The 56,014-nt window shown below is 72.3% G+C and carries 51 protein-coding genes and 1 pseudogene (1 of these 52 cut by a window edge); 30 read left to right on the top strand and 22 right to left on the bottom strand.

Features of this window, described 5'->3' with window-relative positions; translation table 11 throughout:
* On the top strand, positions 1–44 hold the end of the coding sequence (gene folE / locus ACFVHO_RS12440) for a GTP cyclohydrolase I FolE (RefSeq protein WP_030361053.1). 562 nt of this gene lie to the left of the window's left edge; only the last 44 of its 606 coding nucleotides appear in the window; the start codon falls outside the window, past its left edge; the stop codon is at positions 42–44.
* Positions 45–190: 146 nt separating this feature from the next.
* Positions 191–1,186, top strand: a complete 996-nt coding sequence (locus tag ACFVHO_RS12435) for an aldo/keto reductase (protein WP_385712797.1) — start codon at positions 191–193, stop codon at positions 1,184–1,186.
* Positions 1,187–1,278: 92 nt separating this feature from the next.
* On the opposite strand, the gene ACFVHO_RS12430 is transcribed toward ACFVHO_RS12435, so the two are convergent.
* The 6 genes from ACFVHO_RS12430 to ACFVHO_RS12405 form a co-directional block, all read right to left on the bottom strand.
* Entirely contained in the window at positions 1,279–1,767 is a 489-nt protein-coding gene (locus ACFVHO_RS12430) for a DUF3180 domain-containing protein (RefSeq protein ID WP_385712796.1), read from the bottom strand.
* A 75-nt stretch (positions 1,768–1,842) separates the two neighbouring features.
* A complete protein-coding gene (folK, locus tag ACFVHO_RS12425) occupies positions 1,843–2,439 on the bottom strand; it encodes a 2-amino-4-hydroxy-6-hydroxymethyldihydropteridine diphosphokinase (RefSeq protein WP_385712794.1) in 597 nt (198 codons plus the stop codon).
* Positions 2,436–2,795 carry a dihydroneopterin aldolase gene (gene folB, locus ACFVHO_RS12420; RefSeq protein ID WP_030361050.1) on the bottom strand — a complete coding sequence of 120 codons (360 nt, stop codon included), beginning with the start codon at positions 2,793–2,795 and terminating at the stop codon, positions 2,436–2,438. The genes folK and folB overlap by 4 nt, the downstream gene beginning before the upstream one ends.
* A gap of 177 nt (positions 2,796–2,972) precedes the next feature.
* Entirely contained in the window at positions 2,973–3,590 is a 618-nt protein-coding gene (locus tag ACFVHO_RS12415; RefSeq protein ID WP_385712792.1) for a nuclear transport factor 2 family protein, read from the bottom strand.
* On the bottom strand, positions 3,587–4,465 hold the full coding sequence (gene folP / locus ACFVHO_RS12410; protein WP_385712791.1) for a dihydropteroate synthase: 879 nt from the start codon (positions 4,463–4,465) through the stop codon (positions 3,587–3,589). Before folP ends, ACFVHO_RS12415 begins: the two co-directional genes overlap by 4 nt.
* 30 nt (positions 4,466–4,495) lie before the next feature.
* Positions 4,496–6,322, bottom strand: a complete 1,827-nt coding sequence (locus ACFVHO_RS12405) for a phosphatidylglycerol lysyltransferase domain-containing protein (RefSeq protein ID WP_385712789.1) — start codon at positions 6,320–6,322, stop codon at positions 4,496–4,498.
* A 237-nt stretch (positions 6,323–6,559) separates the two neighbouring features.
* On the opposite strand from ACFVHO_RS12405, the gene ACFVHO_RS12400 reads away from it, so the two are divergent.
* Entirely contained in the window at positions 6,560–7,693 is a 1,134-nt protein-coding gene (locus ACFVHO_RS12400; protein WP_385712787.1) for an alpha/beta hydrolase, read from the top strand.
* A 75-nt stretch (positions 7,694–7,768) separates the two neighbouring features.
* On the opposite strand, the gene ACFVHO_RS12395 is transcribed toward ACFVHO_RS12400, so the two are convergent.
* Complete coding sequence (locus ACFVHO_RS12395; RefSeq protein WP_385712786.1) at positions 7,769–8,926, bottom strand: ABC transporter ATP-binding protein; 1,158 nt, start codon at positions 8,924–8,926, stop codon at positions 7,769–7,771.
* Positions 8,927–9,101: 175 nt separating this feature from the next.
* Between ACFVHO_RS12395 and ACFVHO_RS12390 the strand changes: the two genes are divergently transcribed.
* From ACFVHO_RS12390 to ACFVHO_RS12375, 4 genes are all read left to right on the top strand, one after another.
* Positions 9,102–9,842 (top strand): ABC transporter permease, encoded by a 741-nt coding sequence (locus ACFVHO_RS12390; RefSeq protein WP_289947493.1) that lies wholly within the window; start codon positions 9,102–9,104, stop codon positions 9,840–9,842.
* The gene (locus ACFVHO_RS12385) at positions 9,839–10,519 is read left to right on the top strand and encodes an ABC transporter permease (protein WP_385712784.1); all 681 of its coding nucleotides are present in this window, start codon (positions 9,839–9,841) and stop codon (positions 10,517–10,519) included. Before ACFVHO_RS12390 ends, ACFVHO_RS12385 begins: the two co-directional genes overlap by 4 nt.
* 120 nt (positions 10,520–10,639) lie before the next feature.
* Positions 10,640–11,602, top strand: a complete 963-nt coding sequence (locus tag ACFVHO_RS12380; RefSeq protein ID WP_385712782.1) for an ABC transporter substrate-binding protein — start codon at positions 10,640–10,642, stop codon at positions 11,600–11,602.
* A gap of 342 nt (positions 11,603–11,944) precedes the next feature.
* Entirely contained in the window at positions 11,945–13,177 is a 1,233-nt protein-coding gene (locus tag ACFVHO_RS12375; RefSeq protein WP_385712780.1) for a hypothetical protein, read from the top strand.
* Between the two features lie 354 nt (positions 13,178–13,531).
* On the opposite strand, the gene ACFVHO_RS12370 is transcribed toward ACFVHO_RS12375, so the two are convergent.
* Both ACFVHO_RS12370 and ACFVHO_RS12365 read right to left on the bottom strand, forming a co-directional pair.
* The gene (locus ACFVHO_RS12370; protein ID WP_385712976.1) at positions 13,532–14,902 is read right to left on the bottom strand and encodes a PH domain-containing protein; all 1,371 of its coding nucleotides are present in this window, start codon (positions 14,900–14,902) and stop codon (positions 13,532–13,534) included.
* Between the two features lie 131 nt (positions 14,903–15,033).
* Positions 15,034–15,549, bottom strand: a complete 516-nt coding sequence (locus ACFVHO_RS12365; RefSeq protein ID WP_385712778.1) for a PH domain-containing protein — start codon at positions 15,547–15,549, stop codon at positions 15,034–15,036.
* A gap of 126 nt (positions 15,550–15,675) precedes the next feature.
* Between ACFVHO_RS12365 and ACFVHO_RS12360 the strand changes: the two genes are divergently transcribed.
* Positions 15,676–16,872, top strand: a complete 1,197-nt coding sequence (locus tag ACFVHO_RS12360; protein WP_385712776.1) for an NADH-quinone oxidoreductase subunit D — start codon at positions 15,676–15,678, stop codon at positions 16,870–16,872.
* A 46-nt stretch (positions 16,873–16,918) separates the two neighbouring features.
* Here the strand turns inward: ACFVHO_RS12360 and ACFVHO_RS12355 are convergent, their stop codons facing one another.
* Positions 16,919–17,872, bottom strand: a complete 954-nt coding sequence (locus tag ACFVHO_RS12355; protein ID WP_385712975.1) for an SAM-dependent methyltransferase — start codon at positions 17,870–17,872, stop codon at positions 16,919–16,921.
* A gap of 172 nt (positions 17,873–18,044) precedes the next feature.
* Here ACFVHO_RS12355 and ACFVHO_RS12350 point away from each other — a divergent pair, with 172 nt between their 5' ends.
* Both ACFVHO_RS12350 and ACFVHO_RS12345 read left to right on the top strand, forming a co-directional pair.
* Positions 18,045–19,247 carry a sensor histidine kinase gene (locus ACFVHO_RS12350; protein ID WP_385712774.1) on the top strand — a complete coding sequence of 401 codons (1,203 nt, stop codon included), beginning with the start codon at positions 18,045–18,047 and terminating at the stop codon, positions 19,245–19,247.
* Between the two features lie 162 nt (positions 19,248–19,409).
* The gene (locus ACFVHO_RS12345) at positions 19,410–20,084 is read left to right on the top strand and encodes a response regulator transcription factor (protein ID WP_030361035.1); all 675 of its coding nucleotides are present in this window, start codon (positions 19,410–19,412) and stop codon (positions 20,082–20,084) included.
* A gap of 31 nt (positions 20,085–20,115) precedes the next feature.
* Here ACFVHO_RS12345 and ACFVHO_RS12340 read toward each other — a convergent pair whose 3' ends face one another.
* Complete coding sequence (locus tag ACFVHO_RS12340; protein WP_385712772.1) at positions 20,116–21,225, bottom strand: DUF5937 family protein; 1,110 nt, start codon at positions 21,223–21,225, stop codon at positions 20,116–20,118.
* A gap of 301 nt (positions 21,226–21,526) precedes the next feature.
* Here ACFVHO_RS12340 and ACFVHO_RS12335 point away from each other — a divergent pair, with 301 nt between their 5' ends.
* The gene (locus ACFVHO_RS12335) at positions 21,527–21,763 is read left to right on the top strand and encodes a hypothetical protein (protein ID WP_385712771.1); all 237 of its coding nucleotides are present in this window, start codon (positions 21,527–21,529) and stop codon (positions 21,761–21,763) included.
* Here the strand turns inward: ACFVHO_RS12335 and ACFVHO_RS12330 are convergent.
* Positions 21,723–22,952 (bottom strand): threonine aldolase family protein, encoded by a 1,230-nt coding sequence (locus tag ACFVHO_RS12330; protein WP_385712769.1) that lies wholly within the window; start codon positions 22,950–22,952, stop codon positions 21,723–21,725. The two genes, ACFVHO_RS12335 and ACFVHO_RS12330, sit on opposite strands and share 41 nt — an antisense overlap.
* A gap of 210 nt (positions 22,953–23,162) precedes the next feature.
* Here ACFVHO_RS12330 and ACFVHO_RS12325 point away from each other — a divergent pair, with 210 nt between their 5' ends.
* The 10 genes from ACFVHO_RS12325 (at position 23,163) to ACFVHO_RS12280 (ending at position 32,680) form a co-directional block, all read left to right on the top strand.
* Positions 23,163–24,200: a Rossmann-like and DUF2520 domain-containing protein gene (locus ACFVHO_RS12325; protein WP_385712973.1), complete on the top strand. Its 1,038-nt coding sequence runs from the start codon at positions 23,163–23,165 to the stop codon at positions 24,198–24,200.
* Positions 24,197–25,321 (top strand): pantoate--beta-alanine ligase, encoded by a 1,125-nt coding sequence (gene panC, locus ACFVHO_RS12320; protein WP_385712767.1) that lies wholly within the window; start codon positions 24,197–24,199, stop codon positions 25,319–25,321. Before ACFVHO_RS12325 ends, panC begins: the two co-directional genes overlap by 4 nt.
* Positions 25,322–25,412: 91 nt before the next feature.
* Positions 25,413–27,116: an L-aspartate oxidase gene (locus ACFVHO_RS12315; protein ID WP_385712765.1), complete on the top strand. Its 1,704-nt coding sequence runs from the start codon at positions 25,413–25,415 to the stop codon at positions 27,114–27,116.
* A gap of 5 nt (positions 27,117–27,121) precedes the next feature.
* A complete protein-coding gene (nadC, locus tag ACFVHO_RS12310) occupies positions 27,122–28,129 on the top strand; it encodes a carboxylating nicotinate-nucleotide diphosphorylase (protein WP_385712763.1) in 1,008 nt (335 codons plus the stop codon).
* Entirely contained in the window at positions 28,129–28,935 is an 807-nt protein-coding gene (locus ACFVHO_RS12305; protein ID WP_385712761.1) for a type III pantothenate kinase, read from the top strand. Before nadC ends, ACFVHO_RS12305 begins: the two co-directional genes overlap by 1 nt.
* Before the next feature lie 983 nt (positions 28,936–29,918).
* The gene (locus tag ACFVHO_RS12300) at positions 29,919–30,671 is read left to right on the top strand and encodes a hypothetical protein (protein ID WP_385712971.1); all 753 of its coding nucleotides are present in this window, start codon (positions 29,919–29,921) and stop codon (positions 30,669–30,671) included.
* Positions 30,672–30,685: 14 nt separating this feature from the next.
* Entirely contained in the window at positions 30,686–30,865 is a 180-nt protein-coding gene (locus ACFVHO_RS12295) for a hypothetical protein (protein WP_030361024.1), read from the top strand.
* Between the two features lie 165 nt (positions 30,866–31,030).
* Entirely contained in the window at positions 31,031–31,513 is a 483-nt protein-coding gene (locus tag ACFVHO_RS12290) for a BlaI/MecI/CopY family transcriptional regulator (protein WP_385712759.1), read from the top strand.
* 9 nt (positions 31,514–31,522) lie between these two features.
* Positions 31,523–32,116, top strand: coding sequence for an amino-acid N-acetyltransferase (locus ACFVHO_RS12285; RefSeq protein WP_385712758.1), 594 nt, complete (start codon positions 31,523–31,525; stop codon positions 32,114–32,116).
* 225 nt (positions 32,117–32,341) lie between these two features.
* Positions 32,342–32,680, top strand: coding sequence for an Lsr2 family protein (locus ACFVHO_RS12280; protein ID WP_030361021.1), 339 nt, complete (start codon positions 32,342–32,344; stop codon positions 32,678–32,680).
* Here ACFVHO_RS12280 and ACFVHO_RS12275 read toward each other — a convergent pair.
* On the bottom strand, positions 32,659–33,342 hold the full coding sequence (locus ACFVHO_RS12275; protein ID WP_385712756.1) for an SCO3374 family protein: 684 nt from the start codon (positions 33,340–33,342) through the stop codon (positions 32,659–32,661). The two genes, ACFVHO_RS12280 and ACFVHO_RS12275, sit on opposite strands and share 22 nt — an antisense overlap.
* Before the next feature lie 466 nt (positions 33,343–33,808).
* Here ACFVHO_RS12275 and ACFVHO_RS12270 point away from each other — a divergent pair, with 466 nt between their 5' ends.
* The gene (locus ACFVHO_RS12270) at positions 33,809–36,331 is read left to right on the top strand and encodes an ATP-dependent Clp protease ATP-binding subunit (RefSeq protein WP_385712754.1); all 2,523 of its coding nucleotides are present in this window, start codon (positions 33,809–33,811) and stop codon (positions 36,329–36,331) included.
* A 212-nt stretch (positions 36,332–36,543) separates the two neighbouring features.
* On the top strand, positions 36,544–37,995 hold the full coding sequence (locus ACFVHO_RS12265; RefSeq protein WP_385712752.1) for a condensation domain-containing protein: 1,452 nt from the start codon (positions 36,544–36,546) through the stop codon (positions 37,993–37,995).
* On the opposite strand, the gene ACFVHO_RS12260 is transcribed toward ACFVHO_RS12265, so the two are convergent.
* Positions 37,945–38,568, bottom strand: coding sequence for a DUF1016 N-terminal domain-containing protein (locus ACFVHO_RS12260; protein WP_385712750.1), 624 nt, complete (start codon positions 38,566–38,568; stop codon positions 37,945–37,947). The two genes, ACFVHO_RS12265 and ACFVHO_RS12260, sit on opposite strands and share 51 nt — an antisense overlap.
* 103 nt (positions 38,569–38,671) lie before the next feature.
* Positions 38,672–41,413 carry an NACHT domain-containing protein gene (locus ACFVHO_RS12255; protein ID WP_385712748.1) on the bottom strand — a complete coding sequence of 914 codons (2,742 nt, stop codon included), beginning with the start codon at positions 41,411–41,413 and terminating at the stop codon, positions 38,672–38,674.
* 369 nt (positions 41,414–41,782) lie between these two features.
* Here ACFVHO_RS12255 and ACFVHO_RS12250 point away from each other — a divergent pair, with 369 nt between their 5' ends.
* Positions 41,783–42,463, top strand: coding sequence for a M23 family metallopeptidase (locus ACFVHO_RS12250; RefSeq protein WP_385712746.1), 681 nt, complete (start codon positions 41,783–41,785; stop codon positions 42,461–42,463).
* 60 nt (positions 42,464–42,523) lie between these two features.
* Here ACFVHO_RS12250 and ACFVHO_RS12245 read toward each other — a convergent pair whose 3' ends face one another.
* Positions 42,524–43,108, bottom strand: a complete 585-nt coding sequence (locus ACFVHO_RS12245) for a TetR/AcrR family transcriptional regulator (RefSeq protein WP_385712744.1) — start codon at positions 43,106–43,108, stop codon at positions 42,524–42,526.
* A 141-nt stretch (positions 43,109–43,249) separates the two neighbouring features.
* On the opposite strand from ACFVHO_RS12245, the gene ACFVHO_RS12240 reads away from it, so the two are divergent.
* The 3 genes from ACFVHO_RS12240 to ACFVHO_RS12230 all read left to right on the top strand — a co-directional run bounded on the left by ACFVHO_RS12240 (position 43,250) and on the right by ACFVHO_RS12230 (position 46,012).
* Entirely contained in the window at positions 43,250–44,899 is a 1,650-nt protein-coding gene (locus ACFVHO_RS12240; protein WP_385712742.1) for an MDR family MFS transporter, read from the top strand.
* 122 nt (positions 44,900–45,021) lie between these two features.
* On the top strand, positions 45,022–45,495 hold the full coding sequence (locus ACFVHO_RS12235) for a helix-turn-helix transcriptional regulator (RefSeq protein ID WP_385712969.1): 474 nt from the start codon (positions 45,022–45,024) through the stop codon (positions 45,493–45,495).
* A gap of 70 nt (positions 45,496–45,565) precedes the next feature.
* Entirely contained in the window at positions 45,566–46,012 is a 447-nt protein-coding gene (locus ACFVHO_RS12230) for a VOC family protein (protein WP_385712740.1), read from the top strand.
* Positions 46,013–46,094: 82 nt separating this feature from the next.
* On the opposite strand, the gene cseC is transcribed toward ACFVHO_RS12230, so the two are convergent.
* The 5 genes from cseC to ACFVHO_RS12205 all read right to left on the bottom strand — a co-directional run bounded on the left by cseC (position 46,095) and on the right by ACFVHO_RS12205 (position 50,864).
* A complete protein-coding gene (cseC, locus tag ACFVHO_RS12225) occupies positions 46,095–47,564 on the bottom strand; it encodes a two-component system sensor histidine kinase CseC (RefSeq protein ID WP_385712738.1) in 1,470 nt (489 codons plus the stop codon).
* Positions 47,565–47,596: 32 nt separating this feature from the next.
* Positions 47,597–48,310 (bottom strand): two-component system response regulator CseB, encoded by a 714-nt coding sequence (cseB, locus tag ACFVHO_RS12220; protein ID WP_385712736.1) that lies wholly within the window; start codon positions 48,308–48,310, stop codon positions 47,597–47,599.
* 124 nt (positions 48,311–48,434) lie between these two features.
* The gene (locus ACFVHO_RS12215; RefSeq protein ID WP_385712734.1) at positions 48,435–49,094 is read right to left on the bottom strand and encodes a hypothetical protein; all 660 of its coding nucleotides are present in this window, start codon (positions 49,092–49,094) and stop codon (positions 48,435–48,437) included.
* A complete protein-coding gene (locus tag ACFVHO_RS12210; protein WP_030361008.1) occupies positions 49,082–49,639 on the bottom strand; it encodes a SigE family RNA polymerase sigma factor in 558 nt (185 codons plus the stop codon). Before ACFVHO_RS12210 ends, ACFVHO_RS12215 begins: the two co-directional genes overlap by 13 nt.
* A 292-nt stretch (positions 49,640–49,931) precedes the next feature.
* Positions 49,932–50,864 carry an A/G-specific adenine glycosylase gene (locus ACFVHO_RS12205; RefSeq protein ID WP_385712732.1) on the bottom strand — a complete coding sequence of 311 codons (933 nt, stop codon included), beginning with the start codon at positions 50,862–50,864 and terminating at the stop codon, positions 49,932–49,934.
* Between the two features lie 708 nt (positions 50,865–51,572).
* On the opposite strand from ACFVHO_RS12205, the gene ACFVHO_RS12200 reads away from it, so the two are divergent.
* Together ACFVHO_RS12200 and ACFVHO_RS12195 are read left to right on the top strand one after the other, a co-directional pair.
* Positions 51,573–53,159, top strand: coding sequence for a sensor histidine kinase (locus ACFVHO_RS12200; RefSeq protein WP_385712730.1), 1,587 nt, complete (start codon positions 51,573–51,575; stop codon positions 53,157–53,159).
* Positions 53,156–53,836 (top strand): response regulator, encoded by a 681-nt coding sequence (locus ACFVHO_RS12195; RefSeq protein ID WP_385712968.1) that lies wholly within the window; start codon positions 53,156–53,158, stop codon positions 53,834–53,836. Before ACFVHO_RS12200 ends, ACFVHO_RS12195 begins: the two co-directional genes overlap by 4 nt.
* A 411-nt stretch (positions 53,837–54,247) precedes the next feature.
* On the opposite strand, the pseudogene ACFVHO_RS12190 reads toward ACFVHO_RS12195, so the two are convergent.
* Positions 54,248–54,874: pseudogene (locus ACFVHO_RS12190) on the bottom strand (phosphatase PAP2 family protein); the annotation flags it as partial.
* Between the two features lie 227 nt (positions 54,875–55,101).
* On the opposite strand from ACFVHO_RS12190, the gene ACFVHO_RS12185 reads away from it, so the two are divergent.
* Entirely contained in the window at positions 55,102–55,923 is an 822-nt protein-coding gene (locus ACFVHO_RS12185; protein ID WP_385712728.1) for a hypothetical protein, read from the top strand.
* Positions 55,924–56,014: the final 91 nt, after the last annotated feature.

The following is a 56,014-nucleotide window of genomic DNA, read 5'->3' as shown; positions in this document are numbered from 1 at the left end:
CGGCGACGCGCAACGAGGCGATGAGTCTGATCATGGCGCGATGACGTCGTGAGGCGGAACGGTTCCCCTCAAGTCGCCCTTCTCGTGCGGTAGTTGTCGCCGTAACCATTGGACGGTGTCCGGGTGCCCCGGAAGAATCATGGTCGTAGAGAGATCACGACCCGATTTTCCGCGGACGGAGATGCCTTTCATGAGCGAGCAAGCACTGCCCACCCGCCGACTCGGCGGACTTGAGGTCTCCGCGCTCGGCTACGGCGCGATGGTGCTTTCGCCGGGGGTGTACGGCGAGATCGACGACGAACGGGCCGAGCGGGCGCTGACGGCCGCGATCGACGCGGGCGCCACCCTGATCGACACCTCCGACGGCTACGGTGCCGACGGCCACAACGAGCGGCTGATCGGCCGCGTCCTGAAGGGGCGCAGGGAGCAGGTCTCCGTAGCGACCAAGTTCGGCTTCCGGCTGCCGGAGGGCGTCGAGCCGCACCCCTTCCCCGTCGGGTACGCCTTCGGGGAGCTCGGGGTCAACGGCGATCCCGCGCACATACGCGGCTACGCGGAGGCGAGCCTGCGGGAGCTCGGCACCGACCGCATCGACCTGTACTACCCGCACTTCCCCGACCCGCAGGTGCCGTTGGCGGACACCGTGGGCGCGGTCGCCGAGCTGATCGAGGCGGGCCTGGTGCGCCACCTCGGGCTCTCCAACGTCACGGCGGAGCAGCTGCGGGCCGCGCACGCCGTGCACCCCGTGGCGGCCGTCCAGATCGAGTGGTCGATGTGGCGGCCCGCCGAGCCGGAACTGCTCGCCGCGGCGCGGGAGCTGGGTGTGGGTCTGGTGCCCTGGTCCCCGCTCGGCGCCGGGTTCCTCACCGGCACGGTCGGGAAGGTGGCGGAGGGGGACTTCCGGCAGAACGCGCCGCGGTTCGACGAGGCGAACCTGAAGGCCAACAACGACAGGTTCGCCCCCGTGCGGGGCGTCGCCGCGGAGCTGGGCATCACTCCCGCCCAGCTCGCCCTGGCCTGGCTGCTCCACCAGGACCCGGGCGTCGTCCCGATCCCCGGCAGCCGCACCCCGTCCCACATCGAGGAGAACCTGTCGGCGGCCCGTGTGTCCCTGGACGCGGACGTCCTGTCCCGCCTGGACGGCATCCTCGCCGAGACGAGTGTGGAGGGCGGGACGCTGCTGTAGCGGGACGTTGCCGTGGCGGGACGTCGCCCGTAGTCAGGGGGACGTTCCCGCGGGGGACGGGCGCGGCGCCGGACGGGTGCCTTCCCGGCGGCTCATGCCGCCGGAGCCGCGCCCCCGTGTTCGTCGTCCCCGTCCTCCGGGAGCTTGCACACCCGTTCCAGGAAGAAGGCGGCCGCTATCACGGCGATGCCCGCGACGACCGAGAAGCCGGCGTAGTACGCCTGGTCGCGGCGGGCGGGGATGTCCAGGAACTCCAGCATGAAGACGCCCACGCCGCCGTACATCCCGCAGACCAGTGCGGCGACGAGGGCGCTGGCCTGGCCGAAGACGACCGCGCGGGCGGCCATCAGGGGCTCGACGCCCTTCGCGCCGGGCCGGCGCTCCCGCTGGGCCTTCAGCCGCGCGCGCAGCGAGATCGCCGTGGCGAGCAGCACCACGGCGATCAGCGCGAGGACGATGGGCGCGGCCAGCGGCACCCGGGGCAGCGTGCCCACGGAGTCCCACAGCCGGGCCCCCGCCCAGGACAGCACTCCGGCGACGGCGAAGAGGCCTGCCAGCACCCTCACGCGCAATTGCTTCATTCCGGAGGTCGCCCCTTATGTCCCTTGCCGTTTTTGTTGTGCCGCCGTGCCGTGCGTGTTCTGTGGACCCAACGATTACTCGGGCAGTCGGAGTTCCAGGTCGACGCGGGGCGCCACGCCCTCGCGGCCGACACCGGCGAGCAGCTCCGCCACCGGCCCGCGGCCCGCGAGCTGTGCCTCCGGCTCGACGTCGTACCACGGAGCGAGGACGAAGGCCCGCTCATGCGCCCGGGGGTGGGGGAGGGTGAGGACCGGGTCGTCCGACACCACGTCGGCGTACGCGACGATGTCGACGTCGATCGTGCGCGGGCCCCAGCGCTCGTCCCGGACCCGGTGGAAGGCCTCCTCGACGGCGTGCGCGCGCTCCAGGAGCGAGGCCGGGGGGAGCGTCGTCTTCACGACCACCACGGCGTTGAAGTACGACGACTGGGTGCCGGGCTCGACGCCCCAGGGCTCGGTCTCGTACACCGGGGAGACCGCCTTGACCCGCAGGCCGGGCGTGTCCTCCAGGGCGTCGACGGCGCCCTGGAGGGTCTCCAGACGGTTGCCCAGGTTCGAGCCGAGGGAGATGACCGCGCGCTGGGGGTTGGAGAGCGTCGTGTCGGCGGCGTCGACCTGCTCCACGACGGCCGTGGGGACCGGCTGGACGGTGGGGTCGCTGTGGGGGGTCATACGCGGCTCCGGGTGATGGTGACGGTCACGTCGTCGAACGGGACGGTGATCGGGGCGTCCGGTTTGTGGACCGTGACCTCGACCTCCAGGACGCCGTCGTGCTTCAGACAGGCCTGGGCGATGCGCTCGGAGAGCGTCTCGATGAGGTTCACCGGCTCGCCCTCGACGACGGCCACGACCTCCTCCGCCACGATGCCGTAGTGCACGGTCTTCGCCAGGTCGTCGTCGGCCGCGGCCGCCCGGGTGTCCAGGCCGAGGACCAGGTCCACGATGAAGGTCTGGCCCTCCTCGCGTTCCCGCGGGTACACACCGTGGTGCCCGCGTGCCTTCAGGCCACGCAGCGCGACACGATCCACGCGAATCACTCCTGACAGTCGTCGGTATCGGCCGGTCCCGCCGAGTGCGGTCGGCACACCAGCCACATTCGAATCTACCTGCGAGCACCGACAGTGTTCGCCCGCGGGGGCCGCCGGACGGCCCTCCCACGACGGCTCGCGGGTGCCCCTACCCACTCGGCGGCAGCCCGCCACCACTCATGCGGGTGTCTCGTCGTCCTCTTCGTCACCGGATTCGGCAAGCACGGGTGACGCGTGGTGCGACCACAGTTTCCAACCGTCAGCCGTGCGCCGGAACACGTTCGTGGCGACCACGAGCTGCCCCACGAGCGGCCCCAGCTCGTCGCCCTCCTGCGGCGCCGGGCCCCCGCTGAGGATGTTCTCCGTGCAGGTCACCAGGGCCGTGTCCCCGGCCACGCTGACGCGCAGGTCGGTGAGGAAGAACTGGATGTACTCCGTGTTGGCCATGATCAGGGCGTACGACCTGAGGACCTCGCCGCGGCCCGTGAGCACCGGCCAGCCCGGGTGCACGCAGGAGATGGCGGGCCCGTCCGGCGCCGCGTCCGGGCCGCCCTCGCCGTCGTCGCTGTCGGCGCCGCCGGGTCCGTCGGGGCCGTCGAGGTCTCCCTCGGCCGCCGTGCCCGCGCCGGTGTCGCCCTCCGCGTCCTGCGGCCCGGTGTACGTCTGGGCGTCGGCGAGGTCCGCGGCGTCCAGCCACAGGTCCGAGAGTCCGTCGAAGTCACCGCGTTCCAAGGCCTCGTAGAAGGCGGTGTTGGCGAGCTCGACCTGCTCGACGTCCGTTCGCGCGCGCGTCACTGAGCGCCCGCCTCCCCGGCCGCGCCGGTGACCGCGCGCGCGACCCGCACCGCGTCCGCCGTGGCCCGCACCTCGTGCACCCGCACCGCCCAGGCGCCCTGGTGGGCGGCGATCGCGGACACCGCGGCCGTAGCCGCGTCGCGCTCCCGCGCGGGCGGCGGAGCGCCCTCCGGGCCCGCCAGGACCCGGCCGAGGAACCGCTTGCGGGACGCTGCGACCAGGACGGGGCGGCCGAGCGCGTGCAGTCGGCCCAGGTGGGCGAGGAGCGCCAGGTCGTGCTCGGCGTCCTTGGAGAAGCCGAGGCCCGGGTCGACGACGATGCGCTCCGGGGCGATGCCGCCGTCGATGGCGGCCTCCACGCGCGCGTGGAGCTCGTCGACGACTTCGGAGACCACGTCCGCGTACACGGGCCTGGCGTGGATGTCGGCCAGGAAGCCGCGCCAGTGCATGACCACGAAGGGCGCCTGGGCGGCCGCGACCGACGGCACCATGTCCGGGTCGGCGAGGCCTCCGGAGACGTCGTTCACGAGCACCGCGCCCGCGGCGAGGGCCTGCCGGGCCACCCGGGCCCGCATGGTGTCCACGGAGACCGTGACGCCCTCGGCGGCCAGGCCCCGTACGACGGGGACGACGCGCCGCAGCTCCTCGTCCTCGTCCACGCGCGTGGCGCCGGGGCGGGTCGACTCACCGCCCACGTCGACCAGGTCGGCGCCCTGGGCGACCAGGTCGATGCCGTGCTTGACGGCGGCCGTGGTGTCGAACCACCGGCCGCCGTCGGAGAAGGAGTCGGGGGTCACGTTCACGACCCCCATGACCGCACAGCGGTCCCATTGAGGCAGCCCCTCGACCGTTCCCCGCCCGCGCAACGTCACCATGCCTCAAGCCTAGGCCCGCGAGGAGGGCCGTTACGCCGCCCGTACCTCCCGCTCGGCGGTCTGGGCCGACTGGTGCGGGCAGGGGCGCCGCTGTGCGATGGCACGGCGCAGGAAGCGCGGCATGCCGAACGTCACGAAACCTTCCGCCTGCATCGCCGCGAAGCCGATCCGCGGCAGGTCGCGGCTGGAGCGGTAGACGACGAAGCGGGGCTCCCAGCGGGGCCGGAACTTCGCGTTGAACTTGTACAGCGACTCGATCTGGAACCAGCGCGAGAGGAACACGAGCAGGCCGCGCCAGGCCCGCAGGACCGGGCCCGCGCCCAGCTTCTCGCCGCGCGCGAGCGCCGCCCGGAACATCGCGAAGTTCAGGGAGATCCGCTCGATGCCGAGCTTCGGCGCGGCCTGCAGGGCGGCGACGATGAGCAGCTCGTTCATGCCGGGGTCGGCCGAGCGGTCGCGGCGCATCAGCTCCAGGGACACGCCGTCCTTGCCCCACGGCACGAAGTGGATGACGGCCTTCAGGTCGCCGTAGGGTCCGGGCTTCTCGTCGGCCTTGTGGGCCGTAGCGATCAGGCAGTCGCCGTCGTTCGGGTCGCCGATGCGGCCGAGGGCCATGGAGAAGCCGCGCTCGGTGTCGGTGCCGCGCCAGTCCTCGGCGGCGCGCTGGATGCGCTCCAGCTCCTTCTCGCCGAGGTCACGGATGCGCCGCACGCGGGTCTCGTAGCCATTGCGCTCGATCCGCTTGACCATCTGGCGCACGTTGCGCATCGCGCGCCCGGACAGGGAGAAATCCGCGACATCCACCACCGCCTCGTCCCCGAGCTCCAGGGCGTCCAGGCCCGTCTCGCGGGTCCAGACCTCGCCGCCCGTCTCGGAGCAGCCCATGACGGCGGGCGTCCAGGAGTGCGCCTTGGCCTCGTCCATGAAGCGCTCGATGGCGCCCGGCCAGGCCTCCACGTCGCCGATCGGGTCGCCTGAGGCGAGCATCACACCGGAGACGACGCGGTAGGTGACGGCGGCCTTGCCGCTGGGCGAGAACACGACGCCCTTGTCGCGGCGGAGCGCGAAGTGGCCGAGGGAGTCACGGCCGCCGTGCTTGGCGAGCAGCTCGCGCAGCCGGCTCTCGTCGTCCTGGGTGAGCCGCGCCGCCGGGTGCTCGGGGCGGAAGGCCAGGTAGATGGTGGTGAGGGCGGTCAGCATGCCGAGGGCGCCGAGCGAGAAGCCGACCGTCCAGGAGGTCCTGCCGGTGTAGCCGACGGGCCCCTCGAAGCCGAACAGGCCGTACAGGACGTGTGCGAGCCGGTCCGCGATGCCCGGGTCGCCCACGACCTTGTCCGGGTGGACGCTGACGATGACCAGGCCGAGCGCGATGGAGCCGGCGCCCAGGAGCACGAAGTTGGCCAGGGCGCGCCAGCGGCTGCGCGGGTCGGGCAGCGCGGCGAACTCACGGCGGTGGCGCAGCAGCAGCGCGAGGAGCGCGAGCGAGATCGCCGCGCCGATGAAGGAGTGCCGGTACGTGAACTGCGCCACGGCGCCCGCGGGCAGCAGCACCACGGCGGCGCGCCACGCCCGGCGCTTGTGCCGCCGAAGGCCGTGCGCGAGCAGGAGCAGCAGGACGCCGCAGCTCAGCGCGAGCGCGGCCGCGAAGGGGCCGAGCGCGCCCGGCAGGACCTCGGCGAAGGTGTGCAGCCGACTCCGCCGGAAGCGGGGGAACACGCCGGCCGCGATGTTCAGCAGCGCGACGAGGGTGCAGATTCTCGCTGCGAGGACCGGGACGGCTTCGGGACGGGGGCCGCGGAAGAACCGGCGCAGCCCTCGGTCGCTGCCGTCGTTGCCTCCTGGAACCGCACCCGACATTTCCCCATCTATCCTGACAGACATCGCATCCCGTAGTTCTGCGAGAGAGCTTCCATCCGGTGCCAAAGGTGGCGTCCGGTGATATTGCGCCCTCTAGGACGGTCCTTCGGGGACACGGGTTCACTCCCGGCCGGAAAACCGGTGTAAAGCTGGCGGAAAAGGAACGTAGCTCGTCTGGAGCCGACGGTTCCGCCCCCCGGGAAGAGAACAGGCAGAAAGCGCAGGCAGGATCATCCCATGGGTCTCACGAGCAATAATGTGCTGGCACTTGCGGTAGCGCTGGCCGTGCTGCTGTTCATCGGCACGATCTGGCTCTGGCCGCGGCTCGCACGCCGCAGCTGGCGCGCCATCACCGGCCGCGTCGGGCTGCTGCTCGCCACTCAGCTGGCCGTCTTCGCGTCGGTCGGCCTCTCCGCCAATCAGGCGTTCGGCTTCTACGCCACCTGGGCCGACCTCTTCGGCCAGGAGACGGCGCAGGGCGTGGTCGTCGACCACGACGCCATGAAGGGCGAGAAGGGGCCCGTCCGGGTGGTCGACACCAAGTCCGTGGACGTACCCGGCGGCGGCATCCCCCGTGTGGGCGGACAGATCCAGAAGATCGACATCCAGGGCCGGAACTCCAAGATCGCCAGCCCGGCGTACGTCTATCTGCCGCCGGAGTACTTCCAGCCGCAGTACAAGCACCGCACCTTCCCCGCGGCCGCCGTCCTCACCGGCTACCCGGGCACCGCGGAAGCCCTCATCAAGGGCCTGCACTACCCGCAGACGGCCCACCGGCAGGCCAAGGACGGCAAGATGCAGCCGATGATCCTGGTCATGCTGCGGCCGACCGTGGCGCCGCCCCGGGACACCGAGTGCGTGGACATCCCCGGCGGCCCGCAGTCCGAGACGTTCTTCGCCAAGGACCTGCCCGACGCCATCAACGACCACTACCGGGTCGGCAAGAAGCCCGACAGCTGGGGCATCATCGGCGACTCCACGGGCGGCTACTGCGCCCTGAAGCTGGCCATGCACCACCCCGACGTGTACGGCGCCGGAGTGGGCCTCTCCGCGTACTACAAGGCCGCCCAGGACGTGACGACCGGCAACCTGTTCCACGGGGACAAGGACCTGGAGCGGCGCGCGGACCTGATGTGGTACCTCGACCACATGCCGCCGCCCAAGACCTCCCTGCTGGTGACCACCAGCAAGAAGGGCGAGGGCAACTACAAGGACACCAAGAAGTTCATCGACAAGGTCAAGGCGCCGACCCGGGTGTCGTCGATCACCCTGGAGAGCGGGGGCCACAACTTCAACACCTGGCGGCGTGAGATCCCGGCGTCGCTGGTGTGGATGAGCGGACGGCTCACCGGAGGGTCGGACGTGCGCTGACGGCGGCCGTGACGCGGCGCCCGGCGTGCGGTGACGCCGGGCGGGCGGTGACGGCGAGCGGGCGGTGACGGTGGGTCAGGCCCCCGGCACCGAGGCCACCGTCTCCAGCTCCACCTCGTCGCGCGGGATGTCCCGCGCGTCCGCCGCCGTCGAGCGGCGCAGCGCCTCGTGCAGCCGGGCCGGCGTGAGCACCCCGAGGAACCGGCCCTCGCTCTTCTCGTCGATGACCGCGATCCAGCCCGCGTCGTGCTGGAGCATCGTCGAGAACGCCTGCTTCAGGCTCGCGCCCACCGGCAGCCACGCCTCCATCCGGCGCGCGTGCTCGCGCACCGTGCCGGTGCCCACGCGCGCGTGCTCGGCGGAGAGCCAGCCGTGCAGGTTGTTCTCGCCGTCCAGGACGACGGCCCAGCGGGCGTCCAGGTCGGCGGGCAGCGGGTCGTCGAGGTGCACGACGGGCGGCTGCTCCAGGTCGCCCTCCTCGATGGGGGTCACCGAAAGCCGCTTCAGGCCCCGGTCCGCGCCCACGAAGTCGGCGACGTACTCGGTCGCGGGCGCGCCGAGGACGGTCGAGGGGGTGTCGAACTGCTCGATGCGGCCGTGGCCGTAGACGGCGATGCGGTCGCCGAGGCGGACGGCCTCCTCGATGTCGTGCGTGACGAAGAGCACGGTCTTGCGCACGGCCTGCTGGAGGCGGAGGAACTCGTTCTGCAGATGCTCGCGCACCACCGGGTCGACCGCGCCGAACGGCTCGTCCATCAGGAGCACCGGCGGGTCGGCCGCGAGGGCCCGGGCCACACCGACGCGTTGGCGCTGGCCGCCGGAGAGCTGCTCGGGGTAGCGGTCGCCGAAGGTCGCCGGGTCGAGGCCGACGAGGTCGAGGAGTTCGGCGGCGCGCTCGCGGGCCTTGGCGCGCTTCACGCCGAGCAGGTGCGGGACGGTCGCCGTGTTGTCCAGGACCGTCTTGTGCGGGAACAGGCCGACCTGCTGGATGACATAGCCGATTCGACGCCGGAGTTGGACGGGGTCGATTCCGGATATGTCGTCGCCGTCGAGGAATATCCGCCCGTCGGTGGGCTCGATGAGCCGGTTCACCATTTTCATCGTCGTGGTCTTGCCGCAGCCCGACGGGCCGACGAGCGTGACCAGTTCACCCTCGCCCACCTCGAAGGACAGGTCGTCGACGGCCGTTGTGCCGTCCGCGTACCGCTTGGTCACGTTCTCGAACCGGATCATGATTCCCCATTGTGGCGCGTGTTCTGTGAAGGCCGTGTTGCGCCGGCACGAAGAGCCTCTCTGCGTCTCGGTGATTGTCAGTGCTCGGGGTTAGGGTCGCCAGACAGCGGAACATGTGGCTTTCGGCACGTGCCCGAAGGGGCATGGTGACCGGCTTTCGGGGGAGGCGGGGCGGGTGAGCAAGCGCGACTGCCTGGTGGCGAACGACTGGATCTGCGGTGAGTACGTACGCTCCCGCAGCCAGGAATTGATCGACGCGACCGTGGAGCACGTGGCGATCACGGCTGCCTCGGTGGCGATAGGAGTGGCGGTCGCGCTGCCCCTGGCGCTGCTCGCGCGCCGCTGGCGCTTCCTCGCGGCACCGATTCTCGGCGTGACCACGGTGTTGTACTCGATTCCGTCCCTGGCGATGTTCTCGCTGCTGCTTCCGTTCTTCGGCCTGTCGGCGTCCCTGGTCGTCACGGGCCTCGTGCTGTATTCGCTGACGATCCTCGTGCGGAACATCCTCGCGGGACTCCAGGCGGTTCCCGAAGAAGCCAGAGAAGCCGCCAAGGGGATGGGATACGGCCCCCTTCGGCTGCTGTGGGAAGTGGAATTGCCTCTCGCACTTCCCGCGCTGCTCGCGGGTGTGCGCATCACGACGGTCTCCACGGTCGCCCTCACCACCGTCGGCGCCATCGTGGACTACGGCGGCCTCGGCACGCTGATCCTCGACGGCCTCGACACCCAGTTCAAGGCGCAGGTGCTCACGGCATCGGCGCTGTGCGTCGCGCTCGCCATCGCGGCCGACCTGCTGCTCCTCGCCCTCCAGCGGCTCCTGACGCCCTGGACGCGAGCTCATCGAATACGACCGGGCCGCTTCGCGCGCAAGGCGGACGCGGCCAAGAGCGTGGCCAAGGTGGCTGAGCCCGTATGAACGCGATATCCGGTGCCTACGACTGGCTGACCACGTCCGCCAACTGGCAGGGCGAGAAGGGGGTGTGGCACCGGCTCGCCGAGCATCTCTACTTCAGCGGCGTGTGCCTCGCCGTGGCCTGCCTGATCGCGCTGCCGCTCGCCATGCTGCTCGGCCACATCGGCAAGGGCGGCGCGCTCGCGGTCAACATCTCCAACGTGGGCCGCGCGGTGCCCACGCTCGCCGTCCTCATCCTGCTCACGCTCACCCCGCTCGGCGAGCACGGGGACCTGCCGACGCTCATCGCGCTGGTCCTGTTCGCCGTGCCGCCGCTGCTCACCAACGCCTACATCGGCATGCGCGAGGTGGACCGCTCGGTGGTCGAGGCGGCGCGCGGCATGGGCATGAGCGGGCGGCAGCTGTTCGCGCGCGTCGAACTGCCGCTGGCGTACCCGCTGATCATGACCGGGGTCCGGTCGGCGGCGGTGCAGGTCGTCGCCACGGCGACGCTCGCCGCGATGGCGGGGGAGGGGGGCCTCGGGCGGATCATCACGGCCGGGTTCAACCTCCAGAACACCCCGCAGGTCGTCGCGGGCGCCTTCCTGGTGGCGCTTCTCGCACTGGCCGTGGAGGGCGTCCTGGTCCTCGCCGGGTGGGTCTTCGATCCGATGCGGGGGCGGTCCCGTGTGAGCGAGTGAGTGGCGGGGCGCTCGGTGTCGGCTCCGGCCCGCGCGGCTCCACCGGTGTCGGCCCCGCCCGTTCGGGCCGGGGCCCTGCTTGACGCTTGATGTGGAAACTCTCGAAATGGTGGTTCACCGATGAACAGCAGGACGCGTCGCGCGCGACGGATGGCAGGGGCGGCCACGGCCGTCGTGGCGCTGACCGCGGGGCTCACCGCGTGCGGCGGCGACAGCCTGGAGGACGACAAGGGGTCCGACGGCGGCAAGGGCAAGATCGTGGTGGGCTCGGCGCGGTTCACCGAGCAGAAGGTGCTCGCCGAGCTGTACGCGGGCGTCCTGCGCGACGCCGGGTACGACGCGTCGGTCAAGACCGTGCAGAACCGCGAGGTGTACGAGCCCGAGCTGAAGAAGGGCACCATCGACGTCGCGCCCGAATACGCCGCCACGCTCACGGAATTCCTCAACCTGAAGAAGAACGGCGCGGACGCGAAGCCGGTCGCCTCCAGCGATCTCGACGCGACCTACGGCCAGCTCACCAAGCTCGCCGAGGGGCGCGGCCTGAAGGCACTCCCGGCGGGCGAGGCCGTCGACCAGAACGCCTTCGCGGTGACCGAGGATTACGCCAAGGAGCACAAGCTCAAGACACTTTCCGATCTTGGAAAGTCCGGCGAGAAGGTCCGGATCGCCGCCGGTGACGAATGCGAGACGCGGCCGTTCTGCGCGCCGGGCCTGAAGAAGAAGTACGGCATCGACGTCGCCGGAATCGACCCCAAGGGCGTCGGCACCACCCAGTCCAAGCAGGCCGTGAAGAACGGCACGGACCAGCTCGTCCTGACGACGACCACGGACGCGACGCTGAAGAACTTCGGCCTCGTGATCCTGGAGGACGACAAGAAGCTCCAGAACGCCGACAACATCCTTCCCGTGGTCAACGAGAAGGAGGCGGGCGACAAGAAGATAGCCGCGGCGCTCGCCAAGGTCACCAAGACGCTCACGACGGACGATCTCATCGAACTCAACCGCAAGGTCGACGCGGAGCGCGAGAAGGAAGCGGATGTCGCCAAGGCGTATCTGGAGTCGAAGGGGCTGATCAAGAAGTAGTCCCCGAGGCGGCCCGGGCGCGCGCTCCGCGCGGTCCCGGGCCAGGCCGAACTCCGGATCCCCGGGGAGCCTTCGCGGCGGAATGCGGAAGCGGCGCGCGCCGGGTTGCGGAATCCGCGCGGAGGAGATGGAGTGACGCTTCCAAGAGGAAGTGGCTCGGCGGGGTGGGGAGTTGTGGTGGGGGTACCGGGAATTTGGCGGGCGGGGCACCAGACTTCGCCTACGCGCGGTAAGTTTCTGGCCATGCCACGTGGACGTCACCGCCATTCCCCACCACTGCACAGGCTGCTTCCTCCGTCGGCGGTCGCAGGCTTCTCCCTTGTCTGCGCCGGCGGCGCCTGGATGTTCGCGGAACCAGTCGTGCTGCGCGGGCTCGCCGCCGCGGCGGCCGCGAGCGCCGTCATCGGCTCGGTCGTCATGCGCCAGTGGGACCGGTCCGCGGGCAAACGCGTCGCCGAGCTGGGCCGGGCCAGGGCGAGCGACGAGTGGCGCTACGACGAGCGCATAGCCGAGGCCGAGTCCGACCTGGAGGAGTCGCGCGAGCTGCGCACCAAGCTGGAGGCCAAGCTGCGCTCCAAGCGGGCCGAGCTCGCGGCGCTCCGCAACGAGCACGCGGCGCTCCTTCGGCGGTACGCGACGGCGGAGACCGAGCGGGCCAGTGCCCTTGAGGGACGGCGGCTGCTCGCCATCGAGGCGACCACTCCGACGCGGGCGTTGCCGCCCGGGGCGGGGGCGGACGAGGGTGAGGCGGGGGCTTCCGCCGAGGCGGGGGTTTCCGCTGAGGTCGAGGTGGCCGGGGCTGTGGACGGGGCGGGGGGTGCCGCTTCGGCTGCCGAGTCCGGCGTGGCCGTGTCTTCCGTCGAGGTCGTGGACTCCGGCGAGGCCGTGTCTTCCGCCGAGGTCGTGGACTCCGGCGTGGCCGTGGATTCCGGTTCGTCGGGTGAGGCTGCCGACATGGCCGGTTCCGTCCAGGACTCCGAGCCCTCCGGGCCCTCCGAGGACGCCCGGGTGGCGGTCCGGCCCGGGGCGAGTCCTACGCCCTCGCTGTACGGGCGCGCCAACGACGCGCTCGACCGGCTGGCGCGGGCGCGGGCCGAGGCGCGGCCCTCGGTGACCGCGGGCGGGCTCGACGCCGCCGATGTCGCCGACGCGGCCGACGACGACGCCGACGTGGACGGCGGTGACGGCCCGGGGAAGCCCGTGGCGGCCGACGGGCACGGTCACGAGCGTGCGGTCGCCGGTCACTTCGCGGTTCCCACCGCGGCGGCCGTGGTGCCGCCCGCGCGGACGCGTCGGCCCGCGGGCGAGGGTGGCTTCGACTTCTTCGGTACGAAGAGCACGTCCGCGAAGAGTGTGGCTCCGGCCGCGCTGGAGGCCGTGCAGAACGAGGACCTCGCGGACGTGGTCGGCGAGGAGGCCCTCGCGGTGCACAAGGCCGAGGCCGAGGCCGAGTTCCGGCCGTCGGACGCGGCGACGGACGCCGAGCGCGGGGTCGGTCAGGTCATCGACCTGACGGCCCACGACGAGACGGAGCAGATCGACGTGGAGGGGTTGCGCACCGCACTGCGCGCGTAGCGTTCCCCTGGCCGGGGCGCCTTGGGTCGGCCGCCGCCGCGGTGGGACGCGGGGCGCCCTCCGGCGGTGGTGGTCCTGCGTGGCCTTGTCGCCGAGTCGCCCAGTCGCCGTGCGCCCTCCCTCGACCGCCGCTGCGCGGCGGCCGATCTCCCACCCGCCCACCCGTTCAACTTGCACGCGACGCACCCCCGGGCTCCGGCCGTGCCACCCGCCCCCGACCCCACCACGCGCCGCTCACCACGCCCTGCAGCGCCCCGCTCTCAACGCCGGCCTCACCACCACGCGCCGTTCACCACCCCCTGCAGCGCCCCGCTCTCAACGCCGGCCTCACCACCACGCGCCCCTCACCACGCCCTACAGCGCCCCGCTCTCAGCCCCCGCCCCACCCACCATCCACCGATCCGGCAGTGCCTCCCGCCTCCCCGTTCGGGAGCGTTCCGCCTGGGCGCTGAGGAGTTCTGTGGCCTCCTCCGTGCTCCGTAGGCGTGCGGTGACCGTCTTGTTGGCCCCCGTGTCCACCTGCACGTCGGCGACGTCCTTGAAGCGTTCCCAGGGGCCCTGGGTCAGTCGTACGCTCTGCACCTTCGCGTGCGGGACCAGGGAGAGGCGGCGGCGGAGCAGGCCGTGGCGGGCGGCGAAGACCGCGTCGGTGACCGTGAGGCCGTAGCCGTGCCACCACACCGGGACGCACCACGCGGCCCGTCTCGGCGGACGGGACAGTTCGCTCGCCGCCGGTACCCGGGCCCCGGGAAGCACCTGTGCGATCACCGACTCGGCCAGCGCGCGCGGGGCGACCGGCACGAGGACGCTGTTCGACGAACCGGCCACGTCCAGCTCGACGCGCACCCAGTCCAGGCGCCGCCACAGCATCGGCTCGACCACGTGGACCGTCTGCACGCGCCCCGGCGGCACCGTCTCGTGCGCCTTGTCGAGCAGCCCGTGGTCGATGCGCAGACCGTCGGGCGACTCGCCCACCCGCCAGTCGTACTCCGCGATGAACCGGCCCACACTGCTGGCGAACGCGCCGCCCAGCATGGGCAGCGCGGTCGCGATGACCGTCCACGCGTTGTGCGTGATCAGCCACAGCACCGTCGGCACGACGAGCGCGGCCACCAGGAGCACCCAGGGCGCGCCGGTGAGGAGCAGCGACACGGCGAGCATGCGGGGCTCCACGTGCAGCAGGTTCCGCGCCGGCGCCTCGCCGACCTCGCGGGCCGTCTCCGGGGCGAAACCGGCCGCCCGCGCGAGCAGTTCGGCGCGCAGCGCGGCGGCGTGCTTCTCGTCGAGGTAGGCCAGCTCGTCCTTCTTCTCGGTGCCGACCACGTCCAGTTTGAGCTTGGCCACGCCCACGAGGCGGGCCGCGAGCGGCTGCGTCACGTCGACGGCCTGGAGCCGGTCGAGGCGGATGTGCGCGGTGCGCCGGAACAGCAGCCCGGTGCGGATGCGCAACTCCGTGTCCGTGACGGCGAAGTGCGTGAACCACCAGCTCAGGAAGCCGTACAGGGCGCCGCCGACCACCACGGCCGTGGCTCCGAGGGCGAGCGTCGTCGCGGTCAGCTCGGAGAGCCGGCGCTGGGTGCCGTCCGGGTCGTGGAAGGCCCAGCCGACGAGGATCGCGACCGGCGCCCAGGCGCGGCGCAGGGGTGTGACGGGGTGCAGACGCCGTTCGGGTACGGCCGCTGCCGCGTTGTCAGTGTCCGGGCCCCCGCCCGCGTCCGGGCCCATGCCTGCGTCCGGGCCCATGCCCACGCCCGCGTCCGCGCCCTCTCCGGAGAGCGGCGGTTCGGCGGCTTCAGAAGGCGGGCCCACGCCCGCGGGCGCCCCCGCGTCGTCCTGCTCCCGCTCCCGCGCCCCGCTCACAGCCCCGCCGATCGGGCCTCGCCGAGCTCCGTGAGGCGGTCGCGCAGGCGCTCTGCCTCCTTGGGGTCGAGGCCGGGGATGCGGGCGTCCGTGGCGGCCGCGGCCGTGTGCAGTTGGACGCCCGCCAGGCCGAAGTACCGCTCGACCGGGCCGGACGTGACCTCGACGAGCTGCATGCGGCCGTACGGCACGATCGTCTCCTCGTGCCACAGCACGCCCCTGCTGATGAGGAGGTCGTCGGCCCGCTCGGCGTACCGCCACGAGCGCCAGTTGCGTCCGAGCATCACCCAGCCCCAGACCAGGAGCGCGAGCGGCAGCGCCGCGAAGGCGGCCCAGCCGGGCCCGGCGAACACGCCGAGCAGCACCCCCAGCGCCACCGCGATCGGCACCAGCCACACCGCGATCAGCATCCGGTGCATGGTCAACACTGCGCGCGGCAGCCCGGTCCAAACAGGCGGCGTGTCACGCTCACCCGTGGCTCCCCCTGGCCCCGACCCCGTCCCGGTCTCCATGCCCCAAGCCTACGTACGGGATCCGACAGCGGTGCGGCCCGGCGTACGGGATCCGCACGCGGCGGCTGTGGCGGGTGTACGGGATCTGACCGTGGCGCCGGGACGGGCGTACGACAGACTGGGGGCATGAGCCCCACGACGGAGCACACGCACAGCACGCGGCCGCCGCGGACGACGGAACCCGCCGAGACCACGTTCGGCATCGGCGGTGCCGCCGAGAGCACCGACATGGTGCTCAACATCGGCCCCCAGCACCCGTCCACGCACGGCGTGCTGCGCCTGCGTCTCGTCCTCGACGGCGAGCGGATCGAGCGCGCGGAGCCGGTCATCGGCTATATGCACCGCGGCGCGGAGAAGCTCTTCGAGGCGCGCGACTACCGGCAGATCGTGATGCTGGCCAACCGCCACGACTGGCTGTCGGCGTTCTCCAACGAGCTGGGCGTGGTGCTCGCCGTCGAGCGGATGCTCGGCATGGAGGTGCCCGAGCGCGCGGTGTGGACGCGCACGCTCCTCGCGGAGCTGAACCGGGTCCTGAACCACCTGATGTTCCTCGGCTCGTACCCGCTGGAGCTGGGCGGCATCACCCCGGTCTTCTACGCCTTCCGGGAGCGCGAAGAGCTGCAGAACGTCATGGAGGAGATCTCCGGCGGGCGCATGCACTACATGTTCAACCGGGTCGGCGGCCTCAAGGAGGACCTGCCCGCGGGCTGGACCACGCGCGCGCGGGCGGCCGTCGCCTCGGTGCGGTCGCGCATGGACGTGTACGACCGGCTCGTGCTCGGCAACGAGATCTTCCGGGGGCGCACCCGAGGCGTGGGCGTGCTCTCCGGAGAGGCGGTGCATGCCTACGGAGTGAGCGGTCCCATCGCCCGCGCCTCCGGAGTGGACTTCGACCTGCGGCGCGACGAGCCGTATCTGGCGTACGGCGAGCTCGGCGACGTCCTGAAGGTGGTGACCCGCGAGGAGGGTGACTGCCTGGCCCGCTTCGAGTGCCTCCTGGAGCAGACCCACAACGCCCTCGACCTCGCGGACGCCTGCCTGGACCGCCTCGTCGACCTCCCGCAGGGCCCCATCAACCAGCGGCTGCCGAAGGTGCTCAAGGCCCCCGAGGGCCACACGTACGCCTGGACCGAGAACCCCCTCGGCATCAACGGCTACTACCTGGTCTCCAAGGGCGAGAAGACCCCGTACCGGCTGAAGCTGCGCTCGGCCTCGTACAACAACATCCAGGCGCTCGCGGAACTCCTGCCGGGGCAGCTCGTCGCCGACATGGTGGCGATCCTGGGATCGCTGTTCTTCGTGGTCGGTGACATCGACAAGTAGTGATCGACAAGTAATGGTCGGTGACATCGACAAGCAGACGGCGGCTTCAGGGCGCGAGTACGTCCCGCAGGGGCATGTCGACCGGCTGCACCAGCCAGCCGAAGTCGCCGAGGCCGCCCGCCGCCGTCAGCTCCGTGGCCTCTCCGGCGCGGGCGAGGGCCCGTACGTAGCCGGCCGGGTCGCTGGACGCGAGGGCCAGGGGCGGGCGGTCGCCGGAGACCCCCAGGGCGCGCAGGGCGGCCCGCTGGGTGAGCAGCAGGGCGTCGGGCAGGGCGCAGGCGTCCAGGGCGACGTGCGCGGTGATGTCGCGGCTGCCGTCCGGGACGGGCGGTTCCTCGCGGCCCGCGCGGAAGCCCGTCAATGTACCGAAGGGCGGCCGGTCGGCGCGGCTGTGGGCGTAGTCGACGGCGACCGCGAGGCCGCGCGTGAGGGTCGCCAGGGCCGCCGACCACGCCTCGTCCCGGGGGCGGCCGATCTCCGCGCGCAGGCCCGCCTCCGGGCCGAGCGGCCACCAGCGCGCGAGCCACGCGGCGTCGGGTCCCGCCACGGGACCGCCGAGTTCCTCGGTGCCGTCGGCGTGCACGAGGACCTGGCGCACCGCACCGTCGGCGGCCCGCTCGGCCACGTCCAGGGGGACGTTGTCGAGCCACTCGTTGGCGAAGAGCAGGCCCGTCACGTCGGCCGGGGGCTCCGCGCGCCACTCGATCACCGGGTCGAGGCCTTCGGGGCGTCCGGCGCGCTCCACGGCGTACGCGCGCGTGCGTGCCGCCACGTCCGCGGGCAGCGCCGCGAGGACGCCCGCCGTCAGCTCGCCGCGGCCCGCGCCCATGTCCACGAAAGCCAGCTCCCCGGGGTGCCCGAGGGCGGCGTCGACACGGCACAGGAGCAGGGCCACGGCGTCCGCGAACAGGGGCGAGGCGTGCACGGAGGTGCGGAAGTGGCCCGCGGGTCCCTCCGGGCGCCGATAGAAGCCCTGGGGGCCGTACAGCGCCTCCTCCATGGCTTCCCGCCAGGCGCGCGGCGCGCCGCCTGGCGCTCGCGGTGCTCCCCGTACCTCATTCGTCACAGCGAGAAGGGTATGCGGGCCTCCACCTTGGGGAGTACGAGGCGGCCGTACGGATCGGACCTCCGGTTGACCCGAGGGGCCCGACGGGTTGCCTACGCTGGGTTACGTGCAGCGCCTCTATGACTTTCTCCGCAGACACCCGACGGGAGTCGACGCCTTCTGGGCGTTCGTCCTGTTCGGGATCTCCGGGCTTGGCGCGGTGGCCGTCGCGGAGGCTGACGGCCGCGACCCGGCCCTCGCGTCGATTCCGGTCATCATCGGGCTGTGCCTGGTGGTGGCGCTGCGGCGCCGGTGGACCGACCGGATGCTGCTGCTGGCTGCCGGGATCGGCGTCCTGCAGATGGTCTTCGACGTGGAGCCGGGACCGGCCAACTTCGCGATGCTCGTGATCATCTACACGGCGGCCGCGGACGGCCCGCGGTGGGCCTCGCGGTTCGCCCTGGCCGGAGGGCTCTCGGCGGCGCCGCTGTCGCAGCTGCGCTGGCCGGAGGGCTCGTCGGGGGTCTGGGGCAACCTCCTGTTCATGGTCTTCATGGTGGTGCCGTTCGCGCTCGCCTGGGTGCTCGGCGACTCCATCCGCACCCGCCGCGCCTACCTCGCCCAGCTCGAGGAGCGCGCGGACCGCCTGGAGAAGGAGCGCGAGGCGCAGTCCAAGGTCGCGGTCGCCGCCGAGCGCGCCCGCATCGCCCGGGAGCTGCACGACGTCGTCGCGCACAACGTCTCCGTGATGGTGGTGCAGGCCGACGGCGCCGCGTACGTCCTCGACGCCGCCCCCGACCAGGCCAAGCAGGCCCTCGCCACCATCTCGGGCACCGGCCGCCAGGCGCTCGCGGAGATGCGCAGGCTGCTCGGCGTGCTGCGCACCGGCGAGCCCGAGGAGAGCGGGGAGTACGTCCCGCAGCCGGACGTGGAACAGCTCGACGAGCTGATAGAGCAGGTCCGCGGCGCGGGTCTGCCGGTCGACTTCCGGGTGGAGGGCACCCCGCGCCCGCTGCCCAGCGGCGTCGAGCTCACCGCGTACCGCATCGTCCAGGAGGCGCTGACCAACACCCGCAAGCACGGCGGCGAGAACGCCGGGGCGAGCGTCCGGCTCGTCTACTTCGACGACGGCCTGGGGCTGCTCGTCGAGGACGACGGCAAGGGCGCGCCGCACGAGCTGTACGAGGACGGCGGCGCCGACGGCAGCGGTCACGGCCTGATCGGCATGCGCGAGCGCGTCGGCATGGTCGGCGGCACCCTGGACGCGGGCCCGCGTCCAGGCGGCGGATTCCGCATCAGTGCTCTGTTGCCACTGAAACCCGCACACTGACACCTGTCAGTGATGTGCCGCCGCGCATGCCGTGCGCGCGCGGGGCGTGCCCCGCGCATCCGCCGCACCGAGCCCCCGCTCCGTCCGCGATGATGGACGGACGACCCATCCATGAAGGCCATGCACGAAGGCCGTGCACGAAGGCCGTGAAGGGACTCCTTGATGTCGATCCGCGTGATGCTCGTCGACGACCAGGTGCTGCTGCGCACCGGGTTCCGGATGGTGCTCGCCGCGCAGCCGGACATGGAGGTCGTCGCGGAGGCCGGTGACGGCGTCGAGGCGCTGCAGGAACTGCGCTCCACGGCGGTCGACGTGGTCCTGATGGACGTCCGGATGCCGAAGCTGGACGGCGTCGAGACGACGCGGCGCATCTGTGCCGCCGCCGAACCGCCGAAGGTGCTGATCCTCACCACCTTCGACCTCGACGAGTACGCCTTCTCGGGGCTGAAGGCGGGCGCCTCCGGCTTCATGCTCAAGGACGTGCCGCCCGCCGAGCTGCTCGCCGCCATCCGGGCCGTGCACAGCGGCGACGCGGTCGTCGCGCCGTCCACGACGCGGCGGCTGCTCGACCGCTTCGCCCCGATGCTGCCGGGCACCGGCAGTCAGCCGCACCACAAGGAGCTGGGGCGTCTCACCGAGCGCGAGCGCGAGGTCATGGTGCTCGTCGCCCAGGGCCTCTCAAACGGCGAGATCGCGGCGCGGCTCGTGCTGTCCGAGGCGACCGTGAAGACCCATGTGGGCCGCATCCTGACCAAGCTCGGGCTGCGCGACCGGGTGCAGGTCGTGGTGCTTGCCTATGAGACGGGTCTGGTGCGGGCGGGCGGCGGGACGGGCTGACCCCGCCCCCGGGGCGGCGTGCCGCGCGGCGTCAGCGCAGGACGCCCTCGATGAACTCGCTGCCGAGGCGGGAGACCACACCCAGGTCGAGCTGGTGCTGCACGTACCGCCCGCGGCGGCGGGTCGTGATCAGCTCGGCCTTCTTCAGGACGCTCAGGTGCCGGGATATCTCCGGGGCCGTCATGCCGTGCGCGTCGGCCAGCTCCCCCGTGGTGTACGACCCGCGGGCCAGGTGGCGGCACAGGCGCATCCGGACCGGGTGGGACAGGGCGGCCATGCGGCGCGTGAGCTGCTCCACGGAGGCGGGGGCGGCGAGTCCCGGGGAGTTCACCGGATACGTGATCGAGGACTGCCAGCCGAACCGGTGCAGGACCAGCAGATGCGGCCAGCCGAGGCTGGTCGGCACCAGGACCAGGCCGCCCTCGCCCGTCCTGGTCTGGCCCACGGCCATCTTGTCGATCGTGATCCTGCGGGCGTCCTCGTCCAGGGCCACCGCTCCGGAGATGGCGTTCAGCGCCTCGCCGAGGCCCTTGCGGCGCAGCAGGTCCGTCTTGTGCCGGGCGTCCGCCGCGAGCTGATGGCTGACCCGCGACCAGGTGTCCGCGAAGAACGCCTCGTCGCAGTCCTCCATCAGCTGCCGGAACCAGGCCCGCACGGCGGGCGGGTCGTCCAGGAGCCGCTTGGTGAACCGCACCTGGTGGTCACCGCGGGCCGCGGCGAGCTCCAGGGCGTGGCGGCGCGTCTCCGGGTCGTTCAGCGGGTCCGTCGCGCGCTGTGTGTCGTACGCCAGCTGGCAGGTGAACTCCAGGGCGGCGTCCACGAACTGCTGGTCCGTGAGCTTGTCCAGGAGGTCGAGCTCCTCGGCGAGGGTGGCGCCGGGGAGCGTGGTCTTGCCGGGGATGCCCGCGAACGGCGCGAAGACGTCCGAGAACGTCGTCCGCCACAGGAAGTCCGCCTCGCACATGCGGTCCGCGAGGCACGGGTCGAGGCGCGTGGAGACGGCCGTCGCCCAGCCCTGCAGCCCCGGGTGGTGACCGGGCTCGGACAGCGCGTGCAGCGCCATGCCCAGCTCGGCGAGGGGCGAGGGCACGACATGGACCCGCTCCGGCGTCAGGCCGGTGATGTCGATGCTCACGCTCATGACCCCATGGTGCACCGCGCCACTGACAACGCCGTCGTCGATTGACGACTGGCGTCAATCGACGCGACGTGGCCTGCCGGCCCGGCGCAGGGTGGGGTTGTCGCCGTGGTCCGGCGGCGCACCGGGTGCCGATGGTGTCGCCCTCTGCGTGGCCTGAACGTCGGCCTGTGTCGCCGTCTGTCGCGCTTCGCGCTCGTCCTCAATCGCCGGACGGGCTGGATTCCCCCCCCGTCTCGTCGTCGCCTACCCCTTCACCCCTTCGGTGTCCGTTAAGTAACATTTCTCATGAAAGGTCTACGCCATGAGTGTCACCCAGCAGTACCTCCTCGACAGCTACCGCGCCGCCCAGCTCGGGGAGCGGACGCCGCCCGCGCCCGGTGTCTGCGACTGGCAGGTCGTGCGGGAGGTGCGCGACTACGGCCGCTTCAACGCCGTCGTCCACGAACGTCCGGCGCACGGACGCTTCCGGGCCGCGGCCGGGCGGCTGCTGCGCGGGCTCAGGGGAGGCGGCGCACGAACTCCGCGACCGCTTCCCTGACGTCGTCGGGCTTCCACGCCAGGCCCGGGCCGGTCACGGTGACCTCCGTGACGGACAGGCCCGGCGGACCCTCCGGGAACCAGCGCCAGAACAGCTGGGTCCCGGTCTCCTCGGCCTGCGTGAGCGCCGCCTCGTTCAGGACGTCGGGCTCGTACGGCAGCCAGACCTGGAACTGGTGGGTGTGCGGCGGATCGGGGTGCACCCGGAACCACGGCACCCGTGCGGCCGCGAACCCCTCGCGCAGCGCGTCCGCGACCACGCGCGCGTGGGCGACGTATTCCGGCAGGCGCGGCAGGACGTGCTTGAGGCCGAGCAGGGCCGACACGGCGGTCGGGGACTGCTGGAACATCAGGCCGCCGTACCGGTGCCGCCAGGCGCGCGCCTCGTCGGTCAGCGACTGCGGCCCGGCCAGCGCGGCGCCCGCGATGCCTTCGAGCGACTTGTAGAACGACACGTACACGCTGTCCGCGAGCGCCGCGATCTCCGGCAGCGGGCGGCCGAAGTGCGTAGTGCACTCCCACAGGCGCGCCCCGTCGAGGTGCACGACGGCGTCCCGTTCGCGCGCCGCCGCCACCACGTCCGTGAGCTCCTGCCAGCTGGGCAGGACGAAACCGGCCTCCCGTAGCGGAAGTTCGAGCATCAGCGTCCCGAACGGCTCCTCGAAGTCACGCACTTCGTCGGCCGTGGGGGAGCGCGGCTCGTCCGTGGGGTGCACGGTACGCAGACCGCTCACCACGGAGAGGGCGCCCGCCTCGTGCACCTCCGGGTGCGAACGCGGGTGCAGGGCCACGGTCGCGTTCCCTGTACGCCCCGCCCAGCAGCGCAGCGCGACCTGCTGGGCCATCGTGCCGGTGGGGAAGAAGACGGCGTCCTCCTTGCCGAGCAGCCGCGCGACCTCGTCCTCCAGGTCGGCCACCACGCCGTCGCCGTACATGTCGCTCACCCGGTCCGGGTCCGTGACGTCGGCGACGCCCTCGGCCAGGGCCGTGACGCGTTCGGCCAGGGTCACGGTCATGGGGGAGCGGGTAAGGAGGCGTTCGGCGCCGCGGGCGGCGGCGATCCGGCGCGCGCGGGCGTCCGGTCCGGCGGGCTCCCGCGGCGCGGTGGGGGCGTCCGGAGCGGCGGACTTGTCCGGTACGGCAGACTCGTCCGGCTCGCTGGGGTCGTCCGGCTTGTCGTATGCGGTCATCCACAGATCATCGCGCGCGGTCGTACGAATGCCCACAGCCTGTGGACAGTCGACGGCGCCCCGTCGACGGATAGCGTTAGCATGACGAGAAATCGTCCGGTACCCCGAGCGGACTGGAACGGAAGGCCTCATCGCGTGAACGCATCCCACCGGCCGGAGCAGCGTCCGGAGCCCCGGAAGGACCCCAGGGACCGCCCCGCGCGGCTCACCGTGGGCGTCGTCGGAGCGGGCCGCGTAGGTCCGGCGCTCGCGTCGGCGCTCCAGCTCGCCGGGCACCGCCCGGTGGCCGCCTCCGGGGTGTCCGACAGCTCCGTGCGGCGCGCCGCCGTCATGCTGCCCGACGTCCCGCTCGTCTCGCCCGCCCAGGTCCTCGAGCGCTCCGACCTGGTCCTGCTCACCGTGCCGGACGACGCCCTGCCGGGCCTGGTCGAGGGCCTCGCCGAGACGGGCGCGGTGCGCCCGGGACAGCTCTTGGTGCACACCTCCGGGCGGTACGGCGCGAAGGTGCTCGAACCCGCCCTGCGCGCCGGCGGCCTGCCCCTCGCGCTGCACCCGGCGATGACGTTCACCGGCACCCCCGTGGACGTACAGCGCCTGGCCGGCTGCTCCTTCGGCGTGACCGCCCCCGACGAGCTGCGGCTCGCCGCGGAGGCCCTGGTCATCGAGATGGGCGGCGAGCCCGAGTGGATCGCCGAGGAGGCCCGCCCGCTCTACCACGCGGCGCTCGCGCTCGGCTCGAACCACCTGGTCACACTGGTCGCCGAGTCCATGGAGCTGCTGCGCGACGCGGGCGTCGAGGCCCCGGACCGCATGCTCGGCCCGCTGCTCGGCGCGGCCCTCGACAACGCCCTGCGCTCCGGTGACGCGGCCCTCACCGGGCCCGTCGCGCGCGGCGACGCGGGCACGGTCGCCGCGCACGTCGCCGAGTTGCGCAAGCACGCGCCGCAGACCGTCGCCGGGTACCTGGCGATGGCCCGCGCGACGGCCGACCGCGCCCTCGCCCACGGCCTCCTCAAGCCGGAACTCGCCGAGGACCTGCTCGGGGTGCTCGCGGGCGGGGTGAACGGGGTGGGGGGTCCGGGCGGCGCGGGTGGTCCGGGTGGTCCGGGTGGCGCTGACGGGTTCCGCAGCGACGGCACGGACGGCACAGACGGCTCGGACGGCACAGACGGCTCGGACGGTACGGACGGCTCGGACGGTACGGACGGCTCGGACGATTCGGACGGCTCTTACGGAGGGGACCGATGACCGAGGATTCGAACCCCCAGGTGCCCCAGAAGCCCCAGGAGCCCGAGGTGCCTGTGGCACCCCAGACACCCCAGACACCCCAGACACCCCAAGACGCCCCCGGCGCCCAGGAAGCCCCCCGCGACACCGCCCTCCTGCACACCGCGGCGGACCTCCGCGCCCGTCCCCGCGCCGGGCGCCGCGTCGTCGTCATGACCATGGGCGCCCTGCACGAGGGCCACGCCACGCTGGTCCGCACGGCACGGCAGGCGGCCGGGCCCGGCGGCGAGGTCGTCGTCACGGTCTTCGTGAACCCGCTGCAGTTCGGCGCGGGCGAGGACCTGGACCGCTATCCGCGCACCCTCGAAGCCGACATCAAGACCGCGTCCCAGGCCGGTGCGGACGTCGTGTTCGCCCCCGCCGCGGAGGAGGTCTATCCCGGCGGCGAGCCCCAGGTCCGGGTCACCGCGGGCCCCATGGGCACCGTCCTCGAAGGAGCCACGCGCCCCGGGCACTTCGACGGCGTGCTGACCGTCGTCGCCAAGCTGCTGCACCTGACGGCGCCCGACGTGGCGCTGTTCGGGCAGAAGGACGCCCAGCAGCTCGCCGTGATCCGCCGCATGGTGCGGGACCTGAACTTCGACGTGGAGATCGTCGGCGTGCCCACGGTCCGCGAGGACGACGGCCTCGCCCGCTCCAGCCGCAACCGCTACCTGTCGCCCGAGGAGCGCCGCACGGCGCTCGCGCTGTCCCGCGCCCTGTTCGCGGGCCGCGACCGGCACGCCGCCCAGGAGGCGCTGCGCGCCCGGGCCGCCCTCGCCCCCGCCACCCACGCGCGCGTGGACGGTCTCAACGCGCTCGGCGAGGCCCGCGCGGCCGCCGACGCGCACGCCCTCGCCCAGGCCGTCCCGGCGGGGCCCGCGGGTCCCGACGCGGTCCGCGCGGCCGCGCTGCAGGTGCTCGACGAGGCCAGGCGGCTGCGACCGCCGCTCGTCGTGGACTACCTGGCGCTGGTCGACCCGGCCGACTTCCAGGAGATCACCTCCGGCCACCGGGGCGAGGCGATCCTGGCCGTCGCCGCCAAGGTCGGCACGACCCGCCTGATCGACAACATCCCCCTGACGTTCGGAGCCCCGGCATGAGCCCCCGCACGCACCCGCGCCCGAGCCCCCGCATGAGCGCGCGCCCGTGCGGCACCACCGCCACCAGCCCGACCCGGATCGGAGCCCCCGTATGAGTGCCACCGGCATACGCCTGTACGCCCCCGCGCCCGGCTGGTCGCTCGAAGCCGACGTCGTGGTCGTCGGCTCCGGAGTGGCCGGTCTGACCGCGGCGCTGCGCTGTTCGGCGGCCGGCCTGAAGACCGTCGTCGTCACCAAGGCGCGCCTCGACGACGGTTCCACGCGCTGGGCGCAGGGCGGCATCGCGGCGGCACTCGGCGAGGGCGACACCCCCGAGCAGCACCTGGACGACACCCTCGTGGCGGGCGTGGGCCTGTGCGACGAGGAGGCGGTGCGCGTCCTCGTCACCGAGGGCCCCGACGCCGTACGCCGACTGATCGCGACCGGAGCCCGGTTCGACGAGTCGGCCGACGGCGGCCTCGCGCTCACCCGCGAGGGCGGCCACCACCGCCGCCGCATCACGCACGCGGGCGGCGACGCGACCGGCGCGGAGGTCTCCCGCGCCCTCGTCGAGGCGGTCCGCGCACAGGGCATACCGACGGTCGAGAACGCCCTGGTCCTCGACCTCCTGACGGACGCCGACGGGCACACGGCCGGAGTGACCCTGCACGTCATGGGGGAGGGCCAGCACGACGGCGTGGGCGCCGTCCGCGCGCCCGCCGTGGTGCTCGCCACCGGCGGCATGGGCCAGGTCTTCTCGGCGACCACCAACCCGTCCGTGTCCACGGGCGACGGCGTCGCGCTCGCCCTGCGCGCGGGCGCCGAGATCTCCGACCTGGAGTTCGTGCAGTTCCACCCGACCGTGCTGTTCCTGGGCGCCGACGCGGAGGGCCAGCAGCCGCTCGTCTCCGAGGCGGTGCGCGGCGAGGGCGCCCACCTGGTGGACGCCGACGGCGTGCGCTTCATGGTGGGTCAGCACGAGCTGGCCGAGCTGGCGCCGCGCGACATCGTCGCCAAGGGCATCACGCGCCGCATGCAGGAACTGGGCACCTCGCACATGTACTTGGACGCCCGCCACTTCGGCGCCGACATGTGGGCGAAGCGCTTCCCGACGATCCTCGCGGCCTGCCGCAGCCACGGCATCGACCCCGTCACCGAGCCCATCCCGATCGCCCCGGCCGCCCACTACGCCTCCGGCGGCGTCCGCACGGACCCGCACGGCCGCACCACCGTGGCGGGCCTGTACGCGTGCGGAGAGGTCGCCTGCACCGGCGTGCACGGCGCGAACCGGCTCGCCTCCAACTCCCTCCTGGAGGGCCTGGTCTACGCCGAGCGCATCGCGGAGGACATCGTCGCCCGGCACGCCGGAGGCACCCTCCACGCGCGCGTGCCCGCCGACCCGGCGCCCCCGCGTCGGCCCGCCCACCCCCTGCTGCCCCCGGAGGCCCGCTTCACCATCCAGCGGGTGATGACCGAGGGCGCCGGAGTCCTCCGCTCCGCCGCGTCCCTCGCGGCGGCCGCCGACCGGCTCGCCGCCGTGCACGCGGACGCGGCGGGCGCGCTCGCCGAGGACGGCAAGACCGCCGAGCCCGGCGTCGACGCCTGGGAGACCACCAACCTGCTGTGCGTGGCCCGCGTCCTGGTGGCGGCGGCCAGGCAGCGCGAGGAGACTCGGGGCTGCCACTGGCGCGAGGACCACGCGGACCGCGACGACGCGGCGTGGGCCCGCCACATCGTCGTACGCCTGAACCCCGACAGGACCCTGACCACCCGCACCACCGACACCGCCCGTTTCCCCAGCACCCAGGAGCAGTGACCGACGTGAGCACCACCGACCTCCCCCTCGCCGACGGCACCGGCGGCTGCGGCGACGGCTGCGGCTGCGGCGACGCGGCGCACGACGCCCTGGAGTGCGGCCTCGACCCGACGCTCGCCCGGATGCTGGAGGACGCGGGACTCGACCCCGTCCAGGTCGAGGACATCGCGCACCTCGCCATCGCCGAGGACATGGAGTTCTCGCCGGACGCCGTGGACGTCACGACGGTCGCCACCATCCCCGAGGACGCCGTGGCCACCGGCGACTTCACCGCGCGCCAGGCGGGCACCGTCGCGGGCCTGCGCGTCGCCGAGGCCGTCCTGTCGGTCGTCTGCGAGGACGAGTTCGAGGTGGAGCGGCACTTCGAGGACGGCGAGCGCGTGGAGGCCGGTGACGTGCTCCTGAGCGTCACCACCCGCACCCGCGACCTGCTGACGGCCGAGCGCAGCGCGCTGAACCTGATGTGCCGCATGTCCGGCATCGCCACCGCCACGCGCGCGTGGGCGGACGCCCTGGAGGGCACCGGCGCCAAGGTCCGCGACACCCGCAAGACGACCCCCGGACTGCGCTCCCTGGAGAAGTACGCGGTCCGCGCGGGCGGCGGCGTCAACCACCGCATGTCGCTCGCCGACGCGGCCCTCGTCAAGGACAACCACGTGGTCGCCGCGGGCGGCGTGGCACAGGCCTTCAAGGCCGTACGGGAGATGTTCCCCGGCGTGCCCGTCGAGGTCGAGGTGGACACCCTGCACCAGCTGCGCGAAGTCCTCGACGCGGGCGCCGACCTGATCCTCCTGGACAACTTCACGCCCGGCGAGACGGAGGAGGCCGTGGCCCTCGTCGGCGGCCGCGCGCTCCTGGAGTCCTCCGGCCGCCTCACCCTGGAGAACGCCGCGGCGTACGCGCGCACGGGCGTCGACTACCTCGCGGTGGGCGCCCTCACGCACTCGTCCCCGATCCTCGACATCGGCCTCGACCTCCGCGAGGCGCGGGTCTCCGGAGAGGTGAGCAGCTGATGCTGCTCACCATCGACGTAGGCAACACGCAGACGGTCCTCGGCCTGTTCGACGGCGAGGACGTCGTCGAGCACTGGCGCATCTCGACCGACCCCCGCCGCACCGCCGACGAACTCGCCGTGCTCCTGCGGGGCCTGATGGGCACGCACCCGCTCCTCGGCGACGAACTCGGCGACGGCATCGACGGCATCGCGATCTGCGCCACCGTCCCGTCCGTCCTGCACGAGCTGCGCGAGGTCACCCGGCGCTACTACGGAGACGTGCCCGCCGTCCTCGTGGAGCCCGGCATCAAGACCGGCGTCCCGATCCTCATGGACAACCCCAAGGAGGTCGGCGCCGACCGCATCATCAACGCGGTCGCCGCGGTCGAGCTCTACGGAGGCCCCGCGATCGTCGTGGACTTCGGTACGGCGACGACGTTCGACGCGGTGTCCGCGCGCGGGGAGTACGCGGGCGGCGTCATCGCGCCCGGTATCGAGATCTCCGTGGAGGCCCTCGGCGTACGCGGCGCGCAGCTCCGCAAGATCGAGCTGGCGCGGCCGCGCAGCGTCATCGGCAAGAACACCGTGGAGGCCATGCAGTCGGGCATCCTGTACGGCTTCGCGGGCCAGGTCGACGGCGTCGTACGGCGCATGGCGCGCGAGCTCGCGGGGCCGGACGCCGACCCCGAGGACGTGACCGTGATCGCGACGGGCGGGCTCGCGCCGATGGTGCTCGGCGAGGCGTCCGTCATCGACCACCACGAGCCGTGGCTCACGCTGATCGGCCTGCGCCTGGTCTACGAACGGAACGTGTCCCGCGGCTGACCGCGCGTTTCACGCCGCCGGGTGCGGCGCCTCGACGCCAACTTCTCGCGTCCGCGAGACAACCAGTGCGCCCGTCCAAGAGTCTGTGCTGGGAGGGGTTCTGACCGGGTGTCTGGTGCGGGTGGCTGAAGAGTGTGGGGCGGATGAAGGGCAAGGCACGCCTGTGCGTCGTGGCGGCAGCAGCGCTGGTGTCACTGACGGCATCCCCGGCGACGGAAACAGCAACAGCGACGGCGACGACCACCCCGGCCATCTCCGCTTCGCTGTCCCTGACGCCGTCGACGCCCCCGCCGCCCACCCAAACCACGACACCAACGCCGACGGCGACGGTGACACCGACCTCGACCACATCTCCGACGGCCCCCACCCCCACGGACCGCATGGCCGAAACCGGCGCAGGCATACTCCCCTGGATCGTGGCCGCGGCAGCGGGAGCCCTGGGCATAGGCGCAGTAGCCTTCGCCACCACCCGCCGCCGCCAGGACTGACCCGGCCAACAACCAGCCACCCCCGGCCAGTCCGGCATTCGGGGAACGACGAGGCACTTCCAGCCAGTCCGTCATTCAGGGAACGACGAGGCACTTCCAGCCCGTCCGGCATTCAGGGAACGACGAGGTACTTCCAGCCCGTCCGGCGTTTGAGGACGAGGCCGCAGGCCGATCGGCGGTGCCGCGTCCGACGGGAAGGCGACGACCAGCAAATATCAGCCCGTCCGGCGCTTGAGGACGAGGCCGCAGGCCGATCGACGGCGCCCTGTCCCACGGGAAGGCGACGACCAGCAATATCAGCCCGTCCGGCGCTTGAGGACGAGCGCGCAGCGCGACCGACGGCGCCCCCGTCCCACCCGAAGGGGACACCCACAGACCCACACCAACCTCGTCCCCCAAGGCCCTCAGGCCACGCCCAGGTGTCCGTTAAGAGGATTTTGTTCCCCCAGCGCGTATCGTCACCCCATGCCCACGCCATACGGATCCCGGGGCGGCATGGCCTTCGGTGCGCAGGAGCTGCGAGTGCTCCGCCGTGCGCTGGCCAACGCCCTGCACCCCAGCACCGTTCGTGCCCTTGACGACCAGGCCGTGCAGGACTGCGTGCGCCTCGCCGACGACATCGACGAGGCGGTGCGCGAGGGCGCCCGGCTGCGCGCCTTCCTGGTGGCCGACCTCGCGCGCTACCGGGCGGCGCTGCCCGGCACGGCGGCCGGGTATCTGGAACTCCTGGAGGACGTGCTCGCGACCGGGTACCGGCCGGGCGCGGACGACCTCGCGGCACTGCGCGCCCTGCGCGGCAACCCGCACGCGGCGGCGCTCCTCGACCGCTGCCGGGTGCTCGCGGAACGAGCCGTACGAGCCCGCCTCGCGGCGTCGACGGCGGCCACAGCGGCGACCGCCCCCGCAGCCGCCACCCAGATCCGCGAGACCCGCGAGATCCGTGAGACCCGCGAGACCCATGAGATCCGCGAGACCCGCGAGGTCGACGAAGTCGACGAGACGGCCCGGATCAGACCCCGCCCCACCGTCCCCCCGTCCCGCACCCGCCTCCTCGCCCTGCCCGGCGGCCTCGCCGCCGCTGCCGACGACGACGGCGAGAAGAAGCCCGCACCCCGCCCCCACCCCCCGGCCGAGCGCCCAGCGACCCCGCAGGAGCGCCCCCGCCCCGTGCCGACGCCGGCCGAGGTGTTCCCGCCCAAACGTCCGGCCCCGCCCGCCGCCCCGTCGCAGCGCCTCGCGGCGGGCTAGCTACGCTGGGGGGCATGGACTACGTCTCCGCGCTCGTGCCCCCCGTAGTGATGGCCGTGTTCTTCGTCGGCCTCATCGTGACGATCGTCAAGACCCAGGGCGGCGCCAACAAGGCCAAGGAGGACGCCGCCGTCGACGCGGCGATCGCCCGCACGGAGGCCGTCCGCCAGACCACGAAGACCAGCGACGCCTGAGCGACGGCCGCACCGCCGCACACGCGGCACCCCGAGCCCCCACCGGGGCGCGGGGCGCCGCCCCGGCGCATGACTCCACCGAGTCGTGCGCCCTTTTTGTTGCGGAAATGACCGGTATGCCACGTCCATCACGCCATTAGGGGCCTCGCCCACTATTGTTCAGCTGTGCCTCGCCCCTTGGGAGAACTCGAAGACGCAGTGATGACGCGGGTGTGGAAGTGGAACCGCCCCGTGACCGTTCGAGAAGTCCTGGAAGACCTTCAGCAGGAACGGTCCATCGCGTACACGACGGTCATGACCGTTTTGGACAATCTCCATCAGAAGGGCTGGGTGCGCCGCGAAGCGGAAGGCCGGGCCTATCGATATGAGGCGGTCTCCACGCGGGCCGCGTATGCCGCCGCACTGATGAACGACGCCTGGTCGCAGAGTGACAACCCGGCGGCGGCTCTCGTCGCCTTCTTCGGCATGATGTCACCCTCGCAGCGGGAAGCGCTCAGCGACGCCGTTCGCATGGTGGAAGGCGACGCGGTTCGCAGGGAAGACGAAGCGGATCGCAAGGCCGAAGCGGCCGAACGCGAACTGGGAGGACCGGGAGGCCCTGAAGGGCCTCAGAACCCCGGCGGCCCCGAGCCGGAGCCCGAACGATAGCGTCCGCTCATGCCAGCACAGCCCGACGAACTCCCTCCGGCGCCCGGCGAACTCGGGGCGCACGGCACGCTCCCGGCAAATGCGGTCTCCGTGCGCAGGGCCCGCACCGCCGATGTGCCCGCCGTCCGGGACCTGCTGGACTCGTACGTCCGCCGGGGCGTCCTGCTCGACAAAGCGACCGTCACACTTTACGAGGACATCCAGGAGTTCTGGGTCGCGGAACGCGCGGACGGCAACGGCAATGGGGCGACGGTGGTCGGGTGCGGCGCGTTGCACGTGATGTGGGAAGACCTCGCCGAAGTACGGACGCTCGCGGTGAATCCACAGGTCAAGGGCGCGGGTGTGGGTCATCAGCTGCTCGGAAAGCTGCTTGAGACCGCTCGATGGCTCGGTGTCCGGCGGGTATTCTGCCTCACCTTCGAAGTCGACTTCTTCGCCAAGCACGGCTTCGTGGAGATCGGCGAGACGCCCGTCGATACCGTCGACACAGATGTCTACAGCGAGCTGCTGCGTTCCTATGACGAGGGCGTCGCCGAGTTCCTCGGCCTCGAACGAGTGAAACCGAACACCTTGGGCAACAGCCGGATGCTTCTGCATCTGTGATCGTGACGGAGGTATTCCGGGCAGTCACCTGCCCAGGTGCCCTATGTCCGAAACGCGCATGTTTCCCGGGATCTCGTGCAGCCGGTCTCTCCCAGGGGTTTGTGTTTTTCCGGGAAAAGCGGTTTGCTTTCCGACGTACTGCAGTGCTGCATATAACAGGGGGCGGCGATTCGGCGGCTCACCCCGCATGGTCCGGCCCTGAAGTTATCGATGAAAGGAAATCCGGTGGCACAGAAGGTTCAGGTCCTTCTTGTCGATGACCTCGACGGCGGCGAGGCGGACGAGACCGTGACGTTTGCGCTGGACGGCAAGTCGTACGAGATCGATCTCACCACCGCCAATGCGGACAAGCTCCGCGGTCTCCTTGAGCCCTACCTCAAGGGCGGTCGTCGCACCGGCGGCCGTGCCAGCGGCCGTGGCAAGGCGCGCGCCGCCGCCGTGGGCGGCGGCAACCAGGACACGGCGGCGATCCGCGCCTGGGCGAAGGACAACGGCTTCGAGGTCAACGACCGCGGCCGCGTCCCCGCGTCCATCCGCGAGGCCTACGACAAGGCCAACGGCTGACTGCTCGCACGCCGCAGCCGGACCCGGTGGCACGCAGTGGCCGCCGTGTCCACGAGCCGTACGAGGTCGGAGCCCGCGGCGGAGCCGGAATGGGGGTCGGTTCCGCTGCCGCCCGTGGCCAGGGCGACGCTCGGCGCCAGGCCGGGCAGCGCCGTCAGTGACGGCAGGGTTCGCTCCACCTCGTGGCCGGGCTCGGGGGGCCGCAGCCACACGGCGGCCCCCGACGGGCCGACCGCGCCGGGCGGCGTCGGCGCGTCGATCAGACCGCCCGCGCCGATCGCCCTGAGGTCCAGGGGGATGTCCCCCCACTCCAGCCAGTCGAGCAGCCCCGGCAGCTCGTCCGCGCTGCCCGCGGCCACGAAGAGCCGCATCGTCTCCCCGTGCAGGGCCACGGGTGCCTTCGGGCCCAGCTGCCGCAGCGCCGCGAAACCCGCCTGAGCGGGCATTTCCAGCACGTCGAAACGCAGCCCCGTGACGAGCCGGACGTCCGGCCCCGGAGCCACGGCCCAGCCGAGCCCGTTCTCGTACCAGCACCGCACCGCCGCCGGATCCCAGAATCCGGCCGCCGCCGCGTCCCACTGGCGCGGCACACGCCGCCCCGCCGGATCCGGCGCCGTACGCCGGTCGACCGGCGGCCTGGGGTGAGGAACGCTGAGGGCCATGTTCGGAGCAACAGCGCGGGGCACACTGGAGTTACGGCTCACGTCACGCTGGGTGCCGACGCGACTGCGCACGGTGGCCGAAAAAGGGGCGTGCGGGCGTACTTCGCAGCGCAAGGGTGTTCGCCCGTAGCGGAGGGAACCAGTGCGCGCTGCATGGAGTGTCAGTGCATACGGGTAAGACATCCCTAGTGGGGAGGGGCGACACGCAGCGTTCAGGCGTCTCACGTTCGCCAACGGCGTACTGATGGCGAGGGTAACTGCTTGGCCTGCGGGAACATCGTCTCGCACCATCAGGTTGGAGCATGTGTCGGCGTTGGAGTCAGGAACCGTTCCCTACGGTAGTGAGGGTGATCCGGACGGGTGTCGGCAGTTGGAATGAGCGGTCCCCGCTTGCGGGACTAAGCTGCGGAAGGACAGGGAGGGGAGCGTCCCCTTACTGCCTGACCGCTCTGAGGAGCGATTAACGATGTTCGAGAGGTTCACCGACCGCGCGCGGCGGGTTGTCGTCCTGGCTCAGGAAGAAGCCCGGATGCTCAACCACAACTACATCGGCACCGAGCACATCCTCCTGGGCCTGATCCACGAGGGTGAGGGTGTCGCCGCTAAGGCCCTGGAGAGCCTCGGGATTTCGCTCGAGGCGGTCCGCCAGCAGGTGGAGGAGATCATCGGCCAGGGGCAGCAGGCCCCGTCCGGCCACATCCCCTTCACCCCCCGTGCCAAGAAGGTCCTGGAGCTGTCGCTCCGCGAGGCCCTTCAGCTGGGCCACAACTACATCGGCACGGAGCACATCCTGCTCGGCCTGATCCGTGAGGGCGAGGGCGTCGCCGCCCAGGTCCTGGTCAAGCTGGGCGCCGATCTCAACCGGGTGCGGCAGCAGGTCATCCAGCTGCTCTCCGGATACCAGGGCAAGGAGACCGCCACCGCCGGCGGTCCTGCCGAGGGCACGCCCTCCACGTCCCTGGTCCTCGACCAGTTCGGCCGGAACCTCACCCAGGCCGCTCGTGAGTCCAAGCTCGACCCGGTCATCGGGCGCGAGAAGGAGATCGAGCGGGTCATGCAGGTGCTGTCCCGTCGTACGAAGAACAACCCGGTCCTGATCGGTGAGCCCGGCGTCGGCAAGACCGCCGTCGTCGAGGGCCTCGCCCAGGCCATCGTCAAGGGCGAGGTGCCCGAGACCCTCAAGGACAAGCACCTCTACACCCTGGACCTCGGCGCCCTGGTCGCGGGCTCGCGCTACCGCGGTGACTTCGAGGAGCGCCTGAAGAAGGTCCTCAAGGAGATCCGCACCCGCGGCGACATCATCCTGTTCATCGACGAGCTGCACACGCTCGTGGGTGCGGGTGCCGCCGAGGGCGCCATCGACGCGGCTTCCATCCTGAAGCCGATGCTGGCCCGCGGTGAGCTCCAGACCATCGGTGCGACGACGCTCGACGAGTACCGCAAGCACCTGGAGAAGGACGCGGCCCTCGAGCGCCGCTTCCAGCCGATCCAGGTCGCGGAGCCGTCGCTCCCGCACACCATCGAGATCCTCAAGGGCCTGCGCGACCGCTACGAGGCCCACCACCGTGTCTCGATCACGGACGAGGCCCTCGTGCAGGCCGCGACGCTCGCCGACCGGTACATCTCGGACCGCTTCCTGCCGGACAAGGCGATCGACCTGATCGACGAGGCCGGTTCCCGGATGCGCATCCGCCGGATGACCGCGCCGCCGGACCTCCGCGAGTTCGACGAGAAGATCGCGGGCGTCCGCCGCGACAAGGAGTCCGCGATCGACTCGCAGGACTTCGAGAAGGCCGCCTCCCTCCGCGACAAGGAGAAGCAGCTCCTGGCCGCCAAGGCCAAGCGCGAGAAGGAGTGGAAGGCCGGCGACATGGACGTCGTCGCCGAGGTCGACGGCGAGCTGATCGCCGAGGTCCTCGCCACGGCCACCGGCATCCCGGTCTTCAAGCTGACCGAGGAGGAGTCGAGCCGCCTGCTGCGCATGGAGGACGAGCTCCACAAGCGCGTCATCGGCCAGAAGGACGCCGTCAAGGCGCTCTCGAAGGCGATCCGGCGTACGCGCGCCGGTCTGAAGGACCCGAAGCGTCCCGGCGGCTCGTTCATCTTCGCCGGTCCGTCCGGTGTCGGTAAGACCGAGCTGTCCAAGGCGCTCGCCGAGTTCCTCTTCGGCGACGAGGACGCGCTGATCTCCCTCGACATGTCGGAGTTCAGCGAGAAGCACACGGTCTCGCGCCTCTTCGGCTCGCCCCCCGGCTACGTCGGGTACGAAGAGGGCGGTCAGCTCACGGAGAAGGTCCGCCGCAAGCCGTTCTCGGTCGTCCTCTTCGACGAGGTCGAGAAGGCCCACCCGGACATCTTCAACTCGCTCCTGCAGATCCTGGAGGACGGTCGTCTGACCGACTCCCAGGGCCGGGTCGTGGACTTCAAGAACACGGTCATCATCATGACGACCAACCTCGGCACGCGGGACATCTCCAAGGGCTTCAACCTGGGCTTCGCCGCCCAGGGCGACACGAAGTCCAACTACGAGCGCATGAAGAACAAGGTCTCGGACGAGCTGAAGCAGCACTTCCGGCCCGAGTTCCTCAACCGCGTGGACGACGTCGTCGTCTTCCCGCAGCTGAGCCAGGACGACATCCTCCAGATCGTCGACCTCATGATCAGCAAGGTGGACGAGCGCCTGAAGGACCGGGACATGGGCCTCGAGCTCTCCCAGTCCGCGAAGGAGCTCCTCGCCAAGAAGGGGTACGACCCCGTCCTGGGTGCCCGGCCGCTGCGCCGCACCATCCAGCGCGAGGTCGAGGACACGCTCTCCGAGAAGATCCTCTTCGGTGAGCTGCGCCCCGGCCACATCGTGGTCGTCGACACGGAGGGCGAGGGCGAGAACGCCACGTTCACCTTCCGCGGCGAGGAGAAGGCGGCGCTTCCGGACGTGCCGCCGATCGAGTCCGCCGGCAGCGGCGGGCCGAACCTGAGCAAGGAGGCGTAGCCCGCACAGGGCGCGCCGCGGGGGCTGCCCCGGACCGAGGAATCGGTCCGGGGCAGCCCCTTTTCCCATGACCGCCCCCCTTCCTTTCCACGGCTTCCACAGTCCGGCGTTTCCCGGCGGTGGGCGATCTCGTTGGGCCCCAAGGGCGCGCTCCCGCTGGGCCCAGAGGGCGCGTTCCCGAACCCCCCACGCCCGATGAACGGAGACGCCCAGTGCGCATGACCGACCTCCAGCGCTGCGAGGTACGCCCCGGACGGCTCGTCGAATGGACACTCGACCCGGCGACGGTCGACCGGGCGGCCGAGCTGCCGGACGACGCCCGACCACCGGCGTACGTCCAGGAGTCCCACGTCCGGACGGCGCGGTCCGTGCGCGCCGACGGCCTCTTCGTGCCGACCTGGCTCGGTACGGCCTTCGACATTCCGGGCGCCGTCGATCTCGACGTACTCCAGGACGCCCTGCGGAACTGGACGCGCCGGCATGAGACGCTGCGCAGCGGATTCCGCTGGGTCGGTGATGAAATGCGCCGGTTCACCTTCGCCGCCGAAGCCGTGTCGCTGCACCGCGAAGTGGTCGGCGACTTCCCCGACGCGGACAAACTGGTGCGGCGTCTCCAGGATCGCTTCGACGAGGTCGCGGACGCGCTGAACTGGCCGAACTTCCTCTACACGGCGGTGGTGCGGGAGGACTGCACGAGCGTGTACCTGGCGTTCGACCACAGCAATGTCGACTCGTACTCCATCCAGCGGATCCCCGCCGAGATCCATGAGCTTTACGCGGCCGGTCTGGAAGGCCGCGTGGTGGAGCGGACGCCGATCAGCAGTTACATCGACTTCTGCGAGAGCGAGCGCGCGGACGCGGACCGTATCGACGGAACGCACGCGATCGTCGACCGTTGGCGGGAATTCATCAAACGGTGCGGTGGAAAGCTGCCGGAATTCCCCGTCGATCCCGGTCTTGATCCGTCCGCCCGGATGCCCACGCAGAAACTCATGCGGGAGAAGCTGGTGGACGCGGACGACGCCGCCGCGTTCGAGGCGTACTGCCGTCCCTTCGGCGGGACTCTCGTCGGTGTCCTCGCCGCCACCAGCCTCATCGCCCACGAGATCAGCGGGCAGCCCGTCTACCGCACGATCGTGCCGTTCCACACCCGTGTGAAGTCGCAGTGGCTCGACTCCGTGGGGTGGTACGTCGGCGGCGCGCCCATCGAGGTTCCCGCGGCGCGGGCGCGTGACTTCGAGAGCGCCCTGCACTGCGTGCGCGGCGAGCTGCGGGCCAACAGGTCGCTGGCGCGCATGCCCATCGCCCGGGTCCTGCGGCTGCTCGGCTCGGAGTTCCGGCCGACGTCGTCCGACCTCTACTCGATCGTCTCGTTCGTCGACGCCCGGGGCATCGTCGGCTCCGCGCGCTGGGCCGAGCTGAAGGCGTACGGCCTGGTCAGGGTGTCGTACGGGGACAAGGCGTGCGCCTGGGTCAACCGGCTCCACGAAGGCCTGGAGTTCGCGGGCCGCTACCCGGACACCGACCTCGCGGCCAAGAACATGCGGCTGTACGTCGAGCGGCTGCGGGAGACCGTCGTCGCCGTGGCCCGCCACGGCGCGCACGTCGGCGGCTCAGCGGTGCCCCGGCCCCGCCGCGTCGACGCCGTGTCCGTCGAGCCGTAGGAAGTCCAGGCGGAACGGGTCCCCGGCCAGCTCCGCGAGCGCGGGCGAGCCCTCCGGGAGCGTGACGTCCGGGTCCGGCGGGGCACCCGCCCGCGCGCGGTGCCGGTGCTCGCGGATCGCCCGGTCCAGGTCGGCGCGCGACCAGCCGTGCCGGACCGCCTCGGCGGCGTAGAACTCCAGCTCCGCGCGGGACTCCAGGCGCTCCATCAGTACGACGACGTGGCCCCAGGGGAGCTGGGCGACGGGTCGCCGTGCGATCTGGCCCGGCCAGGTGCGGGCCAGCTTGCGCATGTGCGTCAGGTTCCGTCGGGAGAAGCCGCGTTGGCTCGGGTGGGCCGCCTTCAGGTCGGCGGCGAGCCGCGCCACGAGGTCGGCGTCCCGGCCCTGCTCCTGTCGGGCCAGCAGGAGACTGCCGATCTGCCAGTACGCCTGCACCAGCTCGGCGTTCACGGCGCGCTGGGCCCGCGCGTGCGCGGCGGTGACGCTGCCGTCGGCCCGCGTGAGTAAGTCGTCGTACGCCGACGGTGCGGGGTCCGGTGGGGCGGAAGCCATCGTGTCGGTGTCCTTGCGCATGAGGTCGAGGGTCGCTCGGGGGGTGGTGTGCGGGAGGAGGATCGGGGGTGGATCATCCGAACGTGTGGGGGTGGGGTGGGTGTTCGGGTCCGGGGGCGGGGTCTCAGTAGGGCTCGACCGTGAAATCGACGGCCGATGAACGGACTTGGACATCGAAGGTGTCGGGGACGAGCAGGCGCTGAAGGCGGGGAAAGAGCATCTGGATCCGCTCCAGGTCGATCGGTTCCAGTCTCGACAGGTCCAGGCAGGTGAGGATCAGCTCCGTGACGCCGGGCTGCGACGGTCCGGACGGCGTGTGGCCGAGGTCGTCGGCGAGGGTTCTGAGGTGCGCGACCGTGAGGATCAGGTAGGTACGTTCGCACGCGGCGAGCAGGCGGGACGCGGCCTCGCCCGACACCGACTCGCGGATGTCCAGGAGCCTGGGGCGCAGACCGAGCCTGAACAGCTCGTCGACCTGCTCGTCCGTGCGGAGCGTGAAGTTCGTCCTGCCGTCGTCGAGCTTGCTGATCACCCCGTCCGCGTACAACCGGCAGTCGAAGCGGCTCCAGCCCCACATCAGCTGCCTGCGCACCTCGTCGTGGGGGTGGTCCGCGTACCGTGAGAGGAGGGGGATCGCCGCGTCCGAGCGGACGTGGGTCGCCGCGATCGTCACAAGCTGCGCCTCCTCCTCGCTCAGCCCGTCGAGGCCCGGCAGCAGATCGAGCACCACCGGCCCCACCAGCCCCAACTCCCGTGCGTCCGCAGGCGTACGCGGCGGAATCAGCTCGGCCGTCCTCCGCTCCACCTCCGCCCGCACCGCCGGCGCGAGGTCCGCCGCGTGCTCAAGGCAGGCCGCGGCGAGGAGATGCGCCCGCTTGCGGCCGGGCGACCCGGCGGGGAAGGAATCCCCCTGAGCCAGCAAGTCGCCCAACAGCTCCGCCCGTTCCCGCGGCCGCCCCTGCGCCACAGCCATCCGGATGACGTCCTCCCACTGGTCGTCCGCCGCGTGCCCGGCGAGGACCCCGAAGTCGCCCTCCTCGACCGCCGCCCGCGCGCCCAGGAAGTCCTGGAAGGTGCGGTGCACGAACTCGACCGTGCCGGGGCCGGGTTCGCGGAGGAGGCCGCTGCGGTGGAGGAAGTGGGTGTAGACGGCGTCCGCGTCGCCGAGGGCGGCGAGTTCGGGGACGGCGGGGAGCGCGTCGCCGATGATCGTGGTGGCGCGGGTGCGGTCCATGGCCGTGCGGCCGTTGCGGATGAGCCAGTAGGCGAGGCGTTGGAGGAGCTGGAGCTGGGGCTCCTCGCGCAGCTCGGGGACGGCCATGTGGCGTTCGCGGTCGCGGCGGATCAGGAGCATGGACAGGGCGGCCGTGTAGAGGTCCTTGCGGCCGAGGGGGAGGAAGCCGCGGCGGTCGCGGTGCAGGGCGCAGACGAGGCCGCACATCAGCGGGTTGGTGGCGAGCACGCCCAGGTCGGGCTTGGTGCGCACGGCTTCGAGGAGCTGGGCCTCGTACGCGCGCAGGGCGAGGTCCTCGTCCCGCGCGCCTGTGGCCGCCGCCGTGTGCCAGCGCCGGATGAACGCCGTCACGTCCGCGCCGCTCATCGGCGCGAGCGTCAGCTCGGTGAAGTCCTCGTCGGTGAGCCAGTCCTCCCGTACGGCGGAGGGCCGGGACGTCACCAGCCAGCGGTTGCCGGGGTAGGCCTCGATCAGGTCCGCGAGCCACGCGCGGGTGCGGGCGCGTTCCGCGTCGGGGACCTCGTCGATGCCGTCGACCAGGACCAGGGCGCGGGCCGAGGTCAGGACGCGGGCCTCCCAGCCGTCGGGCTGTGTGCCCGCGAGGGGGGAGCCGACGGCGGCCAGGAAGTCCTTGGGGGCGGGGAGGCGCTCGCCGTGGCGGGTGAGGGTGCGCAGGGGCAGGACGTAGGGGACGCGGTCGTGGAGGTAGGCCATGCGCTCGGCGTTCTCGCCCAGGTCAGGGCGGGCCGCGGAGACCGCGAGCCACTGGATCAGGGTGGTCTTGCCGGAGCCCGCCTCGCCGCGCAGGAGCACGCGGTCGTGGGTGGCGAGGGCCTCGTCGGCGGGGCGGGGCGTCGGGTCGAGGTGGGCATCGAAGACCTGGTGCCAGTCGTCGCCGACCCGGACGTCCCCCAGGTGCCGCCCGCGTTCGGTGGCCGTCAGGCTCAGGTAGGCCGCGTCCAGGGGCCATTTGCCGGGCGAGTCGGCGAGGTCGATGCCGAAGATCGTGAGCTTGCCGTGCTTCTTCGCGATGTACGCGAGGTACCGCTGCTCGAAGGCCACGTCCCGCGCGCCCGGGAGGGGGTCACGGGCGATCAGCTCGTCGACCTTGGCTATGAGTTCCGCCTGGCGGCGGCTCTGCTCGACGAGGGTGCGGGCGACGAACGTGGACCGCTGCGTGAAGAAGTTCAGGATGTGCAGGCAGGCCGTGTCGAGGAGGCGGTGGTGGAGGTACGTGGCGTCGGCCGAGAGGTCCCGGGTCGCGTCCCCGTCCGCCCGGCGCAGCCGGGTCGCGAGCTCCTCGTGGCCCAGGGACACCGCCTCCACGTCGGTGAGCGTGAGGGTGCCGAGGGCGAGCATCGTCCGGGTCAGGGCGTGGCCGACGGCTTCCTCCTCGTCGTGGGGGAGGGGGCGCTCGCCGGTGCGGACGGCCTGGCGGACCAGGGCGGTGACGAGTCGGCGTACGTCCTGCTCGGCGAGGTCGCGCCGCTCGCCGCGGAAGGACACCAGGGCGTCGATCCGTACGGGCTCCGCCACCAGGCCCGCGCCCGGTCCGGGTCGTACGAAGAGCTTCTTGATCAGTGGGGTGACGACACCGGAGGCGATACGGACGCCAATGGCCGCGGGATCCATGGCCGAAAGCGTAGTGGGCGTCACATTCGCGGGTGGTGGATCTTGCGCCCCGGTGACATGACGCACAGGGCATAGGTCACATACGAGGCGGATTAGTGGTGCTTTTCGGCCGCCCGGACGGGACTTTCGGCCTGGAACCGGCGGCATCGGGAGCCGTGCGCCGGTGGCTTCGGCGGTGATCGCGGGCGGGCCCGGGTACGGCCGCCGCTAGTAGAGGGGCGTTTTGGGGCCTCGGCGGGGTGGGGGTTACCAAGGGATGGCCGTCCGGCATGCGCAGTCAGCGTGCCGGATTCCCTTTTGCCGCAGTACCCCCGTACAGCCGGTACCCCCCGTACCGCGTCCCCTTGCCCTGTCCCCGGAGGTTCCCCCATGTCCAAGCGCGCCAAGTCCCACCATTCCGGCCCGTCCCTGCGTCGCACCCGGGCGGCCGTACTCGCCGCCGGTGTCGGCGTCACGACGGTGCTCGGAGCCGGGGTCGCGGCCGCAGCCGACACCAAGGGCGGGGAGCGGTCCGTGACCGCGTCCTCCGTGGGCGCGCAGGCCGTCGCCCAGGCCAAGGCCGCCGAGCAGGCGAAGCAGGCCGCGGCGAAGAAGGCCGCGCAGGCCGAGCAGGCCGCCGCGAAGAAGGCCGCCGCCTGGCAGGACCCGGTCGACAACTACCGCCTGTCCGCGAGCTTCGGCCTCGGCGGCAGCATGTGGGCCAGCAAGCACTCCGGCCAGGACTTCGCCGTGCCGGTCGGCACCGTCGTCAAGGCCGTGCACGCCGGCACCGTCGTCAAGGCCGGCGGCAACGGCGCCGGTGACGGCCCCGCGTACGGCAACGCCGTGGTGATCAAGCACGCCAACGGCACGTTCTCGCAGTACGCGCACCTGTCGAAGGTCGAGGTCCGCCCGGGCCAGGCCATCGCCACCGGCCAGCGCATCGCCCTGTCCGGCAACACCGGCAACTCCAGCGGCCCGCACCTGCACTTCGAGATCCGTACGACGCCGAACTACGGCTCGGCCGTCAACCCGGTCGCGTTCCTGCGCCAGCAGGGCGTCCGCGTCTGATCCCGCACCCCCCCGCGAACGGGGCGTGCGCGTCCGATCCCCCGCGCGTGCCGCCCCGGCTCAGGTGCCGTTGTGCGCCTGGGTCACCAGATCGATGGCGACTTCGAGGATGGCTTTCCGCTTCTCCTCGGGGTCGCCATCGTTGCCTTTGAGCACGAACATGCCGCCGTGCATGGTGAAGAGCGCGCTGAAGCAGCGCACCTGCGCGGTCATCGGCGTCGCCGGGTCGTCGTGGCTGAGGATGTCCAGGAGCTGGAGCATCCGGTCCTTGAAGCTCTCACCCGTCTTCAGGTCGCGCATCGTCGCCTGGTTCTCCTGCATGAAGCGGAAGAGCGGGGCGGCGTCGGTGAGGATCTCGCTGTAGCGGGTCAGGATCGCGCGCTTGGTCTCCAGCGTGCGCGGCTGCTCCTTGCCCCAGGCGATCAGCTCGTCGATGGGTCGCGTCAGATCGTCGAAGATGCTGGTGAGGATGTCCTCTTTGGTCTTGAAGTGGTAGTACAGGGCCGCTTTCGTGACGTCCAGGCGCTCCGCGATCTCGCGCAGTGACGTCTTCTCGTACCCCTGCTCGGCGAAGAGTTCGAGCGCCACGTCCTGAATGCGCTGGCGGGTGTCCCCGCGGCGCCGCTGCCTGCCTGTGCTGCTCATGGTGGCGATCCTCGCACTTCTCCCCAGCCCTGCCCGAACTTACTTGACGCCCGGCTAGTTAGGGGTCTACTTTCCTCTACTGTAGCCAACTTGCCGGGCGGCAAGTAAGTAGCGGTGAGCACGGAGCGGGGAGTGGTGACCATGGCAGGGAAGACGGCGACGGGGAGCCCGGCGGAGCAGGGCAGGCTCGACAAGCGCGGCGCGGGGACGGACCAGGGCGCGGCGCCCGAGCCGGAGCCGCGCAGCGTACGGGTGGTGATCTTCGCGCTGATGGTCGCGATCCTGCTCGCGATGCTCGACAACATGATCGTGGCCCCCGCGATGCCGACGATCGTCGGTGACCTCGGCGGCCTGGAGCACCTGTCCTGGGTCGTCACCGCGTACACCCTCGCGACCGCCGCCTCCACCCCGATCTGGGGCAAGATCGGCGATATGTACGGGCGCAAGGGCGCCTTCCTCGCCTCCATAGTGATCTTCCTGATCGGCTCCGCGCTCAGCGGTCTGGCCCAGGACATGGGCCAGCTCATCGGCTTCCGGGCGATCCAGGGACTCGGCGCGGGCGGCCTGATGGTCGGCGTCATGGCGATCATCGGGGAACTGGTGCCGCCGCGGGAGCGCGGCAAGTACATGGGCATGATGACCGGCGTGATGGCGGTCGCGATGATCGGCGGCCCGCTGGTGGGCGGCACCCTCACCGACCACCTCGGCTGGCGCTGGGCCTTCTACATCAACCTGCCGCTCGGCATCGTCGCCCTGTTCATGGTGAGCGCCGTCCTGCACCTGCCGAAGAAGCGCTCCGAGGGCCGCATCGACTACCTCGGCGCCGCGCTGCTCACCATCGGCATCACCTCGTTCGTCCTGGTCACCACGTGGGGCGGTACGGAGTACGCCTGGGGCTCCGCCGTGATCATGGAGCTGATCGGGCTCGGGGCCGCCTCCCTCGTCGGCTTCTGGTTCGTCCAGCGCAAGGCCGCCGAGCCGGTCATGCCGCTGCACATCTTCCGCAGCCGCAACTTCTCCCTGATGTCCGTGGTCGGCTTCCTCACCGGCTTCGTGATGTTCGGCGCGATGCTCTTCCTGCCGCTCTACCAGCAGGCCGTGCAGGGCGCGTCGGCCACCAACTCCGGGCTGCTCCTGATGCCGATGCTGCTCGCGATGATGGCGGTCTCCATGGTCGCCGGGCGGTTCACCACGGCCACCGGCAAGTACAAGGTGTTCCCGATCGTCGGCAGCGTCCTGATGGCCGTCGGGCTCTTCATGCTCGCGCAGATGGACACCGACACCTCGCGCGTCACGACCGGGATCTACATGGCGGTGCTCGGCGCCGGCATGGGCTGCCTGATGCAGATCACCATGCTGGTCGCCCAGAACAGCGTCGAGATGAAGGACATGGGCGTCGCCTCGTCCTCGGCCACGCTGTTCCGCACCCTCGGCTCGTCCTTCGGCGTCGCGATCATGGGCGCCCTGTTCAACAACCGGGTCCAGGACGAGATGGCGAAGGCCGGGGGCGGCGGCGTCGCCAAGGTCACCGAGCACTCCGCCCAGCTGGACGCGGCGAGCCTCGCCAAGCTGCCCGAGGCGGCGCGGGACGCCTACCAGCACGCGGTGTCCGCCGGTACGCACGTGGCGTTCCTGCTCGCCGCCGCGATGGCGGTGGGCGCCCTGATCGCGGCGTTCTTCGTGAAGGAGACGCCGCTGCGCGGGGCCGCCCCCGCCGACAAGAAGCCGGCCGGTGACGCGGGTGGGGACTCCGCGCGCGGGGAGCGGCAGCCGGTCGCAGAGTCCGTCTGACCCGCTGTCCCGCCCGGTCCGCGGCCCCTCGGCACTTCGGTGCCGGGGGGCCGTTGTCAGTGCCGCGTGCCAGCATCGAAGGCGTGGAGAGACTCCGGCAGCTCCGCATCGCGAAGGACGCGATGGACCGCGACTGGGCCGACCCCGCCCTCGACCTGACCGCGGTCGCCGCCCACGCGGGCTATTCGCGCTATCACTTCCTGCGCGCCTTCAAGGAGGCGTACGGGGAGACGCCCGGGCAGTACCTGTCGCGCCGTCGCATCGAGCGGGCCGAGGACATGCTCCGCTCGGCCGACCTGTCCGTCACGGACATCTGCATGCTGGTCGGCTTCACCAGCGTCGGCACGTTCTCGTCGTCCTTCAAGCGCCAGACCGGCCTCACCCCGAGCGAGTACCGCGCCAAGCACGTGGGGCGCGGCGCCGCGCTGATCCCCGGGTGCTGGGCGCTGCTGTGGGCCGGGGGGTTCCCGGCGCGGGCGGGGCTCGACGGGACGGGGACGGGCGCGGGCGCCGGGGACAGAGCAGGGGCCGGGGGAGCGGAGGCCGACGGATCGGAGGCCGGGGGATCGGAGGCCGACGGAGAGCGCAATTCTTGAGAAGCGCTGCGTCCGGCCCGCTGCCTACGGTGGCCGGGCAAGCAAGAAAGCCCCTCACCAGGAGCACACCATGATCAAGGGACTCGCCATTTCCACCGTCTGGGTCCTCGACCAGGACCGGGCCAAGGAGTTCTACACGGAGAAGCTCGGCCTGGAGGTCCGTACGGACATGACCCTCGGCGAGGGCGGCATGCGCTTCCTCACCGTCGGCGCCAAGGACCAGCCCGAGCTGATGCTGGCGCTGATGGTGCCGGGCGGCGCGGGCATGGACGCCGAGTCGGCCGAGGCCATGCGGACCCTGGTCACCAAGGGCGTCCTCGGCGGCGGCGCGCTGCGCACGGACGACGTCCACGGGGACTACGAGAAGCTGAAGGCGCGCGGCGTGGAGTTCCTCCAGGAGCCGCAGGAGCGTCCCTACGGAGTGGAGGCGATCTTCCGCGACGACTCCGGCAACTGGTTCTCGTTCACCCAGGAGCGCGAGGGCGAGCTGGACCTGGACAAGGACTGGGGCTGCTGAGCCCGGAGCCGACGGAGACGGGCGGGCGTCGACTGCCCGGCGCCCGCTCCGGCCGCCCGGTCCGCCCCGGTCCCCGTCCCGTCTACTTCTGCCACTTCGAGGGCTTCTCCGGCAGTTGCAGCATCGGATAGCTCCCGGTGTTCGTCGGCGCGTGCTCCGGCAGCCACAGGACCGCCACCGCCCCCTCGGCGGCCTCGTCCGGCGAGGCTCCCGGCGGCCGGATGTTGCGGAAGGTGAGGCGGGCGCCGAGCACCCGCGCCTGCCCGGCCGCGATCGTCAGGCCCAGTCCGTGCCCGCGCCCCGCGCGGTCCGCGGAGCCGGTGCGGAAGCGCGAGGGGCCCTCGGCGAGCAGCGCCTCGGGGAAGCCGGGGCCGTGGTCGCGCACCCGGACCACCCGGCCCTCGACGCTGACCTCGATGGGCGGCTTGCCGTGCTTGGCGGCGTTGGCGACGAGGTTGCCGAGGATGCGCTCCAGGCGGCGCGGGTCGGTGGTGACCTCCGACTCGTGCACGATCGTCACCCGCACGTCGTGGCTCAGCAGGGCCATGCGGCGGCTGACGAACTCGCCGAGCGTGATGTCCTGCAACTCGGCCCGCTCGGACGCGGAGTCGAGGCGGGCCACTTCCAGTACGTCCTCGACGAGCGTGCGCATGGCCTGCGCCCGGTCCTTGACCAGCTCGGTCGGCCGGCCCGGCGGCAGCAGCTCGGCGGCGGTGAGCAGCCCGGTCACGGGGGTGCGCAGCTCGTGCGCGATGTCGGCGGTGACCCGGCGCTCGGCCTCGAGGCGCTGCTTGAGGGCGTCGGCCATGGCGTCCACGGCCTCGGCGAGGTCGTCGGTCTCGTCGCGCACGTGCCCGCCGATGGCGTCCCGTACGGACACCTCGGTGTTGCCCTGGGCGACCTCGCCCGCGGCCGTCGCCGCCCTGCGCAGGCGCCGGGCCATCTGGCCGCCGATGAGCACGCCGAGCGCGCAGCCGCCGAAGACGACCGCGATGGAGCCGATGACGAGGGCCTGGTCGAGGTCCTTCATGATCGTGGTGTTGCGGTCGGCGAACCGGCTGTGCACCGAGAGGACGTGGCCGTCGCTGAGCGGCACGGCGCCCCAGATGTCGGGCACGCCGTCGCCGTGCTCCTGTACGAAGGTGGCGCGGCGGCCGGTGAGGACCTTCTGCCGCAGCTCCTTCGGGAGCTGCGGGTCGTCGATCTTGGTGCCGTAGATGGCGCTGGTCGTGCGGCGCGCCTCGTAGTTGCGCTGGGCGATCTGGACGCGCTCGTCCTGGAGGTCGCGGGCGTTGTCGAGCATCGACACCCAGGCGGCGTTGTGCACGACGAGGCTCAGCGCCACCGCGACGAGCGCGCCGACCAGGCCGATGGCGGCGGCGATCTTCCAGCGCACCCCGGTGCGCAGCCGGGTGCCGACCAGCGACCGCAGCCGCTCCGGGAACGGCAGGTCCCTCGGCCGGCGCGGCCCGCCAGGCCCTGTCGGCCGCCGCAGCCGCGCCCGCAGCCCCTCGGCGAACCCGGACCGCTCCCCGTTCATGCCTCTGCCCATGGCAGAGCCCTGTGTCCCCCCACGCCGCGAGCTCACGCCTTGAGCTTGTATCCGAACCCGCGGACCGTCTCGATGCGGTCCTGCCCCACCTTCGTCCGCAGCCGCTGCACATGCACGTCGACGACGCGCGTGTCGCCGCCCCAGCCGTAGTCCCAGACGCGCTCGAGGAGCTTGTCGCGGGACAGCACGGTGCCGGGCGCGGAGGAGAACTCCAGGAGCAGCCGCATCTCCGTCGGCGTGAGCGCGACGGGCTCGCCGCCCCTGCGCACCTCCATGCCCTCCGTGTCGATCTCCAGGTCGCCGAAGCTCAGCACGCCGCCGTCGGAGCCCTGGCCCTGCTCGGCGGCGGGCGCGGCCGAGCCCGGGCCGCTGGCGTGCCCGAAGCGCCGCAGCACGGCGCGGATGCGGGCCACCAGGACGGCGCCGTCGAACGGCTTGGTCACGTAGTCGTCGGCGCCAGCCTCGAGGCCGAGTACGACGTCGATGGAGTCGGCCCGCGCCGACAGCATGATCACCGGAACCGTCGACTCGTCCCGGATCCGGCGGCAGAGGCTGACGCCGTCGAGGCCGGGCACCATCACGTCGAGCAGGGCGATGTCGGGCCGGTCCGCCCGGAACGCCTCCAGGCCCGACAGGCCGTCGGGCATGGCGGTGACCTCGAAGCCGTCGCGCTCCAGGGCGAGCTGCGTGGCCTCGCGGATGACGTCGTCGTCCTCGACGAACAGGACATGGGTGTGTTCTGCCATCGGGTGCTCTCAGTTCCGGTCTCGGTTCGGGGGGCGGTCGTGGTCGGTCGGGCCGGTGGGCCGGTGGGTCAGTGCGTCAGTTGGTCAGTACGTCAGTTGGTCAGTACGTCAGCGGGTCAAGGCGTCAGTCCGTCGACGGCTCGGGCGTATCGCCGTCCGCCGTGGTGCTGTAGTTGTTGCGGGTGCGGTCCTGCTCGGTGAAGTGGCTCGTCGACCAGCGGTAGGTGATGATCTCTTCTCCCGTCGGGTCCGCCACCGAGCCGTCCTTGCCGAACATCTGCTTGCTGACGACCAGGTCGCCGCGGTCGATCTCCGCGTACACGGGCGGCTGCTCGTCGGCGAAGACATTCTCGTACCTCTTGCCTTCGGGGCGATACACGTAACTACCGATGCCCACCCTGTCTCCGCAGGTCAGGACGTTCACGACGACGTCGTCCGACGCTGCTCCGGTCAGGTTGCCGTACGCGACGTCGACCGGGTACTCATCGGCGGCGCACGGCTTCAGGTCGCGCTTGACGGCCAGGCTGACCTTCGGGTCGTCCTTGACGAGCTGGACCGCGTCGACGCTCTTCGGGGTCGGCGACGGGGAAGCGGAGGGCGTGGTGGACGGCACGGCGCCGACGTGGGCAGGGCCCTCGTCGCGGGTGCCGGAGCCGCCCGTGGAGCAGCCGGTGACGGCGAGCAAAAGGCCGAGGGCGGCGAGCACGGCCACCGCCGTACTCCCCGCCTTCCACTCTTTCGTGGCCCGGCCCGCTGGTCCGGTCCGGGCACTCAGGCCGCGCAACGCTCCCGCTCCTCACGTTCGAACATCCGCGCAGCAGGCCCCGCCGACTCGTCGGCGGCACGGCTCTCCAGCTCCTGACGGAGCCGCGCGAGTGCCCGGTGCAGCGTGCTCTTGACCGTACCGGCCGACATGCCGAGCGCGGCGGCCGTCTCCTCGGTGGACATCTGCTCCCAGTGTCGCAGCACCACGACGCTGCGCTGCTTGGGGGCGAGCACCTTCATGATGTCCATCAGCAGGGCGCGGTCCGCGTGCTGCTCGGTGGAATCGTCGACGCAGGCGTCCGGCAGCTGCTCGGTGGGCACCTCTTCGAGCTTGCGGGCGCGCCACCACTCGGTCCGCGTGTTGATCATGACGCGGCGCAGGTAGGCGTCCGCGAGCCGCTTGTCGGCTATGCCGTCCCAGCGGCCGTAGGTCCGCACGAGCGCCGTCTGCAGCAGGTCCTGGGCGTCGACCGGGTCAGGGACGAGCCGCCGGGCGCTGCGCAGCAGGGCGTCCTGCCGAGTGCGGACGTACTCTTCGAACTCGAGCACCTCGCCGTGCGCCATACCCAACCGCCTCCGTTCCCGTTCATCCCCGGCTGCCCCCGGTCGATTCCCGGGTGCCTCGTGACCGCTGATCCCTTGCCTGTGCGGTACGAGAATGAAGTTACGGAGGGCGTGTCACGGCGTTGTGCGGAGCAGCGCGCGACGGACGCACGGCTGTACGTCGGTTGTGTAACAGAAGTAGGCCGGACGTAAACCAGCAGGTGGGTGTGGGGGTGGATGCCCTTTTTGTCGCTGGATTCGTGGCTGGTTGGTTGTCAGCGGGCTGTGATCTGAAGGCTCGGCCCGGCGGATGTCAGGTCAGCGGAAGCCGGTAGTACCCGTCCGGCAGCGGCTCCACCAACCCGTCGGCGACCAGACCGTCGAGGGCGCGTGCCCGCTGCACCGGCTCGTCCCACACCCGGTCGAGCGCGGACTGCGGCACGGGAGAGACGGCCTCGCGCAGCACCGCGAGGAGCTTGCCGCGGACCTGGCGGTCGGTGCCCGCGTAGGTCTGGCCGCGGCGGGCGGGCCCCTCGTGCGCGGGCTTCCCCGCCGCCAGCCAGGCGCACTGCGCGGCCAGCGGGCAGCGGGCGCAGTTCTCGTTCTTGGCGCTGCACACCAGCGCGCCCAGCTCCATCGAGGCGGCGGCCCAGCGGGACGCGGTGCGCTCGTCCTCGGGCAGCAGCGCGCGGGCCAGCTTGCGCTCGGCCGCGGTGGTGGCGTTCGGCGGGTATTGCACGCCTGTCACGGAGCGCGCGAAGACGCGCCGCACGTTGGTGTCGAGCACCGCGTGCCGCTGCCCGTACGCGAACGACGCGACGGCCGCGGCGGTGTACTCGCCGATGCCGGGCAGCGCGAGGAGCTGCGCGTGCTGCGCCGGTACGTCGCCGCCGTGCCGCTCCGTTATGGCGACGGCCGCCCCGTGCAGGCGCAGCGCCCGCCGCGGATACCCGAGCCGCCCCCAGGCGCGCACGGCCTCGCCGGGCGCCTCCTTGGCGAGGTCGGCGGGGCGCGGCCAGCGGGCCAGCCACTGCTCGTACACGGGAAGCACCCGGCTCACCGGCGTCTGCTGCAGCATGAACTCGCTGACCATGACGCCCCAGGGCCCGGCGTCCGCACGCCGCCACGGCAGATCGCGCGCGTTGGCCTCGAACCAGGCGATGACGGGGGAGTGGAACTGCTCGTCCAGCGAACGGGCGTCGGCAGTGCCGGCGCTGACGAGATCGGCGGCGAGGGCGGTCGGCATGGGGACGATCCTGCCACGGGCGCGGGGGGCCTCGGGCCAACGGCGCGGGTGGGCCGCGGGCCCGGCGTGTGCGGGTGGGGTGGGTGTTCCGTCCGGGTGGGACTGGGTTGCCGCCGGTCGCGCTGCGCGCTCGTCCTCAAACGCCGGACGGGCTGGGTTGGGTGGGTCGGTCCGCGGTCTGTGGTCTGCGGCCTCAAGCGCCGGGCGGGCTGGGGGCGCCTCGTCGTGCCCCTCGGGTGGGACGGGGTGCCGCCGGATCGGCGCTCCGCGCCTCGTCCTCAAGCGCCGGACGGGCTGGATTGGGTGGGTCGGTGTGCTGCTGCGGTCTGCGGCCTCTAGTGCCGGGCGGGTCGGGATGGGCTGGTGCTCGGCTGTCAGGGGTGGCTGCGTGGAGGGTGCCCTCGGCTCGCGGGGCCGGGGCCGACGCCTCACCGCCTGGTGCAGCCGCTCCCCCCGGGAGCCACCCGCCCCTCTGGGCGCCACCCGCCCCTCTGAGCGCCACCCGCCCTCCGGGCACCACCCGCCCCCCCGGGCACCACCCCGCCCCCCGGGCACCACCCCGCCCTCCACCCGAACGTGTGCGGAGGAAAGTGAGGGCGGGCGGGTGGGGGACTCCGCCGCGGAGCGGTGGACGCCTCGGCCCCCGCCGGGGGAGACCTGACGATCGGCAGGGGCGGCGTCCACCCCGCGGCACGTACCGTCGAGGGAGTGAAGAGCCCCCGCACGATGGACGTCGCCCTGTGGGCGGCCCTCGCCGTGCCCGCGGTGAGCGCCGACGCGATCGGCCTGAACGAGCCCCGCCCTCTGTGGGCCCAGTTCGGGGGCCTCGCGGTCCTGGCCGTGGCCACGGCGACCTGGCGAAGGCGCCCGGCCGCCGCCTTCCTCCTCGTCGCCGCCCTCGGCCTCACCGCCCCGGCCCTGTTCTCCGTCTCCTACGGGCCCGCCCTCGCCGCCCTGGCCCTGCTGCTCGGCAGGCACGGCACCCGCGCCCGCCCGGCGCTGCTCGCCTTCGCGGCGGTCTGGGCGGCGGGCACGGTCAGGATCCTGGTCCGGGACGTGGACCCGGTCGTGGAGTGGCTGGTGCTCATGGGCACGCTGCTGTTCGGCGTGGTCTTCCCCTGGCTCGCGGGCCGCTACTGGCGCCAGGGCCGGGAGCTGGCCGCGGCGGGCTGGGCGCGCGCCGACCAGCTGGAGCGCGAGCAGCGCATCGTCGCCGACCGGGCCAGGCTGCGCGAACGCGCCCGCATCGCCCAGGACATGCACGACTCCCTGGGCCACGAGCTGAGCCTGATCGCGGTCCGCGCGGGCGCCCTCCAGGTGGCCGCCGACCTCCCCGCGCACCACCGGTCCGCCGCGTCCGACCTGCGCGAGGCCGCCGCGACGGCCACCGACCGGCTGCGCGAGATCATCGGCGTGCTCCGGGACGAGGGCGACGAGAGCGCCCCGCTGGCCCCGCCCGGCGAGACGGTGGCGCAACTGGTCGCGCGGGCGGCGGAGTCGGGCCTCGCGGTGCGGTACGAGGGAGACGGCGCCGACAGCACCGAAGCGTCCGACGGCGCGGGCCGCCTCGCGTACCGCGTGGTCCAGGAGGCCCTGACCAACGCCGCGAAGTACGCGCCGGGCGCCCCGGTCACCGTCACGGCGTCGACCGGCGCCGACGCCACCACGACGATCGAGGTCACCAACGGCCCGCCCCCGCACGGCGATTCACCCCGTCCCGCCCCACCGGCGGGCGGCTCGGGCCTGGCCGACCTGCGGGCCCGGGTCGCGGCGGGCGGCGGCACGCTGACGGCGGGCCCGCGGGGCGGCGGGTTCCGCGTCAGGGCGCGGCTGCCGGTGGGCGGAGCGGCGCCCCGCCCCGCGGCGCCCGAGCCGACGCCCCCGCTCCCGGGCTCCGTCCTCGCCCACGCCCGCCGCCGCACCGCCCTCACCTTCGGCGCCGCCGTCGCCATCGGCACCGTGCTCGTCGCGGGGGCGTTCACCTGGTACGCGTACACGAAGACGCACTCCGTCCTGCGGCCCGCCGACTACGCGGCCCTGCGCGTGGGCCAGCCGCAGTCCGAGGTCGCCGCCGTGCTCCCGGACCGGAGCGTCACGGACCCGCCGGTGGAGCGCGCGCCGACCCCGCCGCCCCCGGGCGCGGACTGCCGCTACTACCGCTCCAGCGGGGAGCTCTTCACCTCCCTCACGCACTTCAGGCTCTGCTTCGACGACGGAAGGCTGGTGGACAAGACAGTGATCCCCAAGGCGGGCGCGGACCAGAGCATGCGGCGGGGGGCGGCATGGGCGCGGTGATCCGGGTCCTGCTCGCGGACGACGAGGCGATGATCCGCGCGGGCGTGAGCGCCATCCTCGCGGCGGGCACCGACATCGAGGTGGTCGCGGAGGCCGCCGACGGCCGCGAGGCGGTCGACCTCGCCCGGGCGCACCGCCCCGACGTGGCGCTCCTGGACATCCGCATGCCGCGCCTGGACGGCCTGGCGGCGGCGGAGGAGATCGTCAGGACCCTGCCGGACACGGCGGTCGCGATGCTCACGACGTTCTCCGAGGACGCGTACGTGGCACGGGCGCTCGGCGGCGGCGCCACCGGTTTCCTGCTGAAGTCCGGCGACCCGCACGAACTCATCGCGGGCGTACGGGCGGTGGCGGGCGGCGCCGCGTTCCTCTCGCCGCGGGTGGCGCGGCAGGTCATCGACGGCTTCGGCGCCCGCCGCCTGGCGCGCGGAGCCGAAGCGCGCGCCCGGGTCGCGCTCCTGACACCCCGTGAGCGCGAGGTGCTCGGCCTGGTCGGCGCCGGCCTGTCCAACCCGGAGATCGCCGCTCGCCTCCACCTGGTGGAGGGCACGGTCAAGGCCTACGTCAGCGCGGTCCTCGACCGCCTGGAGGTCAAGAACCGCGTCCGTGCGGCGGTCGTCGCGTACGAGGCGGGCCTGGTGGCGGACGACGGCGCGGGGGAGTCGGCGCCGAGGTGAGGGGGTGAGGGGGTGAGGGGGTGAGGGGGGTGACGGGGGAGGGGGCGAACTCCCGCTTCAGGAGCGGGGGTCGGGGTCCTGGGGCCGGTACTGCGGCTGGAACTGAGGCTGGTGGCCGTAGGGGTCCTGCCCCTGGTACGAGCCTTGCCCCTGGTACGCGTCCTGTCCTTGGTACGCGCCCTGCCCCTGGTGCGCCTCCTGCCCCTGGTACGCGTGCTGCCCTTGATGAGGATCCTGGTACGTGCCCTGGTACGCACCCTGATGTGAGCCCTGATGCGAGCCCTGACGCGCGTCCTGATGGCGGCGCAGCGTCATCGTCTGCTCCTGGGGCTGCTCGGCGCGCGCGGGCCGGTACGGCAGCGAGTTCTCGTACGAACCGGACTGCGGCGGCACGAACTGTCCGGCCCCCGCGGCCGGAGCGACCGCCGAGCGCGCGCCCTCGCCCGCGAACCACCTGACCACGCCGGTCCGCGACCCCCGCATCGTCTCTGTGATCCGCGTCACGGGCCGGGCGGCGAGCCTGACCGCGAGGAACACCACGACCGCGCCGAGGACCAGGCCGACGGCCACGTCGTGCGGGTAGTGCACGCCCACGAACACCCGCGAGAACGCCATGAGCACCGCCATCGGCAGGGTCAGGGCGGCGATCCGGGGCCAGGCGAGGGCGAGGCCCACGGCGGCGGCGCCCGCGATCGTCGAGTGGTTGCTCGGGAACGACCAGTCGCCGTGCGGCGGGCACTCCACGAGCGGCTTGAGCGCCCCGGACACCGCCCGGCACGGCCGCTCCTCCTCGATGAAGGACTTCACGGTCTCACTGATGACGTACGCCAGGGCCGTGCCGAGCGGCGCCAGGACCGCCACCGCGACGGCACGCGGGTCCCCGCGCCGCGCCCGCCACCAGGCCACGACGAACAGCACGCCGAAGAGCAGCAGACCGAGTTCCGTCCACACCTCCGCGAGGTGCTGCACCCACGACGGGGTGTCATGGGCGAATTCGGTGACGTCTAGGTAGAGGCCGGAAGAATCCATGGTGTCCATGATTCCGGACCGTACGCAGTGGTCGGGCACCCTCACATCCGGCGATGGGCTCATCGTGGACCTGACGAAAGTCAGGGGTGGGTGCCGTCGTGGGGCCACGAGAGAGCGGCTGGGGGCCCGCGGACGGGCCGTCGGACGGGCCGGTCCGGGATGATGATCCGCAAAAGTTGTGGCCTGAGGCGGCGGGTGGGGCAGGACAACGCCCGGTTCTCTCGTAAGGTTTGGGCGTGGGATCTCTGCGCAATCCGATCGGGCCGCTTCCCTCCTCCATCTACTGGCGTCGGAGGGCCGTCCTGCTGTCCGTCGTCGGACTCCTCTTGCTGCTTGTCGTATGGGCCCTAGCCTCGGGCGGAGGCGGCGGGGGCAACGGCGCTGACGGTCCGTCGGGCAACGGCCCCGCGACGTCCATCACGCCCGGGCCCTCCGGATCCGGGCCCGCGATCAGCGAACACCCGGGCGGCCGGGACGAGTCGGAGGGCGAGGAGGACGGCGGAGGCGACGGCTCCGGTGACTCCGACGGCTCCGGTGACTCGAAGGGCTCCGGCGGCTCGGGTTCCGGCGGCGACTCCGAGGGCGGCTCCGGCGGCTCGGGCGACGCGAAGGGCGGCGGCGGGTCGGGCGCACGGCTCCCGGCCGGTTCGACCCTCGCCAACTGCGCGCCCGGTGCGGTCGAGTTGAAGCTGCGCAGCGTGCGGAACTCGTACGCGCCCGGACAGAAGCCGAAGCTGGAGCTGACCGCCGTCAACAGCGGCGGGAAGGCCTGCAAGGTCGACCTCGGCGGCAAGGGCGCCGTCGTGACGATCACCCTGTCCGGTGCGGACGACGCGATCTGGTCCTCGAACGACTGCCCCGGTGCCGCCGCGAGCCTGCTGTTCAAGGTCCCCGCGAACGGCCACGCCACCTACTCCTTCGAGTGGGACCGCAAGGCCAGCGCCCCCCAGTGCGCGACGCCTCCGGCGGGCGGCGCGAAGGCGGGCACGTACCTGGTGGAGGCGAAGGCGGCGGGCCTGGGCGGCGACCAGGCGTCGTTCGTGCTGACGAAGGACTAGGTTCTGTCCGGCGGATCATGTGACTGTCGGGTTGCCTGCTCGTTGTTCTCGGTGTGGGGCGGGGTGATCTGACGAACGCGGAGTGGGTGCG

This window comes from Streptomyces sp. NPDC127108 (genome assembly GCF_042677545.1).
Taxonomy (GTDB): Bacteria; Actinomycetota; Actinomycetes; order Streptomycetales; family Streptomycetaceae; genus Streptomyces.
Note: the sequence above shows the minus strand (reverse complement) of the source record. Positions and strands in the feature narration are given on the sequence as shown.

Excerpts from the sequence above, each read along its gene's own strand:
- ACFVHO_RS12435 (WP_385712797.1), top strand. The coding sequence starts at position 191 with ATGAGCGAGCAAGCACTGCCCACCCGCCGACTCGGCGGACTTGAGGTC.
- ACFVHO_RS12430 (WP_385712796.1), bottom strand. The coding sequence starts at position 1,767 with ATGAAGCAATTGCGCGTGAGGGTGCTGGCAGGCCTCTTCGCCGTCGCC.
- folK (WP_385712794.1), bottom strand. The coding sequence starts at position 2,439 with ATGACCCCCCACAGCGACCCCACCGTCCAGCCGGTCCCCACGGCCGTC.
- folP (WP_385712791.1), bottom strand. The coding sequence starts at position 4,465 with ATGGTGACGTTGCGCGGGCGGGGAACGGTCGAGGGGCTGCCTCAATGG.
- ACFVHO_RS12405 (WP_385712789.1), bottom strand. The coding sequence starts at position 6,322 with ATGTCGGGTGCGGTTCCAGGAGGCAACGACGGCAGCGACCGAGGGCTG.
- ACFVHO_RS12400 (WP_385712787.1), top strand. The coding sequence starts at position 6,560 with ATGGGTCTCACGAGCAATAATGTGCTGGCACTTGCGGTAGCGCTGGCC.
- ACFVHO_RS12395 (WP_385712786.1), bottom strand. The coding sequence starts at position 8,926 with ATGATCCGGTTCGAGAACGTGACCAAGCGGTACGCGGACGGCACAACG.
- ACFVHO_RS12385 (WP_385712784.1), top strand. The coding sequence starts at position 9,839 with ATGAACGCGATATCCGGTGCCTACGACTGGCTGACCACGTCCGCCAAC.
- ACFVHO_RS12380 (WP_385712782.1), top strand. The coding sequence starts at position 10,640 with ATGAACAGCAGGACGCGTCGCGCGCGACGGATGGCAGGGGCGGCCACG.
- ACFVHO_RS12375 (WP_385712780.1), top strand. The coding sequence starts at position 11,945 with ATGTTCGCGGAACCAGTCGTGCTGCGCGGGCTCGCCGCCGCGGCGGCC.
- ACFVHO_RS12370 (WP_385712976.1), bottom strand. The coding sequence starts at position 14,902 with ATGGGCCCGGACGCGGGCGGGGGCCCGGACACTGACAACGCGGCAGCG.
- ACFVHO_RS12365 (WP_385712778.1), bottom strand. The coding sequence starts at position 15,549 with ATGGAGACCGGGACGGGGTCGGGGCCAGGGGGAGCCACGGGTGAGCGT.
- ACFVHO_RS12360 (WP_385712776.1), top strand. The coding sequence starts at position 15,676 with ATGAGCCCCACGACGGAGCACACGCACAGCACGCGGCCGCCGCGGACG.
- ACFVHO_RS12355 (WP_385712975.1), bottom strand. The coding sequence starts at position 17,872 with ATGGAGGAGGCGCTGTACGGCCCCCAGGGCTTCTATCGGCGCCCGGAG.
- ACFVHO_RS12345 (WP_030361035.1), top strand. The coding sequence starts at position 19,410 with ATGTCGATCCGCGTGATGCTCGTCGACGACCAGGTGCTGCTGCGCACC.
- ACFVHO_RS12340 (WP_385712772.1), bottom strand. The coding sequence starts at position 21,225 with ATGAGCGTGAGCATCGACATCACCGGCCTGACGCCGGAGCGGGTCCAT.
- ACFVHO_RS12335 (WP_385712771.1), top strand. The coding sequence starts at position 21,527 with ATGAGTGTCACCCAGCAGTACCTCCTCGACAGCTACCGCGCCGCCCAG.
- ACFVHO_RS12330 (WP_385712769.1), bottom strand. The coding sequence starts at position 22,952 with ATGACCGCATACGACAAGCCGGACGACCCCAGCGAGCCGGACGAGTCT.
- panC (WP_385712767.1), top strand. The coding sequence starts at position 24,197 with ATGACCGAGGATTCGAACCCCCAGGTGCCCCAGAAGCCCCAGGAGCCC.
- ACFVHO_RS12315 (WP_385712765.1), top strand. The coding sequence starts at position 25,413 with ATGAGTGCCACCGGCATACGCCTGTACGCCCCCGCGCCCGGCTGGTCG.
- ACFVHO_RS12305 (WP_385712761.1), top strand. The coding sequence starts at position 28,129 with ATGCTGCTCACCATCGACGTAGGCAACACGCAGACGGTCCTCGGCCTG.
- ACFVHO_RS12300 (WP_385712971.1), top strand. The coding sequence starts at position 29,919 with ATGGCCTTCGGTGCGCAGGAGCTGCGAGTGCTCCGCCGTGCGCTGGCC.
- ACFVHO_RS12295 (WP_030361024.1), top strand. The coding sequence starts at position 30,686 with ATGGACTACGTCTCCGCGCTCGTGCCCCCCGTAGTGATGGCCGTGTTC.
- ACFVHO_RS12285 (WP_385712758.1), top strand. The coding sequence starts at position 31,523 with ATGCCAGCACAGCCCGACGAACTCCCTCCGGCGCCCGGCGAACTCGGG.
- ACFVHO_RS12275 (WP_385712756.1), bottom strand. The coding sequence starts at position 33,342 with ATGGCCCTCAGCGTTCCTCACCCCAGGCCGCCGGTCGACCGGCGTACG.
- ACFVHO_RS12270 (WP_385712754.1), top strand. The coding sequence starts at position 33,809 with ATGTTCGAGAGGTTCACCGACCGCGCGCGGCGGGTTGTCGTCCTGGCT.
- ACFVHO_RS12260 (WP_385712750.1), bottom strand. The coding sequence starts at position 38,568 with ATGCGCAAGGACACCGACACGATGGCTTCCGCCCCACCGGACCCCGCA.
- ACFVHO_RS12255 (WP_385712748.1), bottom strand. The coding sequence starts at position 41,413 with ATGGATCCCGCGGCCATTGGCGTCCGTATCGCCTCCGGTGTCGTCACC.
- ACFVHO_RS12250 (WP_385712746.1), top strand. The coding sequence starts at position 41,783 with ATGTCCAAGCGCGCCAAGTCCCACCATTCCGGCCCGTCCCTGCGTCGC.
- ACFVHO_RS12245 (WP_385712744.1), bottom strand. The coding sequence starts at position 43,108 with ATGAGCAGCACAGGCAGGCAGCGGCGCCGCGGGGACACCCGCCAGCGC.
- ACFVHO_RS12240 (WP_385712742.1), top strand. The coding sequence starts at position 43,250 with ATGGCAGGGAAGACGGCGACGGGGAGCCCGGCGGAGCAGGGCAGGCTC.
- ACFVHO_RS12235 (WP_385712969.1), top strand. The coding sequence starts at position 45,022 with ATGGACCGCGACTGGGCCGACCCCGCCCTCGACCTGACCGCGGTCGCC.
- ACFVHO_RS12230 (WP_385712740.1), top strand. The coding sequence starts at position 45,566 with ATGATCAAGGGACTCGCCATTTCCACCGTCTGGGTCCTCGACCAGGAC.
- cseC (WP_385712738.1), bottom strand. The coding sequence starts at position 47,564 with ATGGGCAGAGGCATGAACGGGGAGCGGTCCGGGTTCGCCGAGGGGCTG.
- cseB (WP_385712736.1), bottom strand. The coding sequence starts at position 48,310 with ATGGCAGAACACACCCATGTCCTGTTCGTCGAGGACGACGACGTCATC.
- ACFVHO_RS12210 (WP_030361008.1), bottom strand. The coding sequence starts at position 49,639 with ATGGCGCACGGCGAGGTGCTCGAGTTCGAAGAGTACGTCCGCACTCGG.
- ACFVHO_RS12205 (WP_385712732.1), bottom strand. The coding sequence starts at position 50,864 with ATGCCGACCGCCCTCGCCGCCGATCTCGTCAGCGCCGGCACTGCCGAC.